This window comes from Micromonospora palythoicola (genome assembly GCF_036689795.1).
Taxonomy (GTDB): domain Bacteria; phylum Actinomycetota; class Actinomycetes; order Mycobacteriales; family Micromonosporaceae; genus Micromonospora; species Micromonospora palythoicola.
In genome coordinates this window covers 1-57671 of record NZ_JBAGKI010000026.1, presented here as the reverse complement: position 1 = coordinate 57671, position 57671 = coordinate 1, and the positions used below count along the sequence as shown (strand labels likewise).

Annotated in this window: 52 protein-coding genes; 16 read left to right on the top strand and 36 right to left on the bottom strand. The window is 72.7% G+C overall.

The genetic code is table 11. The annotated features are described in order from the left end of the window. Positions 1–15 precede the first annotated feature (15 nt). From V5O40_RS14335 to V5O40_RS14310, 6 genes are all read right to left on the bottom strand, one after another. Entirely contained in the window at positions 16–1200 is a 1185-nt protein-coding gene (locus V5O40_RS14335) for a S1 family peptidase (protein ID WP_332905881.1), read from the bottom strand. A gap of 165 nt (positions 1201–1365) precedes the next feature. Beyond that, the gene (locus tag V5O40_RS14330; RefSeq protein ID WP_332905880.1) at positions 1366–3057 is read right to left on the bottom strand and encodes a ribonuclease J; all 1692 of its coding nucleotides are present in this window, start codon (positions 3055–3057) and stop codon (positions 1366–1368) included. 52 nt (positions 3058–3109) lie between these two features. Then, positions 3110–4036: a 4-hydroxy-tetrahydrodipicolinate synthase gene (gene dapA / locus V5O40_RS14325; RefSeq protein WP_332905879.1), complete on the bottom strand. Its 927-nt coding sequence runs from the start codon at positions 4034–4036 to the stop codon at positions 3110–3112. Between the two features lie 79 nt (positions 4037–4115). Beyond that, positions 4116–4859 (bottom strand): FAD-dependent thymidylate synthase, encoded by a 744-nt coding sequence (thyX, locus tag V5O40_RS14320; RefSeq protein WP_332905899.1) that lies wholly within the window; start codon positions 4857–4859, stop codon positions 4116–4118. A gap of 63 nt (positions 4860–4922) precedes the next feature. Further along, on the bottom strand, positions 4923–5540 hold the full coding sequence (locus tag V5O40_RS14315; RefSeq protein WP_408631876.1) for a DUF2752 domain-containing protein: 618 nt from the start codon (positions 5538–5540) through the stop codon (positions 4923–4925). Next, a complete protein-coding gene (locus V5O40_RS14310; protein ID WP_332905878.1) occupies positions 5537–6766 on the bottom strand; it encodes a winged helix-turn-helix domain-containing protein in 1230 nt (409 codons plus the stop codon). The genes V5O40_RS14315 and V5O40_RS14310 overlap by 4 nt, the downstream gene beginning before the upstream one ends. Positions 6767–6845: 79 nt before the next feature. Here V5O40_RS14310 and V5O40_RS14305 point away from each other — a divergent pair, with 79 nt between their 5' ends. Beyond that, positions 6846–7400, top strand: a complete 555-nt coding sequence (locus tag V5O40_RS14305) for a GNAT family N-acetyltransferase (protein ID WP_332905877.1) — start codon at positions 6846–6848, stop codon at positions 7398–7400. Here V5O40_RS14305 and V5O40_RS14300 read toward each other — a convergent pair. Further along, positions 7296–8579, bottom strand: a complete 1284-nt coding sequence (locus V5O40_RS14300) for a glycosyltransferase family 87 protein (protein WP_332905876.1) — start codon at positions 8577–8579, stop codon at positions 7296–7298. The two genes, V5O40_RS14305 and V5O40_RS14300, sit on opposite strands and share 105 nt — an antisense overlap. A 35-nt stretch (positions 8580–8614) precedes the next feature. Between V5O40_RS14300 and V5O40_RS14295 the strand changes: the two genes are divergently transcribed. Next, positions 8615–9196 (top strand): GNAT family N-acetyltransferase, encoded by a 582-nt coding sequence (locus V5O40_RS14295; RefSeq protein WP_332905875.1) that lies wholly within the window; start codon positions 8615–8617, stop codon positions 9194–9196. A gap of 29 nt (positions 9197–9225) precedes the next feature. On the opposite strand, the gene dapB is transcribed toward V5O40_RS14295, so the two are convergent. The 6 genes from dapB to truB form a co-directional block, all read right to left on the bottom strand. Continuing rightward, the gene (dapB, locus tag V5O40_RS14290) at positions 9226–9999 is read right to left on the bottom strand and encodes a 4-hydroxy-tetrahydrodipicolinate reductase (protein WP_332905874.1); all 774 of its coding nucleotides are present in this window, start codon (positions 9997–9999) and stop codon (positions 9226–9228) included. Positions 10000–10068: 69 nt separating this feature from the next. Beyond that, positions 10069–11478: a M16 family metallopeptidase gene (locus tag V5O40_RS14285; protein ID WP_408631875.1), complete on the bottom strand. Its 1410-nt coding sequence runs from the start codon at positions 11476–11478 to the stop codon at positions 10069–10071. A 93-nt stretch (positions 11479–11571) separates the two neighbouring features. Continuing rightward, a complete protein-coding gene (locus V5O40_RS14280; protein WP_332905872.1) occupies positions 11572–13938 on the bottom strand; it encodes a polyribonucleotide nucleotidyltransferase in 2367 nt (788 codons plus the stop codon). A gap of 221 nt (positions 13939–14159) precedes the next feature. Then, a complete protein-coding gene (rpsO, locus tag V5O40_RS14275; RefSeq protein WP_013732184.1) occupies positions 14160–14429 on the bottom strand; it encodes a 30S ribosomal protein S15 in 270 nt (89 codons plus the stop codon). Between the two features lie 193 nt (positions 14430–14622). Beyond that, positions 14623–15552, bottom strand: a complete 930-nt coding sequence (locus V5O40_RS14270) for a bifunctional riboflavin kinase/FAD synthetase (RefSeq protein ID WP_269739326.1) — start codon at positions 15550–15552, stop codon at positions 14623–14625. 60 nt (positions 15553–15612) lie between these two features. Then, a complete protein-coding gene (truB, locus tag V5O40_RS14265) occupies positions 15613–16497 on the bottom strand; it encodes a tRNA pseudouridine(55) synthase TruB (RefSeq protein ID WP_332905871.1) in 885 nt (294 codons plus the stop codon). A 143-nt stretch (positions 16498–16640) separates the two neighbouring features. Between truB and V5O40_RS14260 the strand changes: the two genes are divergently transcribed. Continuing rightward, positions 16641–16973 (top strand): hypothetical protein, encoded by a 333-nt coding sequence (locus tag V5O40_RS14260; protein WP_332905870.1) that lies wholly within the window; start codon positions 16641–16643, stop codon positions 16971–16973. On the opposite strand, the gene V5O40_RS14255 is transcribed toward V5O40_RS14260, so the two are convergent. The 10 genes from V5O40_RS14255 to rimP all read right to left on the bottom strand — a co-directional run bounded on the left by V5O40_RS14255 (position 16962) and on the right by rimP (position 26789). Further along, complete coding sequence (locus V5O40_RS14255; protein ID WP_332905869.1) at positions 16962–18293, bottom strand: MATE family efflux transporter; 1332 nt, start codon at positions 18291–18293, stop codon at positions 16962–16964. The genes V5O40_RS14260 and V5O40_RS14255 overlap by 12 nt on opposite strands. 540 nt (positions 18294–18833) lie before the next feature. Next, positions 18834–19043 carry a DUF6186 family protein gene (locus V5O40_RS14250; protein ID WP_199172386.1) on the bottom strand — a complete coding sequence of 70 codons (210 nt, stop codon included), beginning with the start codon at positions 19041–19043 and terminating at the stop codon, positions 18834–18836. Continuing rightward, positions 19043–19450 (bottom strand): hypothetical protein, encoded by a 408-nt coding sequence (locus V5O40_RS14245; protein ID WP_332905897.1) that lies wholly within the window; start codon positions 19448–19450, stop codon positions 19043–19045. The genes V5O40_RS14250 and V5O40_RS14245 overlap by 1 nt, the downstream gene beginning before the upstream one ends. Positions 19451–19513: 63 nt before the next feature. Further along, a complete protein-coding gene (locus V5O40_RS14240; RefSeq protein ID WP_332905896.1) occupies positions 19514–20509 on the bottom strand; it encodes a DHH family phosphoesterase in 996 nt (331 codons plus the stop codon). A gap of 176 nt (positions 20510–20685) precedes the next feature. Beyond that, on the bottom strand, positions 20686–21177 hold the full coding sequence (gene rbfA / locus V5O40_RS14235; protein ID WP_332905868.1) for a 30S ribosome-binding factor RbfA: 492 nt from the start codon (positions 21175–21177) through the stop codon (positions 20686–20688). Positions 21178–21310: 133 nt separating this feature from the next. Continuing rightward, positions 21311–21604 (bottom strand): DUF503 domain-containing protein, encoded by a 294-nt coding sequence (locus tag V5O40_RS14230; protein ID WP_269742615.1) that lies wholly within the window; start codon positions 21602–21604, stop codon positions 21311–21313. A gap of 90 nt (positions 21605–21694) precedes the next feature. After that, positions 21695–24676, bottom strand: a complete 2982-nt coding sequence (gene infB / locus V5O40_RS14225) for a translation initiation factor IF-2 (RefSeq protein ID WP_332905867.1) — start codon at positions 24674–24676, stop codon at positions 21695–21697. 115 nt (positions 24677–24791) lie between these two features. Continuing rightward, on the bottom strand, positions 24792–25100 hold the full coding sequence (locus tag V5O40_RS14220; RefSeq protein WP_269739332.1) for a YlxR family protein: 309 nt from the start codon (positions 25098–25100) through the stop codon (positions 24792–24794). A gap of 16 nt (positions 25101–25116) precedes the next feature. Then, on the bottom strand, positions 25117–26160 hold the full coding sequence (gene nusA, locus V5O40_RS14215) for a transcription termination factor NusA (RefSeq protein WP_269739333.1): 1044 nt from the start codon (positions 26158–26160) through the stop codon (positions 25117–25119). After that, entirely contained in the window at positions 26157–26789 is a 633-nt protein-coding gene (rimP, locus tag V5O40_RS14210) for a ribosome maturation factor RimP (protein WP_332905866.1), read from the bottom strand. Before rimP ends, nusA begins: the two co-directional genes overlap by 4 nt. 219 nt (positions 26790–27008) lie before the next feature. On the opposite strand from rimP, the gene V5O40_RS14205 reads away from it, so the two are divergent. The 7 genes from V5O40_RS14205 to V5O40_RS14175 all read left to right on the top strand — a co-directional run bounded on the left by V5O40_RS14205 (position 27009) and on the right by V5O40_RS14175 (position 33416). Next, complete coding sequence (locus V5O40_RS14205) at positions 27009–27461, top strand: hypothetical protein (protein ID WP_332905895.1); 453 nt, start codon at positions 27009–27011, stop codon at positions 27459–27461. Then, the gene (locus V5O40_RS14200; protein ID WP_332905865.1) at positions 27458–27889 is read left to right on the top strand and encodes a ferritin-like domain-containing protein; all 432 of its coding nucleotides are present in this window, start codon (positions 27458–27460) and stop codon (positions 27887–27889) included. The genes V5O40_RS14205 and V5O40_RS14200 overlap by 4 nt, the downstream gene beginning before the upstream one ends. 86 nt (positions 27890–27975) lie before the next feature. Next, positions 27976–28557: a PadR family transcriptional regulator gene (locus V5O40_RS14195; protein WP_269739336.1), complete on the top strand. Its 582-nt coding sequence runs from the start codon at positions 27976–27978 to the stop codon at positions 28555–28557. Beyond that, positions 28554–29372 (top strand): ABC transporter ATP-binding protein, encoded by an 819-nt coding sequence (locus tag V5O40_RS14190; protein WP_332905864.1) that lies wholly within the window; start codon positions 28554–28556, stop codon positions 29370–29372. The genes V5O40_RS14195 and V5O40_RS14190 overlap by 4 nt, the downstream gene beginning before the upstream one ends. After that, complete coding sequence (locus V5O40_RS14185; protein ID WP_332905863.1) at positions 29369–32092, top strand: FtsX-like permease family protein; 2724 nt, start codon at positions 29369–29371, stop codon at positions 32090–32092. The genes V5O40_RS14190 and V5O40_RS14185 overlap by 4 nt, the downstream gene beginning before the upstream one ends. A 28-nt stretch (positions 32093–32120) precedes the next feature. Beyond that, positions 32121–32600, top strand: a complete 480-nt coding sequence (locus V5O40_RS14180; RefSeq protein WP_332905862.1) for a nitroreductase family deazaflavin-dependent oxidoreductase — start codon at positions 32121–32123, stop codon at positions 32598–32600. Positions 32601–32696: 96 nt separating this feature from the next. Next, on the top strand, positions 32697–33416 hold the full coding sequence (locus tag V5O40_RS14175) for a nucleotidyltransferase domain-containing protein (RefSeq protein ID WP_332905861.1): 720 nt from the start codon (positions 32697–32699) through the stop codon (positions 33414–33416). A gap of 1 nt (position 33417) precedes the next feature. Here V5O40_RS14175 and V5O40_RS14170 read toward each other — a convergent pair whose 3' ends face one another. Then, on the bottom strand, positions 33418–34134 hold the full coding sequence (locus V5O40_RS14170) for a VIT1/CCC1 transporter family protein (protein ID WP_164445668.1): 717 nt from the start codon (positions 34132–34134) through the stop codon (positions 33418–33420). Then, positions 34131–34988 carry a type I methionyl aminopeptidase gene (map, locus tag V5O40_RS14165; RefSeq protein WP_332905860.1) on the bottom strand — a complete coding sequence of 286 codons (858 nt, stop codon included), beginning with the start codon at positions 34986–34988 and terminating at the stop codon, positions 34131–34133. Before map ends, V5O40_RS14170 begins: the two co-directional genes overlap by 4 nt. A gap of 94 nt (positions 34989–35082) precedes the next feature. Between map and V5O40_RS14160 the strand changes: the two genes are divergently transcribed. Beyond that, on the top strand, positions 35083–35397 hold the full coding sequence (locus V5O40_RS14160; protein ID WP_332905859.1) for an STAS domain-containing protein: 315 nt from the start codon (positions 35083–35085) through the stop codon (positions 35395–35397). 24 nt (positions 35398–35421) lie between these two features. On the opposite strand, the gene V5O40_RS14155 is transcribed toward V5O40_RS14160, so the two are convergent. The 5 genes from V5O40_RS14155 to V5O40_RS14135 all read right to left on the bottom strand — a co-directional run bounded on the left by V5O40_RS14155 (position 35422) and on the right by V5O40_RS14135 (position 43277). Further along, a complete protein-coding gene (locus tag V5O40_RS14155; RefSeq protein ID WP_332905858.1) occupies positions 35422–39141 on the bottom strand; it encodes a SpoIIE family protein phosphatase in 3720 nt (1239 codons plus the stop codon). A 172-nt stretch (positions 39142–39313) separates the two neighbouring features. Continuing rightward, positions 39314–40081, bottom strand: a complete 768-nt coding sequence (locus tag V5O40_RS14150; RefSeq protein WP_332905857.1) for a 3-oxoacyl-ACP reductase — start codon at positions 40079–40081, stop codon at positions 39314–39316. A gap of 2 nt (positions 40082–40083) precedes the next feature. After that, positions 40084–41439: an aldehyde dehydrogenase family protein gene (locus V5O40_RS14145; RefSeq protein WP_332905856.1), complete on the bottom strand. Its 1356-nt coding sequence runs from the start codon at positions 41437–41439 to the stop codon at positions 40084–40086. A gap of 118 nt (positions 41440–41557) precedes the next feature. Beyond that, entirely contained in the window at positions 41558–42922 is a 1365-nt protein-coding gene (locus tag V5O40_RS14140; protein WP_332905855.1) for a glutamine synthetase family protein, read from the bottom strand. Between the two features lie 46 nt (positions 42923–42968). Further along, positions 42969–43277, bottom strand: coding sequence for a YciI family protein (locus tag V5O40_RS14135; protein ID WP_332905854.1), 309 nt, complete (start codon positions 43275–43277; stop codon positions 42969–42971). Between the two features lie 59 nt (positions 43278–43336). Here V5O40_RS14135 and V5O40_RS14130 point away from each other — a divergent pair, with 59 nt between their 5' ends. Further along, the gene (locus tag V5O40_RS14130; RefSeq protein WP_332905853.1) at positions 43337–43999 is read left to right on the top strand and encodes a Crp/Fnr family transcriptional regulator; all 663 of its coding nucleotides are present in this window, start codon (positions 43337–43339) and stop codon (positions 43997–43999) included. A gap of 216 nt (positions 44000–44215) precedes the next feature. Here V5O40_RS14130 and V5O40_RS14125 read toward each other — a convergent pair whose 3' ends face one another. From V5O40_RS14125 to pcaF, 4 genes are all read right to left on the bottom strand, one after another. Continuing rightward, entirely contained in the window at positions 44216–44716 is a 501-nt protein-coding gene (locus V5O40_RS14125; protein ID WP_332905852.1) for a DUF456 domain-containing protein, read from the bottom strand. 93 nt (positions 44717–44809) lie between these two features. Then, positions 44810–46966, bottom strand: coding sequence for a putative bifunctional diguanylate cyclase/phosphodiesterase (locus V5O40_RS14120; protein ID WP_332905851.1), 2157 nt, complete (start codon positions 46964–46966; stop codon positions 44810–44812). Between the two features lie 4 nt (positions 46967–46970). Beyond that, positions 46971–47789: an SAM-dependent methyltransferase gene (locus tag V5O40_RS14115; RefSeq protein WP_332905850.1), complete on the bottom strand. Its 819-nt coding sequence runs from the start codon at positions 47787–47789 to the stop codon at positions 46971–46973. Between the two features lie 116 nt (positions 47790–47905). Further along, entirely contained in the window at positions 47906–49108 is a 1203-nt protein-coding gene (gene pcaF / locus V5O40_RS14110) for a 3-oxoadipyl-CoA thiolase (RefSeq protein WP_332905849.1), read from the bottom strand. Between the two features lie 108 nt (positions 49109–49216). On the opposite strand from pcaF, the gene V5O40_RS14105 reads away from it, so the two are divergent. The 3 genes from V5O40_RS14105 to V5O40_RS14095 are packed head-to-tail and all read left to right on the top strand — an operon-like array spanning position 49217 to position 51993. Beyond that, on the top strand, positions 49217–50182 hold the full coding sequence (locus V5O40_RS14105) for a glutathione S-transferase family protein (RefSeq protein WP_332905848.1): 966 nt from the start codon (positions 49217–49219) through the stop codon (positions 50180–50182). Beyond that, positions 50175–50897 (top strand): DUF998 domain-containing protein, encoded by a 723-nt coding sequence (locus tag V5O40_RS14100; RefSeq protein ID WP_332905847.1) that lies wholly within the window; start codon positions 50175–50177, stop codon positions 50895–50897. Before V5O40_RS14105 ends, V5O40_RS14100 begins: the two co-directional genes overlap by 8 nt. A 28-nt stretch (positions 50898–50925) precedes the next feature. Beyond that, positions 50926–51993, top strand: coding sequence for an NADH:flavin oxidoreductase/NADH oxidase (locus tag V5O40_RS14095; protein ID WP_332905846.1), 1068 nt, complete (start codon positions 50926–50928; stop codon positions 51991–51993). Between the two features lie 66 nt (positions 51994–52059). On the opposite strand, the gene V5O40_RS14090 is transcribed toward V5O40_RS14095, so the two are convergent. Further along, positions 52060–55806: an ABC transporter ATP-binding protein gene (locus V5O40_RS14090; protein WP_332905845.1), complete on the bottom strand. Its 3747-nt coding sequence runs from the start codon at positions 55804–55806 to the stop codon at positions 52060–52062. 118 nt (positions 55807–55924) lie between these two features. Continuing rightward, the gene (locus V5O40_RS14085; protein ID WP_332905844.1) at positions 55925–56764 is read right to left on the bottom strand and encodes a GNAT family N-acetyltransferase; all 840 of its coding nucleotides are present in this window, start codon (positions 56762–56764) and stop codon (positions 55925–55927) included. 270 nt (positions 56765–57034) lie between these two features. Here V5O40_RS14085 and V5O40_RS14080 point away from each other — a divergent pair, with 270 nt between their 5' ends. Next, positions 57035–57610 (top strand): PadR family transcriptional regulator, encoded by a 576-nt coding sequence (locus V5O40_RS14080; protein ID WP_332905843.1) that lies wholly within the window; start codon positions 57035–57037, stop codon positions 57608–57610. The last annotated feature ends 61 nt before the right edge of the window (positions 57611–57671 follow it).

The following is a 57671-nucleotide window of genomic DNA, read 5'->3' as shown; positions in this document are numbered from 1 at the left end:
ACCGGGATCGGCTGATCAGCGCCGGCTGCTCAGGGCGCGGAAGTTCTGCGTGGTGAGCAGGGTCAGGTTGTTGCGCTGGAGGATCTCGTTGACCGGCTGGTAGAAGGTGGTGCCGCCGCGGACGCAGTCGCCGGAGCCGCCGGAGGTAACCCCCTGCGCCTGGTTGCCCGAGATCCACGAGCCGCCGGAGTCACCGGGTTCGGCGCAGACGTTGGTCCGCACCAGGCCACCCACCAGCCCTTCCGGATAGCGGACGGTGGCGTTACGGGCCTGCACCGTGCCGCACCGCACGCCCGTGGTGGAGCCGGAGCGGCAGATCGACGAGCCCACCGGCACCTCCTGCGAACCGGCCACCCGGGCCACCCCGCCGCGGAAGTCGGTCACCTCCGGCAGCACCCTGGTGTTGTTGTTGACCTGCACGAAGGCCCAGTCGTCACCGGGGAACGACGAGGCCCGGAAGACGCCCTGCGGCGCCCGGTCGGCACCGGTGGTGCGGGCACCGACCCGCCCGCAGTGGCCAGCGGTGACGAAGCCGCCGACCACCGCGAAGCCGACCGAGCAACGGCCGCTACCGATGAAGTAGGGCTCGCCGCCGCGTACGTCGGCGAAGAGCCGCGGCTGCTCCTCGGTGGCCATCCGCACCGCGGTTCGCGGCACGCCGGCGCGGGCCACGAAACGCCACCCGGCGGCCTCGGCGCCCGGCTCGGCGAGCACCACCACGCTGTTCGAGGCGACGTCGACGTACCAGCCGGAGACCTGCTGGGCCCGGGCGGCGGTACGGTCCATCCGGCTCTTGAGGGTGTCGAGCTGGCCGACCCCACGCTCGACCACCTTCGGGACCGCACCGGCGGCCCGGACCCGCTGCGCCTGGGCCGCGTCGGCGACCGCCACGTTGAGTTCACTGCCGTCGGCGCTGAGCCAGCTCCCGCCGTAGGTCGCGCCGAGGTCCGTCCGGAGCTGGTCGACCACCGCGGCGGCCCAACGTTCCGTCTTCAGTCGGGCAGCCACCTGCGAGTCGTTCAGCCGCAGGTCCCGACGCATCGCCTCGACCACGTCCGGATCGGCGCCCGCCTCCGCCCCGCTGGTCGGTACGCCGACCGGCGCGCCACCGTCACCGGCGAACGACGGCAGGGCGACTGCCGCCGCCGCGCCCACGGCCGCCACCACGACACCGATGGCTGTCAATCGTCTGCGGTCCATCCGCCACGCTCCTCCCGGCCGGCGCGATCACGCCTGCCGGTTCGGAGTACGGGCAAACCGCTCGAACGGTTGAACTCGCACGCGACAAACCGATCTACTGACGCCGATGGGCCACCACCCGCCGGGTGTGGTGGCCCACCGGAGTCGGTCCGGTACGTCCGGTGTTCAGACCTCGACCACGGTAGGAACGATCATCGGGCGACGACGGTAGGCGTCGTTGACCCAGCGACCCACGGTGCGCCGGACGATCTGCTGAAGCTGGTGCGGGTCGGTGATCCCGTCCGCGGCGGCCCGGTTGAGCGCCTCGGTCACCAGCGGGATCACCGCGTTGAACGCCGCCGGGTCCTCGGAGAATCCCTTGGCCGAGACGGTCGGGCCGGCGACCACCTTGCCGGTGACCGAGTCCACCACGACGGTGGCGGCGATGAAGCCACCGTCACCGAGGATGCGTCGCTCGGTCAGCAGTGACTCGCTGACGTCGCCGACGGCCAGGCCGTCGACGTAGACGTACCGGCTCTTGACGCGGCCCACCAGGCTGGCCCGCCCCTCCACCAGGTCGACCACGTCGCCGTCCTCGCAGAGCACCACCCGGTCCGCCGCCACGCCGGACTCGATGCCCAGCCGGGCATGGGCCCGCAGGTGCCGCCACTCGCCGTGCACCGGCATCAGGTTGCTGGGCCGAACCACGTTGAGCAGGTAGAGCAGTTCCCCGGCCGGGGCGTGCCCGGAGACGTGCACCTTCGCCACGTCCTTGTGCACCACCACCGCACCGGCGCGGGCCAGCCGGTTGATCACCCGGTAGACGGAGGTCTCGTTTCCCGGCACCAGCGACGAGGCGAGCACCACCGTGTCGCCGGGCGCGATGGTGATGTGCCGGTGGTCGCCGCTGGCCATCCGGCCCAGGGCGCTCATCGGCTCACCCTGCGAACCGGTGGACATCAGCACGATCTGCTCGGGCGGCATCGAAGTCGCCTCGTCGAGACCGACGACCAGGCCGGGCGGGATGTTCAGCAGGCCGAGATCCCGGGCGATGCCCATGTTGCGGACCATCGACCGGCCGATCAGGGCGACCTTGCGACCGTGCTCGACGGCCGAGTCGAAGACCTGCTGCACCCGGTGCACGTGGGAGGCGAACGAGGCCACGATGATCCGGCCCCGGGCCTTGGCGAAGATCGCGTCGAGGACCGGGCCGATCTCCCGCTCGGGCGTGACGAAGCCCGGGATCTCCGCGTTCGTCGAGTCCGACAGCAGCAGGTCCACGCCCTCCGCGCCGAGCCGGGCGAAGCCGGCCAGGTCGGTGATGCGACCGTCCAGCGGCAGCTGGTCCATCTTGAAGTCGCCGGTGTGCAGCACCAGCCCGGCCGGGGTCCGGATGGCCACCGCGAGCGCGTCGGGGATCGAGTGGTTCACGGCGAAGAACTCGCACTCGAACGGACCCAGCCGCTCCCGACCGCCCTCCCGCACCGTGAGCGTGTACGGCTGGATGCGCCGCTCGGCCAGCTTCGCCTCCACCAGCGCGAGGGTGAACTGCGAGCCGACCAGCGGGATGTCGGGCTTGTGCGCGAGCAGGTAGGGCACCGCACCGATGTGATCCTCGTGGCCGTGCGTCAGCACGATCGCCTGGATGTCGCCGAGCCGATCGAGGATCGGTCCGAAGTCCGGCAGGATCAGGTCGACACCCGGCTGTTCCACGTCCGGGAAGAGCACGCCGCAGTCGACGACCAGCAGCTTGCCGTCGTACTCGAAGACGGTCATGTTCCGGCCGATGGCGCCGAGCCCGCCGAGCGGAATGATCCGCAGTCCGCCCTCCGGCAGCGGCGGTGGAAGTTGGGCCTCCTCGTTGTGCGCCTCGGTCACGCGTTCACCTCATTCTGCGACGCCGTCACCCGACGTCCGTCGTATCGTTTGATCATTCAGGGAGCGGCAGGCCCGCCGCCGCGCAGTCAGCGCGCAGCTGGGCGATCTCGCCGTCGGTGGCGTCCACCAACGGTGGTCGGACCGGCCCGCCCGGCAGGCCCTGCACCGTCAGGCCGGCCTTGACCAGGATCACGCCCTGGGTACGGAAGATCCCGGTGAACAGCGGTAGCAGGCGGCGGTGCAGCGCCAGTGCGGTTCCCGTGTCCCCCGTGTCGAACGCCTCGATCATCCGCTTGGTCTCGGCGCCCGTGAAGTGCGTGGAGGTGCCCACCACGCCGACGCAGCCGACGGCCAGGGCGGGCAGGGTGAGCGAGTCCTCGCCGCTGTAGTACGCCAGCTCCGCCCGGCTGGTCACCCAGCTCGTCGCCGTCAGGTCGCCCTTGGCGTCCTTGACCGCGACGATCCGACCGTGCTCGGCGAGCTGGACCAGGGTCTCGATCTCGATCGCCACACCGGAGCGGTGCGGGATGTCGTAGAGCATCACCGGCAGGCCGGTGGCGTCGGCCACCGCCGTGAAGTGGCGTAGCAGACCGGTCTGCGGCGGCTTGTTGTAGTACGGCGTGACCACCAGCAGCCCGTGCGCGCCGGCCTTCTCCGCCGAGGTCGCCAGCTCGATGGTGTGCCGGGTGTCGTTGGTGCCGACCCCGGCCACCACCCGGGCCCGGTCGCCGACGGCCTCCACCACGGCCCGGATCAGGCGTTCCTTCTCGGCGTCGGTGGTGGTCGGCGACTCACCGGTGGTGCCGTTGACCACCAACGCGTCGTTGCCCTGCTCGGTGACCAGATGATCCGCCAGCCGCGCCGCGCCGTCGAGGTCGAGCGCCCCGTCGGCGGTGAACGGGGTCACCATGGCCGTGAGCACCCGACCGAACGGACGGGAGACCGTTCGGACCGGACCGTCGAGGTGGTCGTGCGTCATGGTGACAACCTATCGGACGGCCGACGGCCGGCCACCGGGGAAGGGCTCACCACCCCCGGGCGGGCGGTTCCCCGCCGGGTCAGGACGCCTGGGCGTGCGGGCTCTGCGCCACTTCCGTGCCGTCGGGCAGCGTGGAGATGGTGAAGTCCGCGAAGACGTTCGGCGCGACCCGCTGCAACTGTCGCAGGCACTCCACCGCCAGCTCACGGATCTCCACGTCGGCGTGCTCGGTGGCGCGCATGCCGATGAAGTGCCGCCAGGCCCGGTAGTTGCCGGTCACCACGATGCGGGTCTCGGTGGCGTTCGGCAGCACCGCGCGGGCCGCCTGGCGGGCCTGCTTGCGTCGCAGGGTCGGGTTCGTCACGTCGGCGAAGCGGCGCTCCAGCCCCTCCAGCAGATCGTTGTACGCCCGCACACTGGCCTCGGCCGCCTCCACGAAGCGCTTGTGCAGCTCCGGGTCCTCGGCGATCACCGTCGGCTCCACCATCGCGGCGTCCCGCTCCGGCACGTACCGCTGGGACAACTGGGAGTACGAGAAGTGCCGGTGCCGGATCAGCTCATGGGTGAACGAGCGGGACACGCCGGTGAAGTAGAAGCTCACCGAGCCGTGCTCCAGCACCGAGAGGTGCCCGACCTCCAGAATGTGCGCCAGGTAGCCGGCGTTGGTGGCCGTCGCCGGGTTCGGCTTCTTCCAGCTCTGGTAGCAGGCCCGTCCGGCGAACTCCGCGAGCGCCTGCCCTCCGTCGGCGTCGGTCGACCACGGCACGTCCTCCGGCGGGTCGAACTGGGTCCACGCGATCAACCTGACCTGGGGCTGCACCATCTCCGGCATTCCTGGGACTGTAGTCGAGACCCACCGACGACCAGAAAACGCCGGTCCGGGCCGCTACACGTAGAGGGCGGTGAAGGGAACCCAGGGCAGGTTACGGACCACCGAGAAGGCGAGCCAGGCGGCGAGGAAGCCGCCGACCAGCTTCGGACCGATGCGCAGCTCGGGCAGCCGCCAACCGAACGCCTGCCGACCGGCCCAGGCGACGAAGAGGTACGCCAGGAAGGGCAGCGCGAAGACGAAGAGGAAGTGGTGCCGGGCGGCGGCCGGCAGGTCGGCGTGCAGCACGTACCAGAGGGCACGGGTGCCGCCGCACCCCGGGCAGTCCAACCCGGTGGTCAGCTTGAGCAGGCAGGTCGGCAGCGCGTCGGGCGCGGACCGGGTGGGATCGCTGAGCAGCGTGTACCCGATGCCGGCGGCGACACAGCCGACGGCGGCCAACGGCACCACCCAGCGCGGCGTGCGGGCGTGCGCCCGTTGCACGAACCGGGTGAGCCGGTCGGACTCGACCACCGGATAACCGGCGGGGTAGCCGGCCGGCCAGTCGCCCTGCGGCGCCGCATTCACCGGCCCACCGGACGGGTTACCGGCGTCCGGGCCACCATGGGCGTGCTCGCCGTGCAGGTCGGGCTGCGGCTGGGCGTCCGGTCGGTCAACGCTCGTCACGGACCTCACCGTACACCGGCCACGCCCACCAGCGCGGCGGCCAGCGGCGCCGCGAGGTCACCGGCGGCCGGCGGGGCCACCGCGTCCAGGCCGAGCCAGCCGGCCAGCCGGTACAACTCGGCGGCGAGGGCGACCGCCGTCTCTCCCGGGTCCACGCCCGGCTCCATCCAGGCGGCCGGCACCAGCAGCACGCCGGATCTGCGGTCCGCCTTCAGGTCGACCCGGGCGGTGAAGCGGTCACCCTGGCGGAACGGCAGCACGTAGTAGCCGTGCACCCGCTGCGGCGCGGGCACGTAGATCTCGATGCGGTAGCTGAAGCCGAACAGGCGCTCGGTGCGGGCGCGTTCCCAGACCAGCGGGTCGAAGGGGCTCACCAGGCCGTTGCCGCGTACCCAGCGGGGTAGCCGGGCCTCGGCGTGCAACCAGGCCGGCTGCCGCCACCCCTGCACCGTGACCGGTCGCAGCTCCCCCGCCTCGACCAGGTCGGCGATGGCCTGCCGCGCACCGGCCACCGGCAGCCGGAAATAGTCGCGCAGCTCCGGCTCCGCGGCCACCCCGAGTGACCGGGCAGCGATCCCCACCAGGGTGCGGTACGCCTGTGCGTCGGACGGCGTCGGCGCGTCCAGCACCGCCGCCGGCAGCACCCGTTCCGGCAGGTCGTAGCGGCGGGCGAAGGAACCGGTGCGCTGTGCCGCACACACCTCGCCGGCCCAGAAGAGATACTCCAGGGCCTGCTTCACCGCCGACCAGTTCCACCCCCAGTTCCCGGTCTGGCGGGGCGCGTCGTGCTCGATCTCGGCCACGGTCAGCGGCCCCCGGGCGGCCACCTCGTCGCGCACCCAGGCGACCAGGGCGGGCTGCTCGGCGGCGATGCGGCGCATCCCGCCCCAGGCGTCGGTGTGCGCCCTCGCCATCCGCCAGCGCAGCGCCGGATGCAGGACGACCGGCACCAACGACGCCTCGTGCCCCCAGTACTCGAACAACTCGCGGGGGCGGCGGTAGGCGGCAGCGTCGAGCAGGGTGGTCGGATAGGGCCCGAGCCGGCTGTAGAGCGGCAGGTAGTGCGCCCGTTGCAGGACGTTCACCGAATCCATCTGGATCAACCCGATCCGGTCGAGCACCCGACGCAGGTGCCGGCGGGTGGGCGCCCCGGTGGGCGCCGGATCGGCGAAGCCCTGTGCGGCCAACGCGACGCGGCGGGCCTGGGCGAGCGAGAGCGATTCCGGTGCGGCCATCGCAAGGCAGGCTACGGCAGACGTACGACATCGGTGCGGACACTGGACCTGCCCGCCCCGGCGTCCTAGAACTACGTGCATGCCCAGCATTCGCCGTGAGCAGCCCGACGACGCCGAGGCGGTGGCCCGGGTGCACGTGCGCGGCTGGCAGGCCGGCTACGCCGGGATCATGCCGGACGAGGTGCTCGACCGGCTCAACCCGATCGCCTGGGCGCAGCGCCGGCGGACCCTCGGCACCGCCGATCCGGACCACCCGTTCACCACCCTGCTGGCCGAGGAGCACGGCACGCTCGTCGGCTTCGCCACCTTCGGGCCGTACCGCAACAACCAGGATCGCGGCGACCTCGACCCGACGTACGGCGAGGTGGTGAGCCTCTACGTCACGCCCGAGAACTGGGGTGACGGCACCGCGCGGGCCCTGTTCGCGGCGGCCCGGTCGGGTCTGCGCGAGTCCGGCTGGGCGGAGTACCGGCTCTGGGTGCTGGCGGCCAACGACCGGGCCCGCCGGTTCTACGCGCGGGCCGGGTTGTCACCGGACGGTGAGCGGACGACCTATCCGGTGCCGTTGTCCGGCGGCCGACCGGCGATCGAGCTTGTCGAACTGCGCTACAGCGGCCGGCTCGACGGTGGCTGAGGCCGACGGCGACCGGGGCGCGACCCGGCGTACCGGCAGGAAGGCCAGCAGCGCGAGGCTGATCCAGACGTAGGTGTTGCCGAACAGGAAACCGTCGAGGCCGGTGAAGTCCTCCTCCCACGCCCAGACGATCCGGCTGGTCAGGAACGCGTACCCGACGGCCGCGCAGGCCAGCAGGACCCGGCGTCGGCCGCCCGGCGGGGCGGCCGTGCCCCGGTCCACCAGCAGCAGCAGGCCCGGCAACAGCCAGACCAGGTGATGCACCCAGGTGACCGGGCTGACCAGGCACATCACCGCGCCGGTCAGGGCCAGCCCGGTGGCCTCGTCACCCACGGACGCCGCGACCCGGGACCGCCACGCCCAGAGCACCAGCGTCCCGGCGACCAGCAGCAGCCAGGCCAGCGTGCTGGGACTCTCCGGGTCGAGCCGGGCCACCACGCCGCGCAGCGACTGGTTGGAGACGAAGGCCAGCTCACCGACCCGTCCGGTGTTCCACAGCGCGCTGGTCCAGAACTCCCGGGAGGCGTCCGGGAACAGCGCGGCGGCCAGCAGGGTCGCGGCGGTCGCGGTGCCCGACGCGGTCACTGCGGCGCGCCACCGTCGGGTGACCAGCAGGTAGACGATGAAGATGCCCGGCGTGAGTTTGATCGCGGTGGCCAGGCCGATGCCGACCCCGGCCCATCTGTTGCCGCCCGGCAGCAGCCGGAGCAGATCCACCGCCACCAGGAAGAGCAGCAGCGTGTTGACCTGGCCGAAGTTGATCGTCTCGCGCATCGGTTCGAAGGCGGCGACCAGGCACAGCGCCACCGCGAAGGCGAACCAGCGGGTCCAACCGGCGCGGCGGGACACCGGATCCAGCAGCCACCAGATCAGCACCGCGCTGGTCAGCGCCCCGGCGGCCACGCTGACCACGATCGCGGCGTGCCAGGACAGGTACGCCATCGGCAGCATCACCAGGGCGGCGAACGGTGGGTACGTGAAGCCGTACTGGGTGCCGGGCTTGAGGTAGTCGTAGATCTCGCCGCCGTCGTGCACCCACCAGACCAGGGCACCCCGGTAGACCTGCAGGTCGAAGAAGCCGTGCCGGACGGCCGCCACGGACAGGAACCCGGCCACCGCGACGGCGAGGACGACGACCGCGGCGACCTGTCCCGCCGTCCGCCTGGCACCCTGCGCCACCGTCGCCTCCCTCGCCCTGCGTAGGCTGTCGTGCCATGAGTCTCGGGTACGTCCGCCCGGCGCGTCCGGAGGACGCCGCCGAGATCGCCCGCATCCAGCTCGCCACCTGGCGGGTCGCCTACCGGCGGCTGCTGCCCCGGGACGTGCTGGACGGCCTCGACGAGGTGTCGATGGCCGAGCGCTGGGACGACGCGGTGCGCCAGCCGCCCGGCGACACCCACCGGGTGCTGGTCGCCGTCGAACAGGCCGAGCAATCGTATCTGGTGGGTTTCGCCGCCTCCGGCCCGGCCGACGCCGAGGCGCTGGCCCCGAACGAACCGGCCGACGCGCTCGGCGCGGACGTGGTGGCGGTGACCGACCTGCTGGTCGAGCCGCGCTGGGGCCGGCGCGGGCACGGCTCCCGGCTGCTCGCCGCCAGCGTCGACCTGTGGCGGGAGTCCGGCTTCGACCGGGCGGTGGCGTGGGTGTTCGAGGGCGACCAGGCGTCCCGGAAGTTCCTCACCACCGCCGGCTGGGAGCCCGACGGCGCGGGACGCGCGCTGGACGTCGACGACATGCTGGTCCCCCAGCTACGCCTGCACGTCGCCGTCCCCACCGAACGGCCCCAGGTCGGCTGACCGACCCGTCTGGCCCGCCTCGGCCGCGCTCAGTCGAGCAGGGCGTCCAGGCCGAGGGTCAGGCCCGGACGGTTCCGCACCGCGCGTACCGCGAGCAGCACGCCCGGCATGAACGAGACCCGGTCGTACGAGTCGTGCCGGATGGTCAGGGTCTCGCCGGTGGCGCCGAAGAGCACCTCCTGGTGGGCGACCAGTCCGGTGGCCCGCACGGCGTGCACCCGGACCCCGTCCACGTCGGCACCCCGGGCACCGGCGATCTCGTCCTTGGTGGCGTCCGGTGCCGGACCGAGGCCGGCCTCGGCGCGGGCCGCCGCGACCAGGCGGGCGGTGTGCATGGCGGTGCCGCTGGGCGCGTCGAGCTTGCGCGGATGGTGCTGCTCGATGATCTCGACCGACTCGAAGTAGCGGGCGGCACGCGCGGCGAACTGCATCATCAGCACCGCGCCGAGACCGAAGTTGGGGGCGATCACCACGCCCACGTCGGGCCGGCCGGCCAGCCAGCCGCGTACCTTCTCGATCCGCTGCTCGGTGAAGCCGCTGGTGCCGACCACCGCGTGGATCCCCTGGTCGATGCACCAGTGCAGGTTGTCCAGCACCACGTCGGGAGTGGTGAAGTCGACGAGCACCTCCGCGCCGGCATCCGCGGCGTCGGCCAACCAGTCGTCCTGGTCGACCGTCGCGACCAGTGTCATGTCGGCGGCCGCCTCGACGGCCCGGCACACCTCGGCACCCATCCGGCCACCGGCGCCCAGCACGCCGACCCTGATCGACTCGGGGGCGGTCTTCTCCTGCTCGTCAGTCACGCGGCACAACCTATCCCAATCGGGACGCGGACACCCCGAGGGTGGTGCCCACCCGTACGGCCGGACAGGTCAGGCGCTGAAGTCCCGGCCGGCGAACGGGCCGACGACGGCGAGGGACATCGGCCGGTCCAGCAGCTCCGCGGCGAGAGCGTTGACGTCGTCGAGGGTGACCGCGTCGACCCGGTCGAGCAACTCGTTGACCGGCACCAGGTCCCCGTAGAGCAGTTCGCCCTTGGCCAGTCGGCTCATCCGGGAGCCGGTGTCCTCCAGGCCGAGCACGAACGAGCCCTTGCTCATCCCCTTGCCCCGCGCCAGCTCCGCCTCGGTGACGCCGTGCCCGGCGGTACGCGCCAACTCGGCCCGGGTCAGCTCCAGCACCTCGTCGACCCGGCTCGGGGCGCAGCCGGCGTAGACGCCGAACAGGCCGCTGTCGGCGTACTGGCTGGCGTAGGAGTAGACGGAGTAGGCGAGGCCACGGCGCTCCCGGATCTCCTGGAAGAGCCGGCTGGACATGCCGCCGCCGAGCACGTTGTTCAGCACCCCGAGGGCGAAGCGGCGTTCGTCGAGCCGGTCGATGCCCGGGCAGCCCAGCACGATGTGCGCCTGCTCGGTCTCCTTCGCCTCCACCACCGTGGCGGCGGCCCGGGTGCGTACGGCGGGGGTGGCCGGTCGCTGCGGCGCGGGCGCCGCCGGGTCGGTGTCCAGTGGGGTGCCCCGCAGCGCCTGGCGGACCAGCCGCACCACGGCGGTGTGGTCGAGGTTGCCGGCGGCGGCGATGACGATCTGCGGTGCGACGTAGCGCCGCCGGTAGAAGCTCTGGATCTGCCGGCGGGTCATCGGGGTGACCGTGTCGGCGGTGCCGGAGATCAGCCGGCCCAGCGGGTGGTCACCGTAGACGGCCTGGGCGAACAGGTCGTGCACCTCGTCGCCGGGCTCGTCGTCGTGCATGGCGATCTCTTCGAGGATCACACCGCGTTCGGTCTCCACGTCGGCCGGCTCCAGCACCGAGTCGGCGACCAGGTCGCACATGACGTCGATGGCCAGGGGCAGGTCCTCGTCCAGCACCCGGGCGTAGTAGCAGGTGTACTCCTTCGTGGTGAAGGCGTTGGTCTCGCCGCCCACGGCCTCGATGGCCGAGGAGATCTCCATGGCGTTCCGCTTGTGGGTGCCCTTGAACAGCAGGTGTTCCAGGAAGTGGGCGGCACCGGCCTGCGCACCGGTCTCGTCCCGCGAGCCGACCGCCACCCAGATGCCGAACGAGACGCTGCGCATGGCCGGGATCGCCTCGGTCAACACCCGCAGCCCGTTGGGCAGCACCGTGCGGCGCACCGTGCCGCCCAGCGGATCGTCGCTCAGGGTCCGGGTCACCGCCCGGGTCGACCCACCGACCGCCCGAGCGGTAGGGGTGGCCTGCCGGCCGGCGCGCGGCGTCGACCCCGGTCGGGTCCCGAGGAAAGACGAATGCCGGGTCCGGCTCACGGCCACCTGCTTCCAGTACGACGATGGGATGGATGAGTTGACGAACGAACCGGCCGGGCGACGGTGTCGCCCGGCCGGTCAGCGGTTCACGGATCAGCTGTGCCGGGTACGGCGTCGGGGACGGTTGTCGCCGCCACCCTCGCCACCTTCGCCACGCTCGGGGCCACGACCGCCCCGGTCGCCACCGCGCTCGCGGTCGCCCCGGTCACGCGGACCCCGGTCGCCACCCCGGTCCCGGCCGGCGGGCCGCTCCTCGCCGGCTGCGGCGGCCGGCGCCTCGGCGCCCTCCGGGCGGACCTTGTCCAGGTAGATCTTGCCGCGCTGGTCGATGTCGGCGATCTCGACCTCGACCCGGTCACCGACGTTGAGGAAGTCCTCGACCTTCTCGACCCGCTTGCCGTCGCCCACCTTGGAGATGTGCAGCAGGCCGTCGCGACCCGGCAGCAGCGAGACGAACGCACCGAACGGAGCGGTCTTCACCACCGTGCCGAGGAAGCGGTCGCCGACCTTGGGCAGGGTCGGGTTGGCGATCGCGTTGATCCGCTCGACCGCGGCCTGTGCCGACGGACCGTTGGTCGCGCCGACGTAGATGGTGCCGTCGTCCTCGATGGAGATCTCGGCGCCGGTCTCGTCCTGGATGGCGTTGATGGTCTGACCCTTCGGGCCGATCACCATGCCGATCTTGTCGACCGGGATCTTGACCGTGGTCACCCGCGGCGCGTAGTCGGACATCTCGGCCGGCGCCTCGATCGCCCGCTGCATCACGTCGAGGATGGTCTGCCGCGCCTCGTGGGCCTGCTGCAGGGCGGCGGCCAGCACGTCGGACGGGATGCCGTCGAGCTTGGTGTCGAGCTGCAACGCGGTGACGAAGTCGCGGGTACCGGCGACCTTGAAGTCCATGTCGCCGAAGGCGTCCTCGGCACCGAGGATGTCAGTCAGCGTGACGTACTGGGTCTTGCCGTCGACCTCGTCGGAGATGAGGCCCATCGCGATGCCGGCGACCGGCGCCTTCAGCGGCACACCGGCGCTGAGCAGGCCCAGCGTCGAGGCGCAGACCGAGCCCATCGAGGTGGAGCCGTTGGAGCCGAGGGCCTCGGAGACCTGTCGGATCGCGTACGGGAACTCCTCCCGCGAGGGCAGCACCGGGATCAGCGCCCGCTCCGCCAGCGCGCCGTGCCCGATCTCGCGGCGCTTCGGCGAGCCGACCCGACCGGTCTCACCGGTGGAGTACGGCGGGAAGTTGTAGTTGTGCATGTAGCGCTTGGACTTCTCCGGGGAGAGGGTGTCCAGCGCCTGCTCCATGCGCAGCATGTTGAGCGTGGTGACGCCGAGGATCTGGGTCTCGCCGCGCTCGAACAGCGCCGAGCCGTGCACCCGGGGCAGCACGCCCACCTCGGCGTTCAGCGGACGGATGTCGCGCGGGCCCCGGCCGTCGATGCGGACCTGCTCGCGCAGCACCCGGCTGCGCACCTCGGACTTGGTCAGCGACCGGAACGCGGCGGAGAGTTCCTTCTCCCGGCCCTCGAAACGGGCGCCGAGTTCCTCGTGCACCCGCACCTTGATCGCGTCCAGGGCCTCCTCGCGGTCGGCCTTGCCGGCGATCTGCAGGGCCTCGGCGACGTCGGCACGGGCCAGTTCGGCGACCGCGTCGTACGCGTCGTCCTGGTAATCCAGGAAGACCGGGTACTCGGCGACCGGCTTGGCGGCGACCTCGGCCAGCTCGCTCTGCGCCCGGCACAGCTCGCGGATGGCGGGCTTGGCGGCCTCCAGACCGCTGGCCACGACCTCCTCGGTCGGTGCGGGTGCCCCGCCGGCGACCAGCTTCACGGTGTGCTCGGTGGCCTCCGCCTCGACCATCATGATCGCGACGTCGCCGTCGGGCAGGGCCCGGCCGGCAACCACCATGTCGAAGGTCGCCCGGGCCAGTTCCTCGTGGGTCGGGAAGGCGACCCACTGGCCATCCACGTGGGCCATCCGGGTGGCCCCGATCGGGCCGGAGAACGGCAGGCCGGACAGCTTGGTCGACATCGACGCGGCGTTGATCGCGACCACGTCGTACGGGTGCTGCGGGTCGAGCGCGAGGATCGTCTCGACGACCTGGACCTCGTTGCGCAGGCCCTTGACGAACGACGGGCGCAGCGGCCGGTCGATCAGGCGGCAGGTGAGGATGGCGTCCTCGCTGGGCCGGCCCTCGCGACGGAAGAACGAGCCGGGGATGCGGCCCGCGGCGTACATCCGCTCCTCCACGTCGACGGTCAGCGGGAAGAAGTCGAACTGCTCCTTCGGCTGCTTTCCGGCGGTGGTGGCGGACAGCACGACGGTCTCGCCGAGCTGGGCCGTGACGGACCCGGCGGCCTGTCGGGCCAGCCGGCCGGTGGAGAAGGTGATCTCACGGGTGCCGAACGACCCGTTGTCGATCACGGCGGTGCGGGTTTCGGTGCCGAGTTTGGTCTCGGTCATGCTCTGTCAATGCTCCTTCGCATCGGGGGCCACGACGCGGGAGCTGTGCGGACGGCCGGTCTTCGATCGAAGCGCCCGGGACCGCCGGCGGGATGCCGGGGTGCCCGGAGGCCACTACCGGAGACCGGTACGCCGACGCTCCCTTGTCTGGGTGGTCGTGGCCCGTTTCTCGGTTGGGACGCCGACGGGGGAGTGACCTGGTGGGCCACTCCCCCGTCACGTCACCGGCGCAGGCCGAGCCGCTCGATGAGCGACCGGTAGCGGTTGATGTCCTTCTTCTGAACGTAGTTGAGCAACCGACGGCGACGGCCGACCAGCAGCAGCAGCCCACGGCGGCTGTGGTGGTCGTGCTTGTGCACCTTCAGGTGCTCGGTGAGGTCGGCGATCCGCTTGGTGAGGACCGCGACCTGCACCTCGGGCGACCCGGTGTCACCCTCGGCGGTCGCGTACTCCTCGCGGATCTTGGCCTTTGCCTGCTGGTCGAGCGCCATGTTCTCCCTGTTCTGGTGGGTTGTCTCAATGCGGTCCGTCGGGCCGGGCTACGGCACCGGTGACGGACGGTCCTCGCACCCGCGGCGTCGAGCAGGCAGGCGAGGCCCCACGTCGGTCAGCCGACGTCCCAGCCAGCCTACCAGCACCCGCCCGGGCCGGCCGGTCAAGGGCCACGGGCGGGTCGGTGACCGGTCAGCCCAGCACCCGGCGGGTTCGCTCGACGTCCTGGGCGATCTGGGCGATCAACGGCTCGATCGCGTCGAAGCGGGTCTGGCCGCGCAGGTGCGCCACGAAATCCAGTGCCAGCCGCTCGCCGTAGAGGTCGCCGTCGAAGTCCAGCGCGTACGCCTCGACCCGGCGCTCCCGGCCGGAGAACGTCGGGTTGGTGCCGATCGACACGGCGGCGGCGAGCGGCTGCCGCTGCCCTCGACGGATCATCCGGGCGGCGTAGACGCCGTCGGCCGGGACCGCCGCGTGTCGGTGGCAGAGCAGGTTCGCGGTCGGGAAGCCGAGTTCCCGCCCCCGCTGATCACCACGGACGACCACGCCCTCCAGCCGGTGCGGGCGACCCAGCGCCGCCGCCGCCGCGGTCACGTCACCCGCGTCGACGCAGGAGCGGATGTAGGTCGAGGAGAAGACCGTGCCCGACTCGGCCACCAGCGGAGCCGCCTCGACGGCGAACCCGAAGGTGCGGCCGAGCCGCTCCAGCAGTGCCACGTCACCGGCGGCCCGGTGACCGAACCGGAAGTTGTCGCCCACCACCACGAGCGCGGCGTGCAGGTGCTCGACAAGCACGTCGTGCACGAACGCCTCGGCCGACAACCGGGACACCTCGGGCGTGAACGGCATCACACAGAGCACATCGGCCCCGAGGGTCTCGATCAGCTCCGCCTTGCGGTGCGGCTCGGTCAGCACCGCCGGGTGGGAGCCGGGTCGCACGACCTCGGCCGGATGCGGGTCGAAGGTGAGCACCACCGACTTGACGCCGAGTTCCCGGGCGCGGGCCACGGCGTGCCCGATGGTCGCCTGGTGCCCCTTGTGCACGCCGTCGAAGACGCCGATGGTGACGACCGACCGTCCCCAGCCACCGGGCGCCGCGTCGTACCCCCGCCACCGCTGCATGCTGCTCCTCCGCTGTCGTTCACCGCCGGCCGCCGTCGGTCGGCCGTCCGGTACCCGGCGTCAGGCCGGGGCGAGCACGATTTCCGCGCGGGCCCGGCCGGCCCGCTCGCTGACGATAGCGATCAGTCCACCGGCCGGGTCGAACACGGCGTACGGCCCGGTACGGCCGACCGGGTCGAGCGGGCCGCCGTGCGACAGCACCTTCGCCTCCTCCTCGGTGGCGTCCCGGCGCGGGAAGAACCGTTCGGCGGCGGCCGCGAGCGGCAGGTCCACCACGTCCGGCGCGCGGTGCTCCAGCTCGTCGAGGGTGGCCGCCTCCGCCACGGTGAACCCGCCCACGGCGGTCCGGCGCAGGGCGGTCAGGTGGCCGCCGACGGCGAGGGCCAGACCCGCGTCGCGGGCGATCGCCCGGATGTACGTCCCGGTCGAACAGGCCACGTCGATGTCGACGTCGACCACGTCGGGCGAGGCCCGGCGGATCGCCAGCACGTCGAGCCGGGACACGGTGACCCGCCGGGCCGGCAGGTCGACACTCTCCCCCGCACGGACCCGCTTGTACGCGCGCTGACCGTTGATCTTGATGGCGCTCACCGCGCTCGGCACCTGGTCGATCTCCCCGGTCAACCCGGCCAGGGCGCCCCGGACCGCCTCGTCGGTGAGTGTCCCGGCGGGCGTGGTGGCGATCACGTCGCCCTCCGCGTCATCGGTGACGGTGGCCTGGCCCAGCCGGATGGTCGCCGCGTAGCTCTTGTCCGCACCGATCACGTACGTCAACAGCCTGGTGGCCCGGCCGACCCCGATCACCAGGACGCCGGTGGCCATCGGATCGAGCGTGCCACCGTGGCCGACCCGCCGGGTCCGAGCCAACCGACGCAACCGGGCGACCACGTCGTGCGAGGTCATACCGCCGGGCTTGTCCACCACGATCAGGCCGTCTGTGCTCACGACGTGCAAGCCTGCCAGACCCGTTCGCCCGGCCGGGCACCGGACAGGCTGCCGAAAACGGGATGTTCGCGCCGGGACCTCCCTGCCACGATGGGCCCATCGGCGGCGGTGAGTGCCGCGCCGGCAGACACGGGGAGAACGAGATGAGCACGGAGCACGGTCCCGATCGCACGCGCCGGCCCGACGATTCGGTCGGCCTGCGTACGCCCGACCAGCCCAGCGCGCTGCCGGACTGGATGCTGAATCCGCCACCGGCGAGGCGCACGCTGGGCGTCCGACTCGCCGAGGGCGTGACCGCGCTGCCCGGCGCCAAGGCCCTGCGCCGGCGCTGGTGGGCCTGGCAGCGACGACAACCCCTGCGTCAGCGATACCCCAACACCATGAAGATCATCGCTTTGCTCGTCTCCTTCGTGGCGAGCCTGGCCCTGGTGCTCGTCCTCTACGCGCTGTACGGCCAGGTCTTGTCAGCCGGGTAGCCGCTCCTCGCCGATGACCGCCCAGGCACCACCGCCTAGCCGCAGCAGCAGCCCGATCAGGCGGATCACGGTGAACAGCATCAGCCCGGCCCAGATGCCACCGAGCCCGAGATCCAGGGCGTACGCCAGCCAGATCGCCGGCAGGAAGCCGCCGAGCGCACCGGCCACGGTGAGGTTGCGCAGATAGCGGATGTCACCCGCGCCGATCAGCACTCCGTCGAGGGCGAACACCACCCCGGCCAGTGGCAGCATCGCGGCGAACCAGGGCCAGGCCACCAGCGCCTGCTCGTGGACCGCGCGATCGGAGGTGAACCAGGTGGGCACCACGGTGGCACCGGCCGCGGCTAGCACGGCGAACCCCGTACCGCAGATCGCGCCCAGCCGGCCGATCCGGCGGGCCAGCGCCCGGGCCGTCGCGTCGTCACCGCCGCCGAGCGCCGCACCGACAAGCGCCTGCGCGGCGATCGCCAGCGCGTCGAGCACCAGCGCCGCGAAGAACCAGAGCTGGACGGCGATCTGGTGGGCCCCCACCGTGGCGGCGCCGAACCGAGCGGCCACCGCGGTGGCGGACAGGAAACTGGCCTGGAAGGCCACCCCACGGATCAACAGGTCCCGGCTGAGCAGGAGTTGCTGGCCGATGACCCGGGGACGCGGGCGCAGCGCCACCCGCTCGGCCACCAGGGCGGCGGCGAAGAGTGCCCCGGAGAGGGTCTGCGCGATGACGTTCGCCACCGCCGAGCCGATCAGCCCCAGGCCCACCGGATAGACCAGCACCGGGCAGAGCACCGCGGAGAGCAGGTTGGGGCCGACCACGAAGAGCAGCGGCCGGCGGGTGTCCTGCACACCCCGCAGCCAGCCGTTGCCGGCGGCGGCGAGCAGCAGCCCGGGAGCGCCGAACGCGGCGATGCGCAGCCACTCAGCGGCGGCGAGCGCCACCTCACCACCGCCGGCCAGGGCGCCCGCCAGGGCACCGCCGCCGACTTGCATGCCGACGACGACCACCAGCCCGGCACCAAGGGCCGACCAGGACGCCTGAACCCCCTCGGCCACCGCCGCGGCGCGGTCGCCGGCACCGTACCGGCGGGCCGCACGGCCGGTCGTGCCGTACGCGACCACGGTTCCCAGCCAGGCGGTGAGGGTCATCACGGTGCCACCGACGGCCACCGCCGCGAGCGGCACCCGGCCCAGATGGCCGACGACCGCGGTGTCGACGAGCACGTAGAGCGGCTCGGCGGCGAGTACCACGAGGGCGGGCAGGGCGAGCGCGGCGATTCGGCGCGGCGACGCGACCCGATCGGCGGCAAGGGTGGACTGGCTCATCGGCGCCGATGGTGGCACGCGGAATGTAAGGGGAGCAAACTGGGGCGCTACTTACCGGGGTGAACGTTCTCCCGGGTCGGTGCGATGGCGCCGTCCCCCAGCACGCCGGCGCGCGGGGATCGTTCGGACCGGTGGTGACGTCGTACGCCTCGGCGGCCGGGCGTCACCACCGGCCGGACACCGTCACTGACGGGTGTCCATGGAGGTCTGCAGGGCACGACGGGCCTGCTCGCGGGCCTCGTCAGTGGTCTCGGGCTGGGGCTTGGCGGCCATGGTGGGCTCCCTTCCGGGGCACGCGTCACCGAGCGCGGCGGCGCGTCACGGGCGGTGCGGGGACTGTCGCCCGAGACCGGTTCCGGGATCGCCGGAACGGCGGGGGGCGGCCTGTTGGCCCGGGTCGGTCAACCCTGGAGCGCGAGCGGCACCGGGTATGGCTCCGCCCCTGACCTGCGCCGAAAGCGACGCCGGCCGTTTCCCAAGTTATCGTTCAGGTCCACATGGTGCGTGCTGTTCCCGCGATCTGGACAGGTTGCCGCGCCGTCAACGGGCCAGGAAGTGCCAGCCGATCCACCACCAGAAGCCGAAAAGACCGATCCGGCCCACCGGCACCGGCCCCACCTCGTAGCGCATGACGTACCCGCAGAGCTCGCCGAGCGTCGGGATCTTCGACCCCTCCCGCCGGGCCAGCCACTCGACCAGCCCGAACAGTGCCAGCCCGACCAGGAACCCGCCGATCGCCAGTGCCCGCATCATCGCCGCACCAGCCCCCAGAACGCCGACAGCCAGACCAACCAGGCCGCGGACCGGACCAGACGGTCCTCCAACAGCGGGTCGGCCAGCAGGGAGAAGGTGGGAAAGTCGTCACCGGCCGCCGCGACGAAGGTGACCCCCTCGAAGATCCCGAAGACCACCACCGGCAACGTCCACCAGACCGCACCGGACCGCAACCGTTCCGGCGCCGGACGAGCCTGCACCCGCTTGGTCAGGCCGAGCCAGATCAGCACCCCGCCAGCACCGAACACATAGACGTTGGCCTCGGTCGAGAAGGACGGGAAGCGGCCACCCACCAGGGAGAGGGCGACAAGCACCGGTACGCAGACGACCGGCCGCTCCCAGGTGCGAGGGGTGTCGACGGTGAGGTCGTGGGGCTGCTCCATCATCCGATTCTCCCCGCCCTGTCCAGGTGCCGAAGTCTCGACGCCCCGGAGTCGACCCTGAAATCACCCCTGCTGGTCGGCGTCGCTCTCCGGGTCGAACGCCCGCAGCTGGGTCCGGATCCGCTCCACGACCTCGTCCACCGTGCCACGGCCGGTGAAACCGGCGGCCAACCGGTGCCCGCCGCCGCCCAGCGCGACCGCCACCCGACTCACGTCGGTCGCGCCCTTGCTGCGCAGGGAGACCGCCCACACGGCCGGCGCGGTCTGCTTGACCACGCAACTGACATCGGCCTCGGCGGTGCAGCGCACCGGATCGATGAGCGCCTCCAGCACGTACGGCCGCTGCTCGTGGCGGGCCAGGTCGTCCAGGGTCGCGTAGGTCCAGACCAGGCCCTGCCCGCCGGCCTCCTCAGGCTCCAGCCGGGCCCGCCCGAGCACCTCACCGAACAGCCGCACCGCGCCGAACGGCCGGCTGTCGAACACCCGTCGCGAGATGTCACCCGGCCGGATCCCGGTGGCCAGCAACCGGGCCGCCATCTCGTGCACCGCCGGGGTGGTCGCGTCGAACCGGAACGACCCGGTGTCGGTGCTCAGCGCCACGTACAGGCACTCCGCGATGCCGGCGTCCAGCGGCACGCCGAGCCGCTCCAGCAACTGCTCGGCGAGCACGGAGGTCGCCGCCGCCGTCGGATCCACCAGGTTCACGTCGCCGAAGCCGCGGTTCGAGGCGTGATGGTCGAGCACCAGGGCGGTGCCCTTCCCGGTCAACCGGCCGGCCAGCTCGCCGAGCCGCGATTCGCTCGCCGCGTCGAAACAGATGACCAGGTCCGGCTCGGGTTCCGCCTCCGCCTCCGGTACCAGCAGGTCCAGACCGGGCAGGCCGCGCAGCGGCTCGGGCACCTCCGGCGGACCGGGGAAGGTGGCCTGCAACCGGCGTACCCCGAGCCGCCGCAGCCCGAGCGCGAAGCCGAGCATGCTGCCCAGCGCGTCCCCGTCCGGGTTGACGTGACAGATCAGCAGCACCCGGCCGTCGGCCGGCAGCTGGCGGACCGCCGCCACCGCGGCGGCCCAGTCGGCCTCGGTCGGCCCGGACGGACTCGACCCGGCCGGGTCGACCGGGCCGGCCGTTGCGGCCGGAGCCGGCGAGCCACTGCCGGCCGAACCCACCCGGCCGGGGCCGGGCTGTCGCCGCACGGTGGGATCCGGCTCGGTCACCGCACCACCGGAGGCGGCGGTCACCGCCGGTCCCCGCCCCGGGCCTCGTCGGCGGTTCCGTCTGGTTCGTCCTCGTCTTCGGTTTCGCTGTCGTCCTCGTCGAGGCGGTACGGCTGCGCCTCACCCGCGTACTCGGCCCGTGCCGCCAGGCGCTGCACCTCGGCGTCGGCGTTGCGGGCCGCGGCGAGCAGGTCGTCGATGTGCTTGACCTGATCCTGGACGTCGTCCAGGACGAAGGTCAGCGTCGGCGAGTGGCGCAGCCCGAGCGCCTTGCCGACCGTGCTGCGCAGCATGCCCTTGGCGCTGTCCAGCGCGGCGGCGGTGCCCGCCTGGGCCGCCGCGTCGCCGAGCACGGTGTAGAAGACCGTGGCGTCCCGCAGGTCGGCGGTGATCCGGGCGTCGGTGATGGTGATCATGCCGAGTCGGGGATCCTTGATCTGGCTCCGCACCACCGACGCGACCAGTTCGCGTACCCGCTCCGCGTGCCGGCGCACCTTGGCCGCATCCGTCATCTCCGCCACCTCCACGGCGTCCCGCTACCGGCCGGGACCGGCGACGCCGGCGTCACCGGAGCCCGCACCGACCCCAACACTCGAACCCTACCCGCGCCGTCCGCCCCGGCGTGCGGGGCGGCGGCCAACCGGCTCAGTCGTCGTCGCCGTGCAACCGACGACGCACCGACAGCAGTTCGACCTCCGGACGGCCCGCCACCAGACGCTCGCACGAGTCGAGCACCTCGCGGGCGTGTGCCGCCTCGGCGGCCACCACCGCCACTCCTATCTCCGCTCGTCCGTGCAGGTCGAGCGCCCCTACCTCGGCGGCCGACACGTCGAACCGGCGCAGCGCCGCGACGATCGGCCGCACGTACGACCTCTTGGCCTTCAGCGACCGGGAGTCCCCCGGCAGCAGCAGGTCGAAAACTGCGGTTGCGGTGTACATCGCTGGGGACACTACCCGCACCCCACCCCACATGATCAAGGGGTTTACGCCGACCGGCGTAAACCCCTTGACCAGTGCGTCACCGCAGGATCAGGCGCGAACCTTCTCCCGCATCTCGAAGGTCTCGATCACGTCGCCGACCTGGACGTTGTTGTAACCACCCAGGGTCAGACCGCACTCGAAGCCCTCCCGGACCTCCGTCGCGTCGTCCTTGAACCGCTTGAGCGAGCTGATCGTGAGGTTGTCCGCCACGACCGTGCCGTCGCGCAGCAGGCGCGCCTTCGCGTTCCGTCGGATGACACCCGACCGGACGATGCAACCGGAGATGTTGCCGATCTTGGACGAGCGGAACACGTCGCGGATCTCCGCGGTGCCGAGCTCGACCTCCTCGTACTCCGGCTTGAGCAGACCCTTGAGCGCCGCCTCGATCTCCTCGATGGCCTGGTAGATGACGGTGTAGTACCGGATCTCCACGCCCTCGCGGTCGGCCATCTCACGGACCTTGTTCGAGGCCCGCACGTTGAAGCCGATGATCGTGACCGGCTCGGACGAGGCGCTCGCGAGCATGATGTTGCTCTCGGTGATCGAGCCGACGCCCCGGTCGAGGACCTTGAGCTGGACCTCCTCGGGAATGTCGAGGTTGAACAGCGCGTCCTCCAGGGCCTCCACCGAACCGGAGACGTCACCCTTGAGGATGAGGTTGAGCGACGTCTTCTCGCCCTCCTTGAGCTGCTCCATGAGCGTCTCGAGGGTGGCCCGGCCACGGGAGTTGGCGAACGCCGCCGCCCGCCGGCGGGCCTGCCGCTGCTCGGCGATCTGCCGCACCGTGCGGTCGTCCGCCGCGGCGAGGAAGGTGTCGCCCGCCCCCGGCACCGCGGTCAGACCGAGGACCATGACCGGACGCGCCGGACCCGCCTCGGTGACCTGGTTGCCGTTCTCGTCGAGCATCGCCCGGACCCGGCCGTGCGCCCCACCGGCGACGATGGAGTCGCCCGCCCGCAGGGTGCCCTTCTGCACCAGCACCGTCGCGACCGCACCACGGCCCTTGTCCAGGTGCGCCTCGATGGCCACACCCTGCGCCGGCCCGTCGGTCGGAGCGGTCAGCTCCAACGACGCGTCGGCGGTGAGCAGCACCGCTTCGAGCAGTTCCTCGATGCCGATGCCGGGCTTCGCGGCCACGTTGACGAACATGGTCTCGCCGCCGTACTCCTCGGCGACCAGGCCGTACTCGGTCAGCTGCTGGCGGACCTTGTCCGGGTTCGCCTCCGGCTTGTCGACCTTGTTGACCGCGACCACGATCGGCACCTCGGCCGCCTTGGCGTGGTTCAACGCCTCGATGGTCTGCGGCATGACACCGTCGTCGGCCGCGACCACCAGGATCACGATGTCCGTCACCTGGGCACCACGGGCACGCATGGCGGTGAACGCCTCGTGACCCGGGGTGTCGATGAACGTCACCGCCCGGTCCTCGCCCTCGTGCGGGACGTGGACCTGGTAGGCACCGATGTGCTGGGTGATGCCTCCGGCCTCGCCGGCGACGACGTTCGCCTTGCGGATCGCGTCGAGCAGCTTGGTCTTACCGTGGTCGACGTGACCCATGACGGTCACCACCGGTGCCCGGCTGACCAGGCGGTCCTCCGCGACCTCGGCGTCGAGGTCGATGTTGAACTGCGCGAGCAGCTCGCGGTCCTCGTCCTCCGGGCTGACGATCTGCACGTTGAAGCCGAGGTGTTCGCCCAGCAGCAGCAGCGTGTCGTCGGAGCACGACTGGGTCGCGGTGACCATCTCGCCCAGGTTGAACATCTCCTGGACCAGCGAACCCGGGTTGGCGTTGATCTTGTCAGCGAAGTCCGACAGCGAGGCGCCACGGGAGAGGCGCACCGTCTGCCCCTGGCCCCGGGGGGCACCCGAGCTCATGGTCGGAGCCGACAGGTTGTCGAACTCCTGTCTGCGCTGCTTCTTGGACTTGCGACCACGGGTGGGCTTGCCGCCCGGACGCCCGAAGGCACCGGCGGCACCACCGCCACGGCCACGACCGCCGCCGCCGGGGCGACCGCCGCCACCGGCCGGCGCACCCGGGCGGAATCCGCCGCCACCGCCGCCGCCACCGGGACCGCCACGGTAGCCACCGCCACCGCCACCGCCGCCACCGGGACCGCCACGGTAACCGCCACCACCGCCGCCGCCACCGGGGCCGCCACGGTAGCCACCGCCACCGCCGCCACCGGGACGACCGGCGCCGCCACCGGCACGACCGGCACCCGGGCCACCGGGGCGACCCGGCCGCTGGCTCGGCATCGAGGCCGGGCTGGGCCGCGGTGGCATCGAGGCCGGGCTGGGCCGCGGCGGCATCGACGCCGGGCTGGGCCGGGAACCACCGGCACCGGCGGCCGGCGGCCGCTGCTGCTGGCTGCCCTGGATGCCGAAGGGGTTGTTACCGGCGCCGCGCGCCGGCGGGCGACCCTGCCGGCCACCCGGACCCGGGTTGGTGGGACCGGGACGACCCGCGGCCGGGGAACCCGGGCGGGGCGGCATCGCGCCGGGACCGGGTCGGGGACCCGGACGGGCGGCACCGTCGGCCGGGGGCTCCCGGCGGACGTTGTCCCGCTGCTGCTGGCGGGCGGCCTGGGCGGCCTTGACCGCGGCCTCCTGCTCAGCCTTCAGGGCGGCGGCACGCGCCTCGGCGGCGGCCACCTCGATGTCGTGAGCGCTCGCCGGCTTGGCGACCGGGGCCGCCGGCGGCGGCGGACCGGGCACCGGACCCTTCGGCTTCGGCCCGGGCACCGCCGGACGCCGTGGCGGCGTCGGCTTGGCGGTGACCCGAGGCTCGCCGGGGGTCGGCGACGGGGTCGGTGCCGCCGTCGGAGCCGGTGCGGCCGGCGGCGCGGCCGCCGGGGCTCCGGAGCCGCCCGAGGCGACGAAGGCGTTGCGCAGCCGTCGGGCGACAGGCGCCTCGACGGTGCTCGACGCGGACTTGACGAACTCGCCCATCTCCTTGAGCTTGGCGAGTACGGTCTTGCTTTCGACCCCGAGCTCTTTTGCAAGCTCGTGTACGCGGGCCTTACCTGCCACTGCACTCCTCACTCCGAGGTCGTGCGGGCAGCACCCGCAGCGACCTCACTCGTGCACTTGAAGCCTGATCATTTCTGGGACTTCATCGTGTGCTCATGTCGGTCGTCCTACCTTGCTAGCGGCCCTCGTCCGGTCGGGTGACCGGACGTGGTGGTTGACGCGTCAGGTACTCCGCGAGGGCCCCGTCATCCGGAACCCCGGCGACGCGCAGCGCGCGCCCGAAGGCACGACGCCGCACTGCCTGCGCGAAGCAGGCCGGATCCGGGTGCATGTTCGCTCCCCGACCCGGCAGCGTGCGGGTCGGATCGGGTCGGAGGCTGACATCAGCCTCGTCGCCAATCGCGACGATCCGCAGCAGTTCACTGGCCGGTGCGCGCCGTCGACAACCCACACAGGTGCGCTCCGGCAGCGCGCGTCGTGCCACTGGTGGAAGTCTACCCCTAGCTACCCGACACCGCTCCGCCCGGTTCCCGGACGTGATCAGCCGCAGCCTGCCCGGCGGGGGCGGCCGGCTCGGCGTCGGAGCGGATGTCGATCCGCCAACCGGTCAGTCGGGCAGCAAGTCGGGCATTCTGCCCCTCGCGTCCGATCGCGAGCGACAGCTGGAAGTCCGGAACGGTCACCCGCGCGGCCCGGTTGGCCAGGTCGACCACCTCGACACGCAACGCCTTGGCCGGGGAGAGCGCGTTGCCGACGAAGGTCGCCGGGTCGTCCGACCAGTCGATGATGTCGATCTTCTCTCCGTGCAGCTCGCTCATCACCGCCCGGACCCGCTGGCCCATCGGACCGATACAGGCGCCCTTGGCGTTGACCCCGGCGGCGGTGGAACGCACGGCGATCTTCGTACGGTGACCCGCCTCACGGGCGATCGCACCGATCTCGACCGTTCCGTCGGCGATCTCCGGCACCTCCAGGGCGAACAGCTTCTTCACCAGATTCGGGTGCGTGCGGGACAACGTGATCTGCGGGCCACGCATTCCCTTGGCCACGTGCACCACCACACAGCGGATCCGCTCGCCGTGGGTGTACCGCTCGCCCGGCACCTGCTCCGACTGCGGCAGCACACCCTCGAGCTTGCCCAGGTCGACGGTGACGATGCCCTTCTCGGCCCGTGCCTCGTGCGCCTGCACCACCCCGGTGACCAGGTCGCCGTCGCGGCCGACGTACTCACCGAAGTGCACCTCGTCGGTGGCCTCCCGCAGCCGCTGAAGGATCACCTGCTTGGCGGTCATGGCAGCGATCCGACCGAAGTCGTGCGGGGTGTCGTCCCACTCCCGCTCCACGGTGCCCTCGGTGCCCAGCTCCTGGGCGTAGACAAGTGCCGCGCCGGTCTTCCGGTCGATCTCCACCCGGGCGTGCGACTGCGCACCCTCGGTGTGCCGGTACGCGGTCAGCAGCGCGGTCTCGATCGCCGCGAGGATCGTGTCGAACGGGATCTCCCGCTCGCGCTCCAGTGCGCGCAGGGCCGCGAGGTCGATGTTCACCTCTCCTCGTCCTCCACATCGTCATCGTCGTCGACGTCTTCTGATTCGGCCAACTCGTCCAGTCGGGTGAACTCGACCTGCACCCGGCCCGGGCCGAGGTCGGCGTAGGCCCACTGCGTACGGTCGGTGTCGGTCTCCAACACCACGCGCTCGGCGTCGGCGTCGACCACCCGGCCGGTGACCTGCCGGTCGCCACCGGACGGCGGGTCAGCGCGTACGGTCACCCGAACCAGCCGCCCCACGTTGCGGCGCCAGTGCCGGGGCAGCGTCAACGGGCGGTCCACCCCCGGCGAGCTGACCTCGAGCTGGTACTCCCCCGCGACGATGTCGCCGCCGCTCTCCTCCGCCGCGTCCAGCGCGGTGGAGACCGCACGCGACACGTCGGCCACCGCGTCCAGGTTGATCCCACCGTCGGCGTCGACGATCACCCGCACCACGTGCCGGCGGCCGGCTCGGGAGACGGTGAGATCCTCCAGGTCGTAGCCGGCGGCCTGCACCACGGGCGCGATCACCGAGCGCAGCCGCTCGCGGCGCGCGGCGAGGTCACCGCGGGAGGTCTGGCCCGCGCGTGCAGCCTGGCCACCGCGGGGTCGACCCGTCGTCCTGGTGGCACGGCCACGCTGCGTCATCCGAAGAACCCTTCCGCTGCTCGCCGACGCCATGCCGGCACGCCACCGGTGCGGACGCGCCGGTGGCTGCGCAGAGCGTAACGCGCCGCCGGGACGAGGGCCCGGGCGGCGCACCGACGCCACCGCCGGACACACCGCACGGCGATGGTGTTGACTTGTCCGGTGGCGATGGGCAGAACGACGCGGCAGGACGACGCCTCCGAGCTTTCCCGACGCGGTCTGCTACGGGCCGGCGCGCTGGTGGCGCTCGGTGGGGCCGCCGCTCCGCTGGCCGGTTGCGGCCTGCTCGACCGCGACGAGCCACCGCCGCCGCCCGATCCGCTCGCGCCGCTGCTGGACGAGTCCCGACAGCTCGCGGCCGGGCTGCGCGCCGCCGCCACCGCGCACCCCGACCTGGCCGCCCGGCTGCTGCCGCTCGCCGAGTCGCACGAGTCGCACGCCACGGAGATAGCCCGGTTGACCGGTGCGGCGACCGCCTCCGCCGCGCCCACGGCGACCCCGTCAGCCGCGCCGTCGACGGATCCTTCGGCGACGCTCGCCGCACTGCGCAGGTCCGAGCGCGCCGGCCGGGAGGCGGCGATCCGGGCCTGCGCCGCGGCGCCCGCCGAGCGCGTCGCGCTGCTCGGGTCGGTCGCCGCCGCCCGCGCCACGCACCTGGAGGCGCTGCGATGAGCGCATCCACCGAGGCGCTCGCCGCCGCCCTCACCGCCGAGTACGCCGCGATCTGGGCCTACGGCCCCGTCGGGGTACGACTCAGCGGGGCCGAACGCAAGGCCGCGGCGGAGGCGGAGGCCGCCCACCGGGCTCGCCGGGACGCGCTCGTGGTGCGGCTGAGCACCGACGGCGGCAGCGTTCCGCCGGATCGACCCGGGTACGCGTTGCCCTTCCCGGTGACCGACCGGGCCAGTGCCCTGCGGCTCGCCGTGCAGGTGGAGGAACGTACCGCGGCCTTCTGGCGGGCGGCGCTGCCGGTCAGCACCGGCGCCGATCGGGATCGGGCCCTGGCCGCCCTGGTGGAGTACGCGGTCCGGGCGACCCGCTGGCGGCGCAGCGCCGGAATCACCCCGCTGACCGTGCCGTTCCCGGGCCGGCCGAGCTGAACCGGCCCGGCGGACCGACCCGGGCGTAGTCGAACTCACGTCCGCGCCGGTTGCGGTCCGCATACCAGGTATGCATACTCCGGTCCATGTCCATCCGCCACGGCCTGCTCGCCCTGCTCGAACGCGGGCAGATGTACGGCTACCAGCTCCGGGCCGCCTTCGAGGAGTCGACCGGCGCCACCTGGCCGCTGAACATCGGGCAGGTCTACACGACCCTGTCCCGGCTGGAGCGGGACGGGCTGGTCAGGTCGTTGCCGGAGAGCGAAGCCGGCCAACGGCCGTACGAGATCACCGACGCCGGGCGGGCGGACCTGGCCCTGTGGTTCGCCACCCCGATCAGCCGCAGCGACCGCCCGCGCGACGAGTTGGCGATCAAGCTGGCGCTGGCGTTGACCACCCCCGGGGTGGACGTCCGCTCGGTGGTCCAGACCCAACGGACCGCCACCATGCGGACGCTGCAGGAGTTGACCAGGCTGAAGTACGCCAGCGACCGGCCGGAGGACCTGCCGTGGCGGCTGGTGCTGGACGCCATGGTGTTCCAGGCCGAGGCCGAGGTGCGCTGGCTCGACCACTGTGAGAGCAGTCTGGTACGGCACCGCCCCCCGGCCGCCGGCCCAGCGCCCCTCTCCGAGGCGGTGGGCCACAGTGGTGAGGAGGCACGACGGTGACCACCGGCGGCGGACGGATGCCGGCCGCCCCCGACCCGCGAGCCGCGTCCAACTCCGCGGCGGCCCCCGACCAGGCCGTCCCCGCCCCGACCGGCGACACCGTACTCGACCTGCGTGACGTGCATCGCACGCACGGCAGCGGCCCGGCGGCGGTACACGCCCTGCGTGGGGTGAGCCTGGCCGTGCGCCCCGGCGAGCTGGTCGCCGTGATGGGCCCCTCCGGCTCCGGCAAGTCCACCCTGCTCACCCTGGCCGGCGGGTTGGACAGCCCGACCGCGGGTGAGGTGCACGTCGAGGGGCAGCCGCTGCACGCCCTCGACCGGCGCGGGCTGGCCCGGCTGCGCCGCCGCCGCATCGGGTACATCTTCCAGAACCTGAACCTGATCGGCAGCCTGACCGCCGTGGAGAACGTCGCCCTCCCCCTCGAACTGGACGGCACCGGGGTACGGGCGGCCCGCCGTCTGGCCCTGGACGCACTGACCGAGGTGGGGTTGTCGGAGCTGGGTGACCGGTTCCCGGACCAGCTCTCCGGTGGCCAGCAGCAACGCGTCGCCATCGCCCGGGCGTTGGTCGGGCAGCGGCGACTGGTGCTGGCCGACGAACCGACCGGGGCGCTGGACTCGCAGACCGGGGAGGCGGTGCTGCGACTGCTGCGCCGCCGGGTCGACGCCGGGGCCGCCGGAGTACTGGTCACCCATGAGGCGCGCCACGCCGCCTGGGCCGACCGGGTGGTCTTCCTGCGCGACGGCGTGACGGTCGACTCGACCGCCCCGCTGGCCGGCGTGGAGGCCCTGCTCAGCGGCAGCGGTCGGTGAGCGGTCGACCGACCGGGCCGACCGGCGGCGGGCGGCTGGCCGAGGCGCTCGGCTCGTGGCGGGCGGCGCTGCGTATCGCCCGACGGGAGGCGAGGCGGGCGCGCGGGCGCACCACCCTGGTGCTGGCGATGATCGTCCTGCCGGTGCTGGCGTTGAGCTTCGTCGCGGTCAGCGTCGACATGGCGCGGCTGACGCCGGGCGAGCAGATGGAACGCCGGCTCGGCAACGCCGACGCGGAACTTCGGGTGGTGGGACGCGGTCCGGTCGAGCAGAACTCCGACGGCAGCGGCTGGACCTCCGGCGACCGGGACCAGCCGCCCACCGCCGAGGTCACCGCGGAACACGTCGCCGCGTTGCTGCCGGAGGGCAGCCGGGTACTGCCGGTGCGTCGCTGGGTGCCGTTCGGTGCCTGGCAGGGCGACCGGATCCGGGACGACATCGCCGCCACCGTGATCGACCTGACCGACCCCCTCGGGCGCGGCCTGGCCCGGGTCCACCGGGGCCGGGTACCGGCCGCCGCCGACGAGATCGCGGTGAATCTGGCCGCCCGACGCAGCCTCGGCGTCGACGTCGGAGGCCGGGTAGCCGCCGCGGACGGCAGCCGCACCTGGACGGTCGTCGGCGTCGCCGAACTCCCCGAGCAACTGACCCCGATGGTCCTCCTGCACCCCGCCGGGGCGCCGGTGGAGACCAATCCCGACGAGGCGTTCCTGGCCGACCTGTCCGGCCCGCTCACCGACGACCTCTTCCGGCACCTCAACCGTAACGGTGTCGTGGTGGCCGCCCGGGTGCCCGCTCCGCCCGGGAAGCTGCCCCAGCACGTCGACTCGTCCACCGGCCGGATGAGCCTGGAGGAGGTCAGTACCGGTGTGCTGATCGGCGGGCTCGGTCTGCTCGAGGTGGTGCTCCTGGTCGGGCCCGCGTTCGCCGTCGGAGTGCGCCGTCGGCGAGGGGAACTGGCTCTGGTCGCGGTGGCCGGTGGCGATGCGGTGCAGCTGCGCCGGGTGGTGCTCGCCGACGGCGTGGTGCTGGGCGGAGTCGGCGCCGTGACCGGGATCGCGCTCGGCATCGCCGCCGCCTTCGCCGGCCGCCCCCTGGTCGAGCAGTTCATCTTCTCGCAGCGGTTCGGCGGCTACCGCGTCTGGCCCGCCGCCCTGGTCGTTATCGCGTTTGTCGCGGTGCTGGCCGGGGTGCTGGCCGCACTGGCACCGGCGTGGACGGCCGCGCGGCAGGACGTGGTGGCCGGGCTCGCCGGACGACGTACCCCGCCCGTCCACCGGCGCCGGTGGCTGGGCATCGGCGTCGCGCTGGCCGCCGGCGGCACCGTCGTGGCCGCGATCGGTGCGGTCGTCACCTCGCAGTCGGTCATCCTCGCCGGACTGGTCATGGGCGAACTGGGGCTGGTGTTCGCCACCCCGACGCTTGTCGGACTGCTGGCCCGGCTCGGTCGGTTCCTCCCGCTGGCGCCCCGGATCGCGGTACGCGACGCCAGCCGCAACCGTGCGTCGGCCGCGCCGGCCATCTCCGCCGTGATGGCCGCGGTCGCCGGCAGCGTCGCCCTCGGGCTCTTCCTGGCCAGCGACGACGCGCGCAACGAGCAGCAGAACCGGGCGCTGCTGCCGGAGCGCACCGTGCTGGTCACCACCAGCGGCGATCCCGCGACGGACCGCCCGCCCAACCTCGACGAGATCAGCGGCCCGGCGCGGCGGCTGCTCGGTGCCGACACGATCGCTCCGCTGGTGGCGGCCGGCTGCTCGCCGGACTTCTACGCCTGCACGATCACCGCGACCATGCCTGCCGAGCGGGTCTGCCCCTGGCAGCCGTACGAGCCGCTCAGCGCGGCCGACCAGCTGCTGGCCCGGGCCGACCCGCGCTGCCAGCACGACCACGAACCGCACGGCCCGTACCTGCGGGTGGCCGTGGACGACGGCACCGCGCTGCGGCTGCTGACCGGGGTCGCACCGGCCGACGTCGCGGCCGCCACCGCCACGCTGCGCGCGGGCGGTGCGGTGATAACCGACGCCCGCTTCCTCCACGACGACCGCCTGGATCTCCGGGTCGAACACGGGGACGAGACCCGGCCCGCGGACATCGCCACCGTGCCCGGACACGCGCTGCACACCGGGCTCGGTGAGCACTGGCTGCTGCTCTCGCCCGTCGCGGCCGACCGGCTCGGGCTGGCGACCTGGCAGGTCGGCTGGGCGCTGGACGCCCGGCAGCCACCGGACCAGCAACGACAGGACGACCTCGCCGCCGCACTCCGCCCGCTGGGCGCCGCCGGGGTCTCGGTGGAACGGAACCGGGACTACGACGACACCCGGCCGCTGCTGCTGTTGCTGGCGGCGGTCTCCGCGGTGGTCACCGTCGGCGCCGCCGGCATCGCCACCGGGCTGGCCGCCGCCGAGGGACGGGCCGACCTGTCCACCCTCGCCGCGGTGGGTGCGGGACCGGGCGTACGCCGCCTGCTCTCGCTCTGCCAGGCTGGCGTGATCGCGGTGCTCGGCTCGGCGCTGGGCATCGTCGCCGGACTCGCCTCGGCCCTGATCGTGCTGGCCTTCACCAACCAGCGGTACGCCGACAGATGGCCGATCGAACCGCCCTTTCCGCTGGTGATGCCCTGGCTGACCCTGGGCGTGCTGGTGGTGGTGCCGCTGGTGGCGATGCTCGGCGCGGCGCTGCTCACCCGGTCCCGGCTACCGGTGGAACGCCGTCTGGACTGACCGGCACCCGACCCGCCAGACTGTGCGGATGTCCGTGCTGGGAAGCCTCACCCGCCGGGTCGGCCGGTACCGATGGTTCGGTGCCACCGTCCGGCTGCTGGTACCCGTCGACCGGGCCGTCGGGCGGCTGACCCGGGGCCGGGTGGTCGCCCTCGGGCTCGTACCGTCGTTGGTGATCACCACGACCGGTCGCCGGTCTGGTCGGCCACGCAGCAACCCGCTGCTCTACGTGCCCGACGGCGACGGGTACGTGGTGGTCGGGTCGAACTGGGGCCAGACCCACCAGCCGGCGTGGTCGCTGAACCTGCTCGCCGAACCGCGGGCCGAGGTGGACGTCAAGGGCCGTCGGATCCCGGTACGCGCCGAGGTGGCCACCGGCGCCGAACGCGACCGGCTGTGGCGGCTGCTGGTCGACCAGTGGCCGGCCTACGAGACGTACGTGGCGCGGGCCGGTGGCCGCCAGATCCGGATCTTCCGGCTCGTGCCCGACCCCGGCCGCCACACCTGAGCCCGGCCTCGGTTCGACCGCAGACTCCGGCACAGACGTTAGGGTGTGCGGTGACCGACAGGTCACTGTGGGTGGCGCGAACGCGGGGTGGTCGGCGTGGACGGTGTCCAGGAGCACCGGGACGATCCCCGGTGGGACGTGGCCGAGCGGGTCGCCGCGGCCGTCCGGCGACGGTTCCCGGCCGACGTGCTCGCGGTCGCGGTCCATGGTCCGCTGGCGCACGGCGACGACGACGGCGGTGGCGACGGTGAGGTGGGGCTGCTGGTGGCCACCTACCGGCCCGGCACCGGACCGCCGCCGGCGACCCGCCGGGTGGACGGTGTGCTTGTCGACCTGACCGTCGTCGCCGCCGAGGAGCGGCTGCGCCAGGCGCGGCAACTGACCAGCCGGTGGCCACTGACCGCCGACCGATACGTGACCACGCGGGCGCTGCACGATCCGACCGGATGGCTCGCCACGCTGCGCGACGAGCACCTCGGCCGGCTGGCCCGGGCCCGCCCGGCCGAGTTCACCTCGGCCGCCCGCCGGGCCTGGTACCGGGGCAGCGCCGCGCATGCCCGGGCGGCCCGGCTGGCCGAGTGGTACGAGACGGACCAGGCCCTGCTGATGCTCGGCGAGGCACGGCTCGGCGCCGCCACGGTCAGCGGGCTGCTCAGCCGCACCTACTTCCGGGATCCCGGCGACGCGGTACGGCGAACCGGGCTGGCCGGGGCGGACATGACCGAGGTGGGTGCCGTGCTGGCCCGCCAGTCGGCGGAGCTCACCGCCCGTGGCCGCCCGGTCGACGGCACCATCGACGACCTGTTCGACGGCTGACTCAGCCGAGCCCGCCCTGGACCCCGATCAGCGCACCGATCAGGTACGTCGCCACCGCGGCGGCGGCGCCGAGCAGCAGTTGGCGCAGCCCACCGGACCACCACCGGCGGTTGGTGAACCGGGAGACGATCGCACCGGCGACGAAGAGCCCGAGCCCGCCGACCGCCAGGGCGAGCGCCAGGCTGGTCGCGCCGAACAGGTACGGCAGCAGCGGCACCAGTGCCCCGACGGAGAAGCAGAGGAACGACGAGAGCGCCGCCGCCCACGGGTTCGGTTGTTCGTCCGGGTTGACGCCCAGTTCCTCCTGCACGTGCATCCGCAGCGCCTGCTCCGGGTGGCGGCGTACCGCCTCGGCGACCTGGATCGCGAGGTGCTCGGGCAGCCCCCGGGCGACCCACATGTCGGCGAGCTCGCGGGCCTCGGCCTCCGGGTGACGCTCAAGTTCCCGGCGTTCCTTGGCCACCTCCGCGGCGATCTGCTCGTTTGCGGACCGCACGCTCGTGTATTCGCCGAGCGCCATCGAGATGGCGCCGGCGACCAGGCCGGCGGTGCCGGTGAGCACGATGGTGCGGGGCGAGACCCCGCCGCCGCCGACGCCGGCGATCAGGGCGATGTTGGTGACCAGGCCGTCCATGGCCCCGAACACGGCCGGGCGCAGCCAGCCGCCGGACACGTCGGCGTGGTGGTGCTCGCGCAGTGCGGCCGGGGTCTCGGTCACGGCAGCGTCAGGATCTCGTGGCCGTCCTCGGTCACCAGCACGGTGTGCTCGAACTGGGCGGTCCACTTCCGGTCCTTGGTGACCACGGTCCAGCCGTCGTCCCACAGGTCGTACTGGTAGGTGCCGAGAGTGATCATCGGCTCGATGGTGAAGGTCATTCCGGGCTCCATCACGTCGGTGGGGCGCGGGCTGTCGTAGTGCGGCACGTAGAGCCCGCTGTGGAAGGACTCGCCGATGCCGTGGCCGGTGAAGTCACGGACCACTCCATAGCCGAAGCGCTTTGCGTACGACTCGATGACCCGGCCGATCACGTTTATCTGTCGCCCCGGGGCGACGGATCGGATCCCCCGCATCATCGCCTCGTGGGTCCGCTCGACGAGCAACCGGTTCTCCTCGGCCACCTCGCCGACGCAGAACGTCGCGTCCGTGTCGCCGTGCACGCCCCCGATGTACGCGGTGACGTCGACGTTGATGATGTCGCCGTCGACGAGCACGGTCGAGTCGGGGATGCCGTGGCAGATCACCTCGTTCAGGCTGGTGCAGCAGGACTTCGGGAAGCCCCGGTAGCCCAGGGTCGACGGGTAGGCGTCGTGGTCGACGAGGAAGTCGTGCACCACCCGGTCGATCTCGTCAGTGGTCACGCCGGGCTTGCAGTGCTCCCCCGCCAACTGCACCGCCTGGGCGGCGATCCGGCCGGCCAGCCGCATCTTCTCGATGGTCTCCGGGGTCTGCACGTGCGACCCCCGCCAGGGTCGGGGGGCTTTCTTGCCGACGTACTCCGGGCGGGCGATGTGGGCGGGCACCGGCCGCCACGGGGAGAGCGTGCCGGGGGTCAGCGGCGCACGGACGGTCATGACGCAAGCCTATCGCCGCCCGGTCAGTGACCCCCGCCACCGGTCGTCGCGAGCGGTTGTTGCCCTACCACAAGCACTGTGTCAAGGTGTCTGCGTGGATCAAGGGGGCGTACCTCCCGTCTTCTCCGCCGACGCGGAGACCGTTGGTGATCATTTGAGCGTGGTGGTCACCGGCGAGGTCGACATGGCCACCGCCGACACCATGCTCCAGACCGTGCTGCGCGAGCCGGCCGGTCGGGTGACTCTCGACCTGCGGGCGGTCACCTTCTTCGACTCGGCGGCGATTCACGCCGTGGTCCGGCTGGCCGGCCACTATCCGGACGCGTTGACGGTCCTGCCGTCCCGGCAGGTCAGCCGGGTGCTGGAGATCGCCGGTCTGGGAAGTCAACCCTGGTTGCATCCGGCCTGACCGCGACCACCGCTGGCCGCGCGGTCAGCCGGTCAGCACGCGGCGCAGGGTGAGCCGGGTCCCCTGGGGCGTGTGCTCGACCGAGAGATCCCCGAGTGCCCGGATCAGCGACAGTCCGCGACCCCGGAAGCCCGAGCCGGTCGACTCCCGCCACTGCCCGCTGTCCGACACCGTCGCCACCACCGTGCGGTCCTCGATCCGCACCTCGATCTCGATCACCGGTTCCACCGGGTCGACCGGGTGCTCGATGGCGTTCGCCGCCGCCTCGGAAACCGCCACGGTCAGGTCGAACAGGTCCGTCTCGCCCACCCGGTGTGCGACGAGAAAGTCCTCCAGCCGCTTGCGCAGCACGCTCAGCCGGGTCGGGTCGGCGGGCAGCCGCAGCGCGAACCGGTTGAGTTCGACCGCCTCCAGGGCCAGCACCGCGACGTCGTCCCGGCGGGGCCGGCCGGCGACCCGCGCCACCACCGCGTCGATCAGGTCGGCCACGTGCTCGCCGGAGCGGGCCGCGTCGGCGCGCAGCAGGGCCAGCGAGTCGTCGATGCCCAGTTGCCGGTCCTCGATCAGGCCGTCGGTGTAGAGCAGCAGCCGGTCACCGGCCCGCAGCTCACCGGAGACGGTCTCGTACTCGGTGCCCGCGATGGCACCGACCGGCGGCCCGAGCGCCCGGCCGTGCAGGAACGCCACGTCGTCGCCCCGGATCAGCAGCGGCGACGGGTGCCCCGCGCTGGCGTAGCGCAGTCGACCTGTCCGGGGGCTGAACCACAGGCAGAAGACCGTCGCGAACGAACGTTGCTCGGTGGAGCCCACCAGCCGGTTCAGCCGGGTCAACGACTCGCCGGGATCGAAACCCTCGAGCACGTACGCGCGCAGCGCGTTGCGCAGCTGGCCCATGGCCGCCGCCGCCGGCACCCCCTTGCCGACCACGTCACCGATGATCAGCATGAGTTCGTCGTCGTCCCGGGCCACCACGTCGTACCAGTCACCACCCACCTCGACGTCCGCGCTGCCCGGCAGGTAGCGGCTGGCCACCACGGCCCCGGGCAGCTGCGGCAGGCTACGGGGCAGGAAGCTGTGCTGGAGGGTGGTGGCGATGCGGTGCTCGGCCTCGTAGAGCTGTGCGTTCTCCATGCGTACCCCGACCAGGCGGGCTAGCTGGGTCAACGCGGCCTCGTCGGCGTCGGCGCTCTCCGCGGTCGGATGCCACACCCGCAGCTCACCGAGCGGCTGGTCGGCCACCCCGGTCAGCGGCAGGACGAAGGACGGCTCGGCGCTGCTGGGCCCGCCGGCGTCGGCCTCGTAGCGCGTGCCACCGGCGGAAACCACCACCCGGACGGCTTCGGCGAGACTCAACGCGTGCCGGGCGGCGATCTGGAGCACGTCGGCGGTGGACCGGGCGGTGTTGACCGCGACCGCCGCGTCCGCGAGCGCACGCAGCCGGCGGATGATCTGGTTACGTAGCTGCCCGAGGGCCATGTTCGCCCGGACCCGGGCGATCAGTTCCTGCCCGGAGAACGGTTTGGTGAGGTAGTCGTCGGCACCCACCGACAACCCGGCCACCTCCTCGGCCGAGCCGGCGCGGGCGGAGAGCAGCACGATCGGCACATACCGGGTACGCGGATCCGCGCGCAGCGCGGCGACCAACCCGAAGCCGTCCAGGCGCGGCATCATCACGTCGGTCAACACCAGATCAAAGGCGCTCTCGGTGGCGCGGCGCAGCGCCTCCACCCCGTCGGCGGCGGTACTCACCTCCCAGGTGGGCACGAGCAACCGGGTGACGTGTTCGCGCAGATCCGGATTGTCGTCGACGACCAGCACGCGACCGGCGGGCACGACGGCGAGGGGCCGGGGCGCCCGCTGCGTCGCGGCGTCGGCGGCCGGCACGGGCGAGTCGTCGGTCGACGCCGGGCGGGACGCGGTCGCCACAGCGCCGGCGGTCCACTGCACGGTCTCGGCGACGAAGAGCGGGGCCTGCCGTGGCTCGCGGATGGCGTGCGCGGCGTGCTCGGCATCGGCCACCCGGTCGGCCTGCAGATGCCCGACACCGAACGGGACGGTGACCAGGAAGGTGCTGCCGACGTCGACCTGGCTCGTGGCGCTGACCCGGCCACCGTGCATCTCGACCAGTTCGCGCACCAGGGCCAAGCCGATCCCGGTGCCCTCGTGGCTGCGGGAACGCACTCCCGGCACCCGGTGGAACCGCTCGAACACGTGCGGCAGTTCCCGCGCGTCGATGCCCACCCCGGTGTCGGAGACCTCCAGTTGCGCGGCACCGTCGACGGCGCGGACCCGGATGCTGATCTCACCCTCGAAGGTGAACTTCAGGGCGTTGGAGACCAGGTTGAGGACGATCTTCTCCCACATGTCCGGATCGACGAAGACCGGCTCGGCCAGTGGCGGGCAGTCCACCACCAGCCGCAGGCCGGCGCGTTCGGTGGCGGAGCGGAACGTGCTGGCCACCCGGGAGGTGTAGTCGGCCAGGTCGGTGGGCTCGTAGTGGGCCACCAGCCGCCCGGACTCCAGCCGCGAGAAGTCGAGCACCGTGTTGACCAGCTTCAGCAGCCGCAACGCGTTGCGGTGCATCACGGTCAGCCGCTGGTTGTGGTCCTCGCTGAGCCCCGGGTCCGCGAGCAGGTCCTCCAACGGGCCCAGCACCAGGGTCAACGGGGTGCGGAACTCGTGACTGACGTTGGCGAAGAAGTTGGTCTTGGCGAGGTCCAGGGCAGCCAGCTCGGCGGCGCGGGCCCGTTCCTGCTCGTACGCCCGCTGCTTGCCGACCGCCCGGGAGATCTGCGCGGCGACCAGCTCGAGGAACGTGCGGTAGTCCTCGGTGATCGGCAGGCGCCGGGTCACGCCCAGCACCAGCACCCCGGCCGGGTCGTTGGTCGCACTGATCGGCAGCACCACCGCCTCGTCGGCGGCATCGGGCGGAACCCGGCCGAGCAGCTCGGCGGTGGCCACCGCCGTTGCGGCGCCGATCGCGCCCAGTTCCCGCAGCGGGGCGGGCGGATCAGCGGCGACGCTGACGGCTCCGCTCACCCCGGCCAGGCGCAGACGTCCGTCGTCGTCGCGCAGGTAGAGCAGCCCGAACGGGAGGTCGGCCCGATGCCGGTCGAGCACCGCCGCCGCGACCTGGCCGAGTTCCGCGCTGCGCACCGGATCGGCCAGTTCCGAGCCGAGTTCGGCCAGCGCCCGCAGCCGGCGTTCGCCGAGCACCCGCCCGGTGGTCTCGCTGCAGATGCAGAGCACCCCGCTGATCGTGCCGTCGACGTCGCGGATCGGATCGTACGAGACATCGAAGTAGACGTCCTCCACGAAGCCGTGTCGATCCAGCAGAAAGTGGTGGTCGCGGGCCTGGTACGCCTCGCCGCTGCGCAGCACGCCGGTCAGCAGCGGCCCGAGCACGTCCCAGGTTTCCGCCCAGTGGTCCCGGGCCGGCTCGCCGAGCACGGCGGGATGCTTGTCGCCGATGGTCGGCCGGTAGGCGTCGTTGTAGAAGGCACGCAGGTCCTCGCCCCAGAACATGGCGATCTGCGCCTTCGAGGCGAGCATCGTGCTGACGGCGTTGCCCAGCGAGGTCGGCCAGCGCTCCGGTGGACCGAGCGGACTCGCCGACCAGTCGCGGTCACGCAGCAGGGCGCCCATCTCGCCGCCACCCGCGAATGCCGCCGCGAGCAGCGGCGACGTCCCACTTTCCGCTGCGGACGGCTGACCACCGTCCACGCCCCCCTGGGCCGAGTTCATGCAGCCTCCCCGGCCGTGTCCCACACCGCGCCCGATCACCATGCCCTGATCCGCCTTCTACCCAGACGGATCAGCAACGTAACGCATCCGACGGTTCGGACGCTGTTCAGCTCCAGGTGAGCGCGGTGACGGCGCGAGCGACCGGAAGTCGTCACCTCTCGTGCACGCGTAATCACAGAGGAGTGACGTACGCGCCGGTGATGCCGCCGTCGACGACGAACTGCACGGCGGTCATGAACGAGGCGTCGTCGCTGGCCAGGAAGGCCACCGCGGCGGCGATCTCGGTCGGTTCACCGAACCGACCCATCGGCACGTGCACCAGCCGGCGGGCGGCGCGCTCCGGATCGGCGGCGAACAGCTCGCGCAGCAGCGGCGTGGCCACCGGTCCCGGGCAGAGGGCGTTGACCCGGATGCCCTCCCGGGCGAACTGCACGCCGAGTTCCCGGGTGAGCGCCAACACCCCGCCCTTGCTCGCGGTGTACGCGATCTGCGACGTGGCCGCGCCCATCAACGCCACGAAGGAGGCGGTGTTGATGATCGACCCCCGGCCCTGCCGGCGCATGTGCGGGATGACGTGCTTGCAGCAGAGGTAGACGCTCGTCGTGTTGACCCGCAGCACCCGCTCCCAGGCGTCCAGCCCGGTCTCCAGGATGGAGTCGTCGTCCGGCGGGGAGATGCCGGCGTTGTTGAAGGCGACGTCCACCCGTCCGTACCGCTCGACCACCCCGTCGAAGAGGTCGCGTACCGCCGCCTCGTCGGACACGTCGGCCGCGACGAAACTCCCGCCCACCTCGTCGGCGGCCCGCTGGCCGGCCTCGGTGTCGACGTCGACGCAGACCACCCGGGCCCCCTCGGCGACGAACCGCCGCACGGTGGCCAGCCCGATACCGCTGGCCGCCCCGGTCACCACGGCCACCCGGTCCCGCAACCGTCCCTGCATGCTCACTCCTCGGTGCTGACGAAGACGTTCTTGACGTCGGTGAACGCGTGCAGGGCGTCCGGCCCCAGTTCCCGGCCCAGGCCGGAGCGCTTCATCCCGCCGAACGGCGTCCAGTACCGCACCGAGGAGTGGGAGTTGACGCTCAGGTTGCCGGCCTCGACGGCCCGGGCCACCCGCAGCGCCCGGCCCACGTCCCGGGTCCAGATCGAGCCGGAGAGACCGTACTCGGTGTCGTTGGCCAGCCGGACGGCGTCGGCCTCGTCCTCGAACGGCAGCACCGAGACGACCGGGCCGAAGATCTCCTCCCGCCAGTGGCGGTCCCCGGGCGAGTCGGCGAGCAGCACCGTCGGGGGGTACCAGTAGCCGGCGCCGTCGGGCCGTGCACCGGTGAATGCCACCCGCGAATCCTCGACGTACCCGGCGACCCGGTCCCGCTGCCCGGCCGAGATCAGTGGTCCCATCTCGGTACGCTCGTCGGCCGGGTCACCCACCCGGAAGGCGCGTACCGCCGGTTCGAGCAGTTCGAGGAAGCGGTCGTACACCCCGCGCTGCACCAGCAGCCGGGACCGGGCGCAGCAGTCCTGGCCGGCGTTGTCGAAGACCGCGTACGGCGCGCTCGCGGCGGCCCGCTCCAGGTCGGCGTCGGCGAAGACGAGGTTCGCCGACTTGCCGCCCAACTCCAGGGTGAGCCGCTTCACCTGGCTCGCGCAGCCGGCCATGATCCGGGTGCCCACCTCGGTGGAGCCGGTGAAGCAGATCTTGCGGACGGCCGGGTGGCTGACGAACCGTTCGCCGACCACGTCGCCCCGCCCGGGCAGCACGGTGAACACGCCCTCCGGCAGACCCGCCTGGTCGGCCAGCTCGGCCAGCCGCAACGCGGTCAACGGCGTCAGCTCGGCGGGCTTGAGCACCACCGTGTTGCCGGCGGCGAGCGCGGGGGCGAAGCCCCAGGCGGCGATGGGCATGGGAAAGTTCCACGGCACGATCACCCCGACCACGCCGAGCGGTTCGTGGAAGGTGACGTCCAGCCCGCCCGGCACCGGGATCTGCCGCCCGGTGAGCCGTTCCGGCGCCCCGGCGTAGTAGTCCAGCACGTCCCGGACGTTGCCCGCCTCCCACCGCGCGTTGCCGATGGTGTGCCCCGCGTTGGCCACCTCAAGCCGCGCCAACTCCTCCAGGTGCTCGTCCACCACCGCCGCGAACCGCCGCAACAACCGGCCCCGCTCCGCCGGACTCACCCACCGCCACCGCTCGAACGCCCGCCCCGCCCGCTCAACCGCCGCGTCCACATCCCCAACCGAGCTCTCCGCAACCTCCCTCAACACCACCCCACGAGCCGGATCCCATACCTCACCCACCCACCCTCACCCCACCCACTCTTCGCGATCTTGCACTTTCTGTCGGGGCAAACCCGACATGACATCCCAATTAAGCGACCAAAAGTGCAAGATCGCGGAGAAGGTGGGGTGGTGGGGGTCAGAGGCGTTCGAAGCCACGGGTGAGTTCCCAGTCGGTGACGGCGGCGTCGAAGGCAGCCAGTTCGACCCGGGCCATGTTGGCGTAGTGGGCGACCACCTCCTCGCCGAAGGCGTCGCGGGCGACCGTCGAGCCCTCCCAGAGGGTGAGGGCGTCGCGGAGGGTGCCGGGGACGCGTTCGGCGTTCGGGTCGTCGTACGCGTTGCCGGTGCACTCCTCGGCCAGGTCCAACTCGTTCTCGATGCCGTGCAGCGCGCCCGCCACCAGGGCCGCGATCGCCAGGTACGGGTTCACGTCGGCACCCGGCACCCGGTTCTCCACCCGCATCCCCTGACCGTGGCCCACCACCCGCAGCGCGCAGGTGCGGTTGTCCGTGCCCCAGCGCAACGCGGTCGGCGCGAACGAACCCGGCTGGTAACGCTTGTAGGAGTTGATGTTCGGCGCGAAGAGCAGGCTCATCTCCCGCATCGTGGCGAGCAGCCCGGCGAGCACCCGCTGCCCGGTCGGGCTCAGGTGCGCCGGCCCGTCACCGAGCATCGCCGAGCCACCGGAGGTGTCCCGCAGCGAGAAGTGGATGTGGCAGGAGTTGCCCTCCCGCTCGTTCGGCTTGGCCATGAACGTGATCGACATGCCCTCCTGGGCGGCGATCTCCTTCGCCCCGTTCTTGTAGATGACGTGGTGGTCGGCGCAGGCCACCGCCTCGTCGTAGCGGAAGGCGATCTCGTGCTGACCGAGGTTGCACTCCCCCTTGGCGCTCTCCGGAACCAGGCCCGCGCCGGCCATCTCGGTACGGATGCGGCGCAGCAGCGGCTCGACCCGGGCGGTGCCGAGCAACGAGTAGTCCACGTTGTACTGGTTCGCCGGGGTCAGCTCCCGGTAGCCGCTGCGCCACGCCTGCTCGTACGAGTCCCGGAAGAGTACGAACTCCAGCTCGGTGCCGGCGTACGCGGTCAACCCGTGCGCGGCCAACCGGTCCAACTGCCGGCGCAGGATCTGCCGCGGCGAGGCGATCACCGGACCGGTGCCGTCCAACCACTCCAGGTCGGCCAGGAGCAGTGCCGTCCCGGGCTGCCACGGCACCCGGCGCAGGGTGCCGAAGTCCGGTTTCATCGCGAAGTCGCCGTAGCCGCGTTCCCAGCTCGACATCGCGTACCCGTCGACGGTGTTCATGTCGACATCGACGGCGAGCAGGTAGTTACATCCCTCGCTGCCGTTCGCGACGACCTGGTCGAGGAAGTACGGGGCGTGGAACCGTTTGCCCTGCAACCGGCCCTGCATGTCGACAAGGGCCAGCACCACCGTGTCGATCTCGCCCTCGGCGACGGCGACCCGCAGTTGCTCCAACGTGAGTGGCGGCCTTCTCATCCGCGAGCCTCCATCACCAAGGTCTACCGGCCCGAGCCGATCACCGTCAACAGGACGCTCCGCCCGTACCCCCATCCACGCCCCCGGCAAACCGTCCGGGACCGATGACCGGTCGCCATCCGCGCACCGCGACAACGTCGACGCCGGCGATGGTGAAGTAGGGATCGTCTGCCATGAGCCGATCGACCTCCGCCCGGTCGCCGGTGAAGACCAGCAACGCACCGGTGTCGCCGTCCCAGGGGCCGGCGAGGAGCAGTGCGCCCTGCTCGTGCAGCGCCCGCAACCGGTTTCGGTGGGCCGGCCGGGCCGCCAGCCGGGCAGGTTCATCGGTGAAGGAGAGTTCCACACAGATCATGGCGAGGAGCCTAAGAACCAGGCGGTCGTCCGGCTGTATCCCGCGATACGCTCCGCGAGATGGACCAGGTCGAACTGGCGGCGGTACCGCTGTTCTCGATGCTCGATGAGGCACACCTGGCGTGGCTCGCCACCAGGTGTCCGCCCCGCGACCTTTCCCGGGGCGCCACCGCCGCCCGCGTCGGCGAGCCGGCCCGACACCTCGTTGTTGTGATCCGCGGAACGCTCTCGGCCGGCTATGACACCAGCCACGGCTCGCGAGTCCGATTCGTGACGGTGACCGGCCCATGCGTGATCGACAAGGCCGCCGTACTCGGCGGCGAATCGCACACGGCAACCTGGACCGCGTCGACCGCCTGCCGGATCCGCCTCCTACCGGCGGGCCTCCTGCGAGATCTCATCGACCAGGTTCCGGCGCTCCGCGACCACGTCCTACGCCACCTGTCCGACCAGGTGAACCGCGAACGCCGGGCCCAGGTCCGCCGCGCCGCGCCGCAGCCGGTCACGCGGGTCGCCGCCTGGGTCGCCGAATCCATGCGTACGCGGGGCAGCCGGATCACTCTGCCCGGGGCGCAGCAGGGACTGGGCGAGGAGATCGGGCTGTCCCGGGTGACCGTCAACCGCGCGCTACAGGTTCTCGTCGGCGCGGGCGCCATCCGGGTCGAGCCCGGCGCCATCATCGTGTTGGACCCGAGTCGCCTCACCGACAGGGACGGCAGCTAGGAGCGCCAGGGTCGCAATTGCGTTGCCGGTCGGGCGGGGTGTGCCTCATCCTTAGCCCTGTGACCAGGCCCGATCGCGACGGGCCGACCACCGGGCCCTCGGAACGGCCCGGCCGCCGCGGCGGCGCGGGAAAGCGTCACCTCTCTCTCGGGTACGGCGTCGCGCCGTACCCCGACTCCGCCCCGCGCCGCTTCGGTAAGCACCGGTGCCGCCCAGTCAGGCCATCACCAGACCGGCCACCCACAGGGCACCGATCACCATGCCGGAGAGGAACTCGACAAGCATCGACAGGCCCGCCGCCGCGACCGCCTGTTTCGTCGCCGGCCAGGCGAGTCGGGTGTCGCCGAGCCGCAGCCGCTCCATCGCGAAGATGCCGCCGATGAAGCCGATGACCAGCCCGACCACCGGGATCACGAAGAAGCCGACCAGGCCGAGCACCGCACCGGTGAGCAGTGACCGGGTGGGCACCCCGGCCCGCTTGAGGTTGCGGCCGGGCCAGGCGTACTTGACGACGGTGCCGGCCACGGCGACCAGCGTCGCCGCGGCGAGCACCAGCCACCGACCGGTTCCGGCCTCGCCGAACAGGCTCCACACCAGTACGCCGCCCCAGCACAGCGGCAGCGCCGGTAGTCCGGGCACCACCACCCCGGCCAACCCGGCGAGGATGGCCAGCGCGGTGATCACCGACACCGCGGCACCCGTGTCGGTCAGGCTCACGTCGACTCCCGTTGGCTCGGCACATCAGTTGACTTCGGCACATCAGTCGCGAAGGGGCATTGTCCACCGCGGGCGTCGACCGGGTGCCCTTCCTCACTCCGGATCGCCGAGCCGGGCGACGATCGACTCCGCCGGCCCCGGTGGGCCGAACAGCCGGCCCTGCGCGGTGTCGCACCGCAACGCCCGCAACCGTTCCGCCTGTACCTCGGTCTCCACCGCCTCCGCCGTGACCCACAGCTCCAACGCGTGGGCCAGCCGCACCAGCGCGTCGACGATGCGTTCGTCGCGGTGGTCGGCGTCGTCCGGCTCGGTACCCCGGATCCCCTCGACGAACGGGCCCGCCAACTTCAGGCAGGTGATCGGCAACCGGCGCAGGTAGGCCAGATTCGAGTACCCGGTGCCGAAGTCGTCCACGGCCAGCCGTACGCCGAGCGCGGCGAGCCGGTGCAGCGTCCGCAGCGGCTCCCCCGCCGACCCCATCACCGCACTCTCGGTCAGCTCCAGCTGCAGCAGTTCCGCCGGCAGTCCGGTGCTGGCCAGCGCGTCGGCCACGGTGTCCACGATCGCCGGGCGGTCGGCCTGGCGGGCGGCCAGGTTGACGCTCACCACCAGCCCGGCGTCCGGGAAGTCGGTGTGCCACCGCTGGGCGTCGCGGCACGCCTGCCGCAGCACCCACTCACCGAGCCGGACGATCAGGCCGGTCTCCTCGGCGAGCCCGATGAACCGGTCGGGACCGATCAGCCCCAGTTCCGGATGCTGCCACCGGACGAGCGCCTCGACGGCCAGCATGCGCCCGTCGAGCAGCGACACGATCGGCTGGTAGTGCAGCACGAACTCGCCCCGGTCGAGGGCCAGCGGCAGCCCGGCGGCCAGCGCCGACCGGGCGGTGTCCCGGGCGCTGCGCTCCGGGTCGTACACCGCCCACCGGTCCCGGCCCTCCGCCTTCGCCCAGTAGAGCGTGGCGTCGGCGGCCTTCATCAGCTCCACGACGCTGGTGCCGGCGACCGCCGAGTCGACGATGCCGATGCTCGCCGAGACCGCGAGCTGCTGGTCGCCGACGTGCACCGGCGCGGCGACGGCGGCCAGCGCCGACTCGGCCACGGCGATCACGTCCTGGACGGCGGTGACCCCGTCGACCAGGATGACGAACTCGTCACCGCCCATCCGGGCGACCAGATAGCCCTGGTCGGCCACGCAGTCGGCCAGCCGTCGGGCGATCATCACCAGCAGCCGGTCGCCGAGGGCGTGCCCGAGGCTGTCGTTTATCGCCTTGAACCCGTCCAGGTCGAGGAAGCAGACACCGACCCGACCGGGTGCGTCGGGCTGCTCGACCAGGCCGGCCAGCGTGTCGAAGAACAGCGTCCGGTTTGGCAGCCCGGTGAGCGGGTCGTGCAGTGCCTGGAAACGCAGCCGCTGCTGGAGTTCGTACCGTTCGGTGATGTCCTCGACCACGGCCACGGTGAACCGGGGCCGGCCGTCGTCGTGGCGGATCAGCGAGACGGCCAGGTCGGTCCAGACGGCGCTGCCGTCCTTGCGGTAGTAACGCTTCTGGACCCGGGCCGCGTCGTGCTTGCCCTCGATCAGTTCCTGGTACAGCTCCCACATGCCGGCCGCGTCGTCGGTGTGGAACAGCGACGCCACGTTGAGCTGCCGAAGCTCCTCGACGGGGTAGCCGAGCATGTCGGCGAAGGCGTGGTTGACGTCGATGATCGTCCCGTCGACTCCGGCGATGCCGATGCCGATGGCCGCGCCGTCGAAGACCGCCCGGAAGCGGGCCTCGCTGTCCCGCAACGCCGCCTCCGCGTCGTCCCGCGCCTGCCACATGGCGCGGGCGATGCCCTCCTGCTGGACGAAGGTCCGCTCCCGCAGCGCACGGGCGAAGCCGGCCGCGAGTGCGCCCCGCATCACCGCGAGCCGCTCGTCGAGGCCGGGCCGCCCGGCCGCGGCGGCGAGCACGTCGGTCCGGAACCGCTCACCCAGCGTACGGATCGACCACTCGATCACCCCCGGCTCGGTGAGGTGCGCGGCGACGAGGGAGCGTCCGACCTCCTCCGCCGCCGCTGCCGGCGGTTCGGCGGAGAGCAGCACCTCCGCCAGCCGGAGGGTGTGCCCGAGCAGCAGCCGTTCGGTCTCGGCCGCGCTCAGCGGCACGAAACCGAGCCGGCGTACGGCCCGTGTCCAGGCGGCGGCGTACCGCTGGGCGCCGGCCGGGTCGACGGTGTCCCCGCCGGAGGCACCCACGGCGGCCATCGGATCAGCCGGCGGGCCGGTCGTTCCGGGCGACACCACCGAAGGCACCGAAGCGCTGCCCGTCGGCGGTGACCTCGGAGGGCGAGTCGGGTCGCCACAGCTCCATGTGCACCACCCCGGGCTCCACAATGGTCCAGTCGCCGAAGAAGCCGGTGATCTCGGCCCGCGAGCGGAGGGTGATCTCGGTGGCGGTACGCGCCGACAGCCGTTGCGCGTCGAGCATCTCCTGCGGCTGGTCCTCGAAGGTGGAGTGGGAGATCACCAGGTGGCTGCCGGGGGCCGCCGCCGCGCGCAGGGTGGCCAGGATGTCACCGGGTCGGTCGGTGTCCGGGACGAAGTGCACCACCCCGGCGAGCAGGATGCCCAGCGGCCGGTCGAAGTCGAGCAGGTCGAGTTTGCGCGCCTCGGCCAGGATCCGTTCCGGATCCCGCAGGTCACCGTGGATGACGCCGGTCGACTCGTTGCCGGCGAGCAGCTCCCGGCTGTGCGCCACCGCGACCGGGTCGATGTCGACGTAGACCACCCGGGCCTTCGGGTTCGCGGCCTGGGCCACCTCGTGCACGTTGCCGACGGTGGGGATGCCGGAGCCGATGTCCAGGAACTGGTCGATGCCGGCGTCGAGCAGGGCGTGCACGGCCCGGCGGAGGAACTCCCGCCCGGCCCGCATCGTCGCCGGCAGGTTCGGCGTCATGGCCGCGATCTGGTCGGCCAGTTGCCGGTCGATGTCGAAGTTGTGGGCGCCGCCGAGGAAGTAGTCGTACACCCGCGCCGCGCTGGGCCGGGAGAGGTCGATCTCGGCGGGAAGTCCGTCCGGCTGTTGCACTGGTTGCACCTCACGTCGTCGCCGTGGATCGTGATGCTGACCACTCTAGGCCGGTCCGTCGCGCGGGGGGAGATCCACAACGCTCTTTTCCTGATCCACCGTTCGGTGCCGGCGGGTCAGGGGGCCTCCAGCAGCAGCGCGATGCCCTGTCCCACCCCGATGCACATGGTGGCCAACGCCCGCCGCCCGCCGCGTCGACGCAGTTCCAGCGCGGCGGTCAGCGCCAGCCGGGCACCACTGGCGCCGAGCGGGTGCCCCAGGGCGATGGCGCCGCCGTTGGGGTTGACGTGCTCCGCGTCCTCCGGCAGGCCGAGTTCGCGCAGCACCGCGACGGACTGGGCGGCGAAGGCCTCGTTCAGCTCGATCACGTCGATGTCGGCCAGCGCCAACCCCTGCCGGTCCAGCAGCCGCCGGGTCGCCGGAACCGGCCCGATGCCCATGACCCGGGGCGGCACACCGGCCGCCGCCGTGCCGGTGACCCGGGCCAGCGGCGTGAGATCGTACGCGGCGACGGCCGCCTCCGAGGCGACCAGCAGGGCCACCGCGCCGTCGTTGACGCCCGAGGAGTTGCCGGCGGTCACCGTGCCGCCGTCGCGGAACGGGGTGGGCAGTGCCGCCAGTTTCTCCAACGAGGTCTGTCGGGGGTGCTCGTCGACCTCGACCAGCCGGGTCTCCCGCCGCCCCGCCGGCACGGTCACCGGCACGATCTCCTCGGCCAGCCGGCCGTCGGCCTGGGCCTTCGCGGCCCGCAACTGCGAGCGGTACGCGAACTCGTCCTGTGCCGCCCGGTCCACGCCGCACTCGGCGGCCACGTTCTCCGCCGTCTCGGGCATCGAGTCGATGCCCCAACCCCGCTCCATCAGCGGGTTCACCAGTCGCCAACCGATGGTGGTGTCGTACACCTCGGCGGATCGGGAGAACGCGGTGGTGGCCTTCGGCATGACGAACGGCGCCCGGCTCATGCTCTCCACCCCGCCCGCGACGACCAGGTCCGCCTCACCGGCGACGATCGACCGGGCGGCGGTGGCCAGTGCGTCCAGCCCGGAGCCGCAGAGCCGGTTGACCGTGCTGCCGGGCACCTGCTCGGGCAGCCCGCCGAGCAGCGCCGCCATCCGGGCCACGTTGCGGTTGTCCTCACCGGCCTGGTTCGCGCAGCCCAGCACCACGTCGTCGGTACGCGCCCAGTCCACCGACGGATGCCGCGCGACCAGCTCGCGGATCACGTGGGCGGCCAGATCGTCGGGGCGTACGCCGGCCAGCGCGCCCGCGTACCGGCCGATCGGGGTGCGGACACCGGCCACCAGGTATGCCACGGTCATCGCGAGTCCTTCGGGGGTGGGGGAAGGGTCGTCAGGGTGCGTCCACCGGGTCCACGGCGACTCACCGACGGCCAGGATATCCCCGCCGGGTGCCGATAGGTTGTGGGCATGGCAGGGGCCCAGTTCAGCGCGGAGACCAGCGACGGCGGTGCGTTCGTCCGCCAACCCAACCGGTTCGCCGGGCGGGTGACGCCGCACTCGACCGCACCGCCCGGCGGCGGACCGGACGAGCAGGACCGCTGGCCGCTGGAGCCGGGCCGCTACCGGCTGGTCTGGTGCCGGGCCTGCCCCTGGGCGCACCGGGCGCTCATCGTGCGGAACCTGCTCGGGCTGACCGACGCCATCTCGCTGGGCACCGTCGACCCGATCCGCGACGACCGGGGCTGGCGGTTCGCCCTCGACCCGGACGGCTTCGACCCCGTGCTGGGCATCAATTACCTCTCCGAGGCGTACCTGGCCACCGATCCGGACTACACCGGCCGGGTCACCGTGCCGGCGCTGGTGGACACCCGGACCGGCCGGGTGGTCACCAACGACTACCCGCAGCTGACCCTGGACCTGTCCACCGAGTGGCGGCGGCTGCACGCCCCCGGCGCGCCGGACCTCTACCCGGTCGAGCTGCGCCCGGAGATGGACGCGCTGATGGCCGAGATCCACCGGGACGTCAACAACGGCGTCTACCGATGCGGCTTCGCCACCTCGCAGCAGGCGTACGACGAGGCGTTCGAGGCGCTGTTCACCCGGCTGGACGCGCTGTCGCAACGGCTGGCCGGCCGGCGCTACCTGATGGGTGACTCGATCACCGAGGCGGACGTGCGCCTGTTCACCACGCTGGTCCGCTTCGACGTGGCGTACCACGGGCACTTCAAGTGCAACCGGCAGAAACTCACCGAGCTGCCGGTGCTGTGGGCGTACGCCCGGGATCTGTTCCAGACGCCCGGTTTCGGGGAGACCGTCGACTTCGACCACATCAAGCGGCACTACTACGCCACCCACGGCGAGATCAACCCGACCGGAATCGTCCCACTCGGGCCGGATCTGCACGGCTGGACGACGCCGCACGGGCGTGGCTGAGCCGCCGGCCACGGTCCGACGGTCGGTGCGGCGCGGCGCCGCGCTGGTCGCCGCGCTCTGCGCCCTGGCTGGCGCGGCCGCGGTGACACTCGCCGTGGTGGCCGGCCCAGGACCAGGCCTGACCGGGTACGTGAGTGAGGCCGGTGTCGTCGACAGCGACCATGCCTGGACGTACCGGATCGGAGTGTTCGCCCTGGCCGGGGCGCTGCTGCTGCTCGCCGTCGCGCTACGGGTCGGTGCGCCGCACTGCGGCGACACGGCACTTCGGGTCGCCGTGACGCTACTCGTGGCGGCGAGTCTGTGCACGGTCCTGTCCGGAGCGGTGACGTGCAGCGCGGGCTGCCCACTGCCGCCGTTCGAACGGGCCACCGTGGCGGATCTGGTGCACGGTGCGGCCAGTGTCGCCGCGACGGCGGCGGTGGTCTTCGCGATGCTGGCGGTCGCCTTCTCGCCGGTGGCGCGACGCCGGCTGCGGCGCATTGGCGTCGTCGCGGCAGCGGTGTCGCTACCACTCGCGGGCGCGGTCGGTTTGGCGATGCTGCTGGTCGGCCGGAGTTCGCTGGTCGGGGTGCTGGAGCGGCTGCTGCTGACGGTCGCCGTCGGCTGGGCCCTGGCCACCGCCGGAACGTTGGCGGTACGCGACCCCACGGCGGTGGCGGTGCAGGACCACCGGACACCGACCGTGCGCGAGCCCACAGCTCGCCGTCGGCGCTGAGGTCGCGCACCCGGGAGAGGATGGCGCGATGAGTTCGTTGTTCACGCCGCTGACGCTGCGGACGGTCACCCTGCCCAACCGGATCGCGCTGGCACCGATGTGCCAGTACAGCGCCGGACCCGACGGCCTGCCCACCGACTGGCACCTGGTGCATCTCGGCACCCGGGCGATCGGTGGCGCGGGCCTGGTGATGACCGAGGCGACCGCCGTGCTGCCGGAGGGCCGGATCAGTCCGCAGGACACCGGGTTGTGGTCCGGCCGCCACGTCGACGCCTGGCGGCCGGTGACCAGGTTCGTGGCCGCGCACGGCGCGGTGCCCGTGGTACAGCTCGCGCATGCCGGGTTCAAGGCGTCGACGTACCGGCCGTGGGAGCCGCGCCAGGGTGGGGTGCCGGACGCCGAGGGTGGCTGGACGCCGGTCGGGCCGACCGGTGAACCGTTCGTGCCGGAGTACCGGGTGCCGTCGGCCCTGGACGCCACCGGGATCGCCGATGTCGTCGCGGCATTCGCCGAGTCCGCCACGCGGGCGGTGGCGGCCGGCTTCGCCGCCGTGGAGATCCACGCTGCACACGGCTACCTGCTGCACGAGTTCCTCTCCCCGCTCACCAACAATCGGGCCGACGGCTGGGGCGGTGACCGGGCCGGACGGATGCGGCTGACGCTGGAGGTGGCTCGGGCGGTGCGCGCCGCTGTCGGTGAGGACGTGCCGGTACTGGCCCGGATCTCGGCCACCGACTGGGTGCCGGGCGGCTGGACGGTCGAGGACAGCGTCGCCCTCGCCGCCGAACTCGGCACCGCCGGGGTGGACCTGATCGACTGCTCCTCGGGCGGGGCGTCGCCAGCCGCCAAGGTCCCGGTCGGGCGCGGCTACCAGGTGCCGCTGGCCGCTCAGGTCCGCCGCGAGGCGCAGGTGCCGACCGGCGCGGTCGGCCTGATCGTCGAACCGGAGCAGGCCGAGGCGATCATCGCCGACGGCGAGGCCGACCTGGTGCTGCTCGGCCGGGAACTGCTGCGCAATCCGTACTGGCCGCACCAGGCGGCCGCCAAGCTGGGCGCCGCGCCCAACTGGCCGGCCCCGTACCTGCGGGCGGCCTGACCGGCGGGTCCGGCTGCCCGGTGACGGCCGAGGGCAGCCGGACCCGTGCGGATCTCAGACCCGCTCTCAGCCGGCCAGGTGGCCCCAGTACTTCTCCAGGTCACGCCACGGACCCTGGGCGGCCACCGTGCCGGCGATGAGCACCACCACGTGGTCGGCCCGCACCAGCGCGGCCCGCTTCGAGGTGGAGCCGACCACGGTCACTCCCCGGTCCCGCAGCGCCTGCCACAGCGCCAGCTCGGTGGTGACGTCGAGCGCGGAGGAGACGTCGTCGGCCACCAGCAGTTCGGTACGCGGCGCCAGCGCCCGGGCCAGCGCCAGCCGTTGCAGCTGGCCGCCGGACAACCGGGTGCCCTTGTGCCCGATGAGCAGGCCGAGTCCGCTGCCGGTGGCGGCCAGGTCGTGGTCGAGCTGGGCGGTGCTGACCGCGTGCTCGGCGTCCACCTGATGCCCGAGGGTGATGTTGTCCGCGACCGTGCCGGAGAGCACCCGGGGCAGCTGACCGACGTAGCCGACCTGGTTGGGACGCAGGAACAGCTCCGGCTCACTCACCGGCTCACCGTTCCAGCTCAGCAGCCCGGTGTGCGGCGCGATGCCGGCGAGGGCCCGCAGCAGCGACGACTTGCCCGAGCCGACCGGCCCGACCACGAGGACCAACTGCCCGCGTGCCACGGTCAGGTCCACGTCGCGTACGGCGGTGGTGCCGTCGGTGTGCCGGACGCCGAAGCCGACCAGTTCCAGCCGCCGCAGCGGGGTACGCGGTGGCACCGTCGGGGCGGGGGCGGTGCCGGCGGCCAGGTCCACCCCGGGCACCCGCGCCGAGTACGCCTCGATCCCGGTCATCTCCGCCGTCCGTCGGGTCCACACCCGTGCCGACGGCACCTGGGAGATCAGCGAGGCGGTGGTCCAGGCGAACCAGCGGGCCGCGCCCAACGTGGCGACCGCGACCAGCGCCGCCCCGGCGGAAAGCCCACCGGTCAGGAACAGCGCCCACACGCCGATCGGGAACAGCCCACTGGCCACCGCCGGCGTGGAGCGTGCCCAGACCTGCACGGCGATCTCCCGGCGCTGCCGTTCGCTGCGTACGGTGTCGAGGTCGGCCAGGTGGGTCAGCACCGGCCGGGTGGCCCCGGCCAGCTTCACCGTGCGGGCCGCGGACAGCGTGGAGACCAGGGCGGTGGCGAAGGCCGCCCGCGCGGCGACGGTGTCCCGCGCCGCCCGCTCCAGTCTCGGGCCGAACGCCGTGGCGGCCAGCCCGGAGAGCACCATCGTGCCGAGGAAGAACAGTCCGGGCACCACGCTGCCGGTGATCAGCGTCATGGCGACCAGCAGGATCAGGCCGACGGTCTGGTCGAGCACGTTGTCGGCGAGTTGGACGACCCGCTCGGTGTCGCCGCCCTGGGCCACCACCTCGGCGGGGGTGTGCCGGCTGACCCGGCGCGGGCCGGTCTGGCCGTACACCAGGCGGGCGCTGATCCGCAGCATCTGCCGTACCCACCAGGCGGGGAACCACAGGTGGGTCCAGTAGTGCGCCGGGATGGCGAGGATCAGCCCGGCCGCGATACCGAGGGCGGGCAGCCAGGGGTCGCCGGTGCCGTCGACCACGTCGGCCCAGAGCCAGGCGAGCACGGGCCCGTCCAGGCCGAGGATCGCCAGCACGGCGAAGATGCCCACCGCCGCCGCGCCGTACCGGGGGTCGTTGAGGCAGAGCCGGCCGATCTCCCGCAGGGTCCGTCCCCGGGAGGCCGGCCGCCGGTCGGCTTCGGTCGCCGCGTCCGGGGCACCGGCGCCGGCCTCACGGCCGCCGACCTGTCGCCCCTCCGCCGGGTCGACCGGCTCCGGCCCGACGACCGGCGCGGGACCGCCCACCGGCAGACCTGCCTCGACGCCGTGCCGGGCGGGCAGCTCGGCGTCGTCCGGCGGTGGCGGGTCGGTGCCGTCGCCGGTCTCGCCACCACCGCCGGGCAGCAGCACGTCGGCGCCACGCGCGGCGGCCGTGCGGGCTCCCACGGGCACGCTGATCGCGGTCGCCGGGCCGATGGCGGCGGCCGGGTTGGCGCCGACGAGCGCCGGCTCCGCCCAGATCCGGTCGGCCTCCGGCTCCGGCAGCAGCTCGGTTGCCGCGTCGACACCGTGCCCGCCCTGGTGACCGGCCGCCAGCAGCTCGGCGAAGCGTCGCGACTCGGCCAGCGGGGCGGCCTCGACCACGGCGCCGTCGGCCAGCACCACCACCTCGTCGCAGCGGCTCACCGACGACAACCGGTGGGCGATGACGATGCCGATCCGGTCGCGCAGCAGCCGCTCGGTGGCCTGCTGCACCCTGGTCTCGGTGACCGGGTCGAGCCGGGCGGTGGCCTCGTCGAGGATCACCACGTGCGGGTCGCGGACCAGGATCCGGGCGAAGGCGACCAGCTGCTCCTGACCGGCCGAGAGCACGTGGCCGCCGTCGCCGAGACGGGTGTCCAGGCCGGCCGGCAGCTCGGCGATCCAGTTGGCCAGCCCCAGCTCGTCGAGGGCCAGGGCGGCGGCGTCGAGCAGCTCGGGGTCGAACAGCGCCACGTTCTCGGCGAGCGTGCCGGCGAGGATCTCGGTCCGTTGCGGCACCACGGCGACCCACTGGCGCAGCTGCTCCACGTCGAGGTCGAGCACGTCGCGCCCGGCGAGCAGGACCGTCCCCGGCGGCACGTCGACCGCCCGGGTGAGCAGCTTGGCCAGCGTGGACTTACCCGACCCGGTCCGGCCGACCAGGGCGTACGAGCGGCCCCGGACGAAGGTCAGGTCGACGTCGCGCAGTGCGGGGCCACGGTCGGCGTCCGGCCCGGTGCTCGGGTAGCGGTAGGTCAGGTCGCGGATGACCAGGTCACCGTCGCTGGGTGCGGCACCGCCGCTGGGCTCCTGTGGTGCGGCCGAGAGCAGCTGGACCCGTCCCCACGCGCCGAGGGCGTACTGCACCTCCGGCACCATCCGGCTGACGTGTTCGACGGTCATGCCGAGGGAGAGCGCAAGCAGCCAGATCGCGGTGATCCGGGCGGCGTCGACCCGGCCGGTGGTCAACGCCCACACCCCGCCGAGCACGACCAGCGCCACCCCGACCCGCGTCACCCCGGCCGCGACGGTGTTGACCTGCGCCGACATCTGCCACACCCGCAGTCCACGGCGCAGCACCTCGGCCGCCCGGCGGGCGTACAGGCGCAGCACGTACGGCCGGGCCAGGCTGGTGCGTACGTCGTCCTGGCCGTGGATCGACTCCTCCATCACGGCCGCGAGGTCCGACCAGGCCGCTTCCTCGTGCATCCGGGCCGGGGCGATCCGGGCGGCGGGACGCCGCAGGGTGAACGCGAGCAGGACGCAGAGCAGCAGCATGCCGAGCCCGGCCGGCCACCAGACGGTGAGCGCGACGAGCGTGGACAGCAGGCCGACGGCCAGTGCCTGGGCCAGCCGTACGCCGGGGCCACGCACGCCCGAGGCGACGTCGTACACGTCGCCGTCGATGCGGTCGAGCATCTCACCGACCGGGGTCGTCTCCAGCGCCGGCACGGGCTGTCCCAGCGCCACCCGGCACAGGCGACGGCGCAGGTCGGCGGACCAATCGGCGGTGACGCCGGCCATCACCAGGCTCACCACCAGGTCGCTGACGACCGCCGCGACAAGCGCCACCGACAGCAGCACGAAGAACCCGACGGAGCGGTGCAGCAGCACCGGCCCGGCGAGCGCGGCGGTGGCCGCCTGGCCGATGCCGCCGAGCAGGATCAGGACGACCACCAGGGTCATCCGGCGCGCGGAGGTGACCCACAGATCACGGAGCAGGCGCATGCGTCGGTTCCTCCGGTCTGGTGGCGGAGTTTCCAGCCTGCTTCGCCCGCCCGCCTGACTCAACGCATTTTCGCCGGTGGCGGGGCGTGACGAAGGTCTCCGCCGACCTGCGGCCGGCTCAGAACAGCACGGTCGCCAGGGTGCCGACCGGGCGGAACCCGCAGCGCTCGTAGACCCGCCGGGCGGGCCTGTTGAAGTCGTTGACGTAGAGGCTGACCGTCGGGGCGACCCGGGTCAGCGCGTCAGCGACCACCGCGGCCATCGCGGCGGTGGCGATGCCGCGCCCCCGCCACTCGGGTGCCACCCACACCCCCTGGACCTGCGCGGTGCGCCGGGTGACGACCGCCAGCTCGGCCTTGAACACCACCCGGCCGTCGACGAAACGGGCGTACGCCCGGCCGGAGCGGATCATGTCCGTCACCCGGCGCCGGTACCCGCGACCGCCGTCCTCGGCGAGTGGGGAGACACCGACCTCCTCGGTGTACATCGCCACCGCGGCCGGGAAGAGCCGGTCGAGTTCGCCGCTGCGCACCCGGCGCACGTGTGGGTCGACCGGGACCGGTGGCAGCGCGTCGGTGACCAGCAACGGCTGGTTGGCGCGTACGTCTCGGGCCGGACCCCAGGTGTCGGAGAGCCGCTCCCACAGTTGCAGGACGGCGTCGGCCCGCCCGACGATCGAGGAACAGAGCCGTTCCTCGCCGGCCAGCAGGTCGGCGAAGGCGGCGATGGCCTGCGGGCCGGCCAGCACCGGGGTGAGGTTCCCGCCGAGCCAACAGACCGATTCGAGGTGCCGGCGGGAGCCGTACCCCAGCACCCGGCCCTCGGCCCGCCACCAGGCCAGCCCACGCGCGGCGACCCGCTCCGCGACCTGCGCGCTCGCGAACGGGTCGAGGTCGAGCAACCGCTCGACCGCGCGCCGTTCCGATTCCCCGATTTGCCGCACCGGCGCCGTCAGCACGGTTACAGCCTGCCAGATCCCTTCACCTTCCGTCGGCAGACCAACCCCACCCCACCACCAAACCCACCCACCCCCACCCGCCCCCGCTCGCCCCCACCCACCCCCGCTCGCGTTGATCAAGAAGTTTTGGCCACTTTCGGCGGCGAATCACGACGCGAACTTCTTGGTCAACAAGGCGGAACCCGGGCGGCCGACGTGAGTCGGGTTGTCGGCGTTGTGTTGGCGATATATCGTTGATGCATCAGTGATAGTTCCGAGAAGGAGAAGACCATGAGATTGCATCGACGTGGGCATGGCGTGCACGAGGGGCGGATGCGCGGGTTCGGGTTTCCGCCGGGGCCACCGTTTCCGCCGGGCGGACACGGGTTCGGACACGGTCGGGGCGGTCGCGGACGGGGGCGGGGGCGCCGGCCGAACGTCCGCAACGCGGTGCTGGCCCTGCTCACCGAGCGACCGATGCACGGCTACGAGATGATCCAGGAGATCGACTCCCGCACCGGCGGGAGCTGGCGACCCAGTCCCGGTTCGATCTACCCGACCCTCCAGTTGCTGGAGGACGAGGGCGTCATCGCCGCCACGGAGGAGTCCGGCGGTGGTCGCAAGCGGTTCACCCTCACCGAGCAGGGCCGCGCCGAGGCCGACGAGGCGGCCCAGACACCGCCCTGGGCGGAGGTCGCCGAGGACACCATCAACAGCTGGCACGACATCCGAAACGCCGGCATGCAGGCGATGCAGGCGCTGCGTCAGGTGATGATGACGGGCACCGACGACCAGCGGGAACGGGCCGCCCAGGTGCTCGACGAGACCCGCCGCAAGCTGTACGCGATCCTCGCCGAATCCGAGTGATCCCGGGTACGCGTCGAGGGCGGCCACCCGATGGCTGGCCGCCCTCGTCCTCGTCGCGTTC

Coding starts and splice junctions, on each gene's coding strand:
- V5O40_RS14095 (WP_332905846.1), top strand. CDS start 50,926: ATGAGTTCGTTGTTCACGCCGCTGACGCTGCGGACGGTCACCCTGCCC.
- V5O40_RS14090 (WP_332905845.1), bottom strand. CDS start 55,806: ATGCGCCTGCTCCGTGATCTGTGGGTCACCTCCGCGCGCCGGATGACC.
- V5O40_RS14105 (WP_332905848.1), top strand. CDS start 49,217: ATGGCAGGGGCCCAGTTCAGCGCGGAGACCAGCGACGGCGGTGCGTTC.
- V5O40_RS14245 (WP_332905897.1), bottom strand. CDS start 19,450: ATGGAGCAGCCCCACGACCTCACCGTCGACACCCCTCGCACCTGGGAG.
- V5O40_RS14155 (WP_332905858.1), bottom strand. CDS start 39,141: ATGAACTCGGCCCAGGGGGGCGTGGACGGTGGTCAGCCGTCCGCAGCG.
- V5O40_RS14080 (WP_332905843.1), top strand. CDS start 57,035: ATGAGATTGCATCGACGTGGGCATGGCGTGCACGAGGGGCGGATGCGC.
- V5O40_RS14295 (WP_332905875.1), top strand. CDS start 8,615: ATGAGTCTCGGGTACGTCCGCCCGGCGCGTCCGGAGGACGCCGCCGAG.
- V5O40_RS14280 (WP_332905872.1), bottom strand. CDS start 13,938: ATGACCGAGACCAAACTCGGCACCGAAACCCGCACCGCCGTGATCGAC.
- V5O40_RS14195 (WP_269739336.1), top strand. CDS start 27,976: ATGTCCATCCGCCACGGCCTGCTCGCCCTGCTCGAACGCGGGCAGATG.
- V5O40_RS14230 (WP_269742615.1), bottom strand. CDS start 21,604: ATGTACACCGCAACCGCAGTTTTCGACCTGCTGCTGCCGGGGGACTCC.
- dapA (WP_332905879.1), bottom strand. CDS start 4,036: ATGACGCACGACCACCTCGACGGTCCGGTCCGAACGGTCTCCCGTCCG.
- rimP (WP_332905866.1), bottom strand. CDS start 26,789: ATGACGCAGCGTGGCCGTGCCACCAGGACGACGGGTCGACCCCGCGGT.
- thyX (WP_332905899.1), bottom strand. CDS start 4,859: ATGGTGCAGCCCCAGGTCAGGTTGATCGCGTGGACCCAGTTCGACCCG.
- V5O40_RS14135 (WP_332905854.1), bottom strand. CDS start 43,277: ATGATCTGTGTGGAACTCTCCTTCACCGATGAACCTGCCCGGCTGGCG.
- V5O40_RS14260 (WP_332905870.1), top strand. CDS start 16,641: ATGAGCACGGAGCACGGTCCCGATCGCACGCGCCGGCCCGACGATTCG.
- V5O40_RS14335 (WP_332905881.1), bottom strand. CDS start 1,200: ATGGACCGCAGACGATTGACAGCCATCGGTGTCGTGGTGGCGGCCGTG.
- rpsO (WP_013732184.1), bottom strand. CDS start 14,429: ATGGCGCTCGACCAGCAGGCAAAGGCCAAGATCCGCGAGGAGTACGCG.
- rbfA (WP_332905868.1), bottom strand. CDS start 21,177: ATGACGGATGCGGCCAAGGTGCGCCGGCACGCGGAGCGGGTACGCGAA.
- V5O40_RS14120 (WP_332905851.1), bottom strand. CDS start 46,966: ATGGCCGCCGTGGGTGCCTCCGGCGGGGACACCGTCGACCCGGCCGGC.
- V5O40_RS14250 (WP_199172386.1), bottom strand. CDS start 19,043: ATGCGGGCACTGGCGATCGGCGGGTTCCTGGTCGGGCTGGCACTGTTC.
- V5O40_RS14180 (WP_332905862.1), top strand. CDS start 32,121: ATGTCCGTGCTGGGAAGCCTCACCCGCCGGGTCGGCCGGTACCGATGG.
- pcaF (WP_332905849.1), bottom strand. CDS start 49,108: ATGACCGTGGCATACCTGGTGGCCGGTGTCCGCACCCCGATCGGCCGG.
- V5O40_RS14255 (WP_332905869.1), bottom strand. CDS start 18,293: ATGAGCCAGTCCACCCTTGCCGCCGATCGGGTCGCGTCGCCGCGCCGA.
- V5O40_RS14200 (WP_332905865.1), top strand. CDS start 27,458: ATGAGCGCATCCACCGAGGCGCTCGCCGCCGCCCTCACCGCCGAGTAC.
- V5O40_RS14310 (WP_332905878.1), bottom strand. CDS start 6,766: ATGGCCGCACCGGAATCGCTCTCGCTCGCCCAGGCCCGCCGCGTCGCG.
- V5O40_RS14130 (WP_332905853.1), top strand. CDS start 43,337: ATGGACCAGGTCGAACTGGCGGCGGTACCGCTGTTCTCGATGCTCGAT.
- V5O40_RS14150 (WP_332905857.1), bottom strand. CDS start 40,081: ATGCAGGGACGGTTGCGGGACCGGGTGGCCGTGGTGACCGGGGCGGCC.
- V5O40_RS14305 (WP_332905877.1), top strand. CDS start 6,846: ATGCCCAGCATTCGCCGTGAGCAGCCCGACGACGCCGAGGCGGTGGCC.
- V5O40_RS14270 (WP_269739326.1), bottom strand. CDS start 15,552: ATGCAGCGGTGGCGGGGGTACGACGCGGCGCCCGGTGGCTGGGGACGG.
- V5O40_RS14140 (WP_332905855.1), bottom strand. CDS start 42,922: ATGAGAAGGCCGCCACTCACGTTGGAGCAACTGCGGGTCGCCGTCGCC.
- map (WP_332905860.1), bottom strand. CDS start 34,988: ATGACCGTCCGTGCGCCGCTGACCCCCGGCACGCTCTCCCCGTGGCGG.